This window comes from Lentihominibacter hominis, assembly GCF_014385065.1.
GTDB classification, from domain to species: Bacteria; Bacillota; Clostridia; order Peptostreptococcales; family Anaerovoracaceae; genus Lentihominibacter; species Lentihominibacter hominis.
Window position 1 is genome coordinate 865,074 of sequence record NZ_JACRTA010000001.1, and the last position, 57,671, is coordinate 922,744.

At 40.2% G+C, this 57,671-nt stretch carries 54 protein-coding genes, 1 tRNA gene and 1 pseudogene (2 of these 56 cut by a window edge); 27 read left to right on the forward strand and 29 right to left on the reverse strand.

Annotated elements, in window-relative coordinates; genetic code table 11:
• Together H8692_RS04075 and H8692_RS04080 are read left to right on the forward strand one after the other, a co-directional pair.
• Positions 1 to 673 carry the 3' portion of an ABC transporter ATP-binding protein gene (locus H8692_RS04075; protein ID WP_187525040.1) on the forward strand. It extends 263 nt beyond the left edge of the window, so the window shows 673 of its 936 coding nt (coding positions 264-936); its start codon lies off the left edge, out of view; it ends in the stop codon at positions 671 to 673.
• The gene (locus H8692_RS04080; protein ID WP_177268188.1) at positions 663 to 1,301 is read left to right on the forward strand and encodes an ABC transporter ATP-binding protein; all 639 of its coding nucleotides are present in this window, start codon (positions 663 to 665) and stop codon (positions 1,299 to 1,301) included. Before H8692_RS04075 ends, H8692_RS04080 begins: the two co-directional genes overlap by 11 nt.
• A gap of 62 nt (positions 1,302 to 1,363) precedes the next feature.
• On the opposite strand, the gene H8692_RS04085 is transcribed toward H8692_RS04080, so the two are convergent.
• From H8692_RS04085 to H8692_RS04115, 7 genes and pseudogenes are all read right to left on the reverse strand, one after another.
• Complete coding sequence (locus H8692_RS04085) at positions 1,364 to 1,801, reverse strand: DUF4430 domain-containing protein (RefSeq protein WP_177268190.1); 438 nt, start codon at positions 1,799 to 1,801, stop codon at positions 1,364 to 1,366.
• Positions 1,802 to 1,848: 47 nt separating this feature from the next.
• Positions 1,849 to 2,988: an alanine racemase gene (gene alr / locus H8692_RS04090; protein ID WP_187525041.1), complete on the reverse strand. Its 1,140-nt coding sequence runs from the start codon at positions 2,986 to 2,988 to the stop codon at positions 1,849 to 1,851.
• 27 nt (positions 2,989 to 3,015) lie between these two features.
• Complete coding sequence (locus tag H8692_RS04095) at positions 3,016 to 4,308, reverse strand: adenylosuccinate synthase (protein ID WP_177268194.1); 1,293 nt, start codon at positions 4,306 to 4,308, stop codon at positions 3,016 to 3,018.
• Positions 4,309 to 4,390: 82 nt separating this feature from the next.
• Positions 4,391 to 5,827, reverse strand: coding sequence for an adenylosuccinate lyase (purB, locus tag H8692_RS04100; RefSeq protein ID WP_177268196.1), 1,437 nt, complete (start codon positions 5,825 to 5,827; stop codon positions 4,391 to 4,393).
• A 189-nt stretch (positions 5,828 to 6,016) separates the two neighbouring features.
• The gene (locus H8692_RS04105) at positions 6,017 to 6,880 is read right to left on the reverse strand and encodes a DMT family transporter (RefSeq protein WP_177268240.1); all 864 of its coding nucleotides are present in this window, start codon (positions 6,878 to 6,880) and stop codon (positions 6,017 to 6,019) included.
• A 36-nt stretch (positions 6,881 to 6,916) separates the two neighbouring features.
• A pseudogene (gene nrdD / locus H8692_RS11035) lies at positions 6,917 to 7,075 on the reverse strand (anaerobic ribonucleoside-triphosphate reductase); the annotation flags it as partial.
• Positions 7,076 to 7,351: 276 nt separating this feature from the next.
• Positions 7,352 to 8,326, reverse strand: coding sequence for a Gfo/Idh/MocA family protein (locus H8692_RS04115; RefSeq protein ID WP_187525042.1), 975 nt, complete (start codon positions 8,324 to 8,326; stop codon positions 7,352 to 7,354).
• A gap of 175 nt (positions 8,327 to 8,501) precedes the next feature.
• Here H8692_RS04115 and H8692_RS04120 point away from each other — a divergent pair.
• Positions 8,502 to 8,576, forward strand: a tRNA-Arg gene (locus H8692_RS04120).
• A 228-nt stretch (positions 8,577 to 8,804) separates the two neighbouring features.
• Here H8692_RS04120 and H8692_RS04125 read toward each other — a convergent pair.
• Entirely contained in the window at positions 8,805 to 9,683 is an 879-nt protein-coding gene (locus H8692_RS04125; RefSeq protein ID WP_177268202.1) for a LysR family transcriptional regulator, read from the reverse strand.
• 174 nt (positions 9,684 to 9,857) lie between these two features.
• Between H8692_RS04125 and H8692_RS04130 the strand changes: the two genes are divergently transcribed.
• Genes H8692_RS04130 through H8692_RS04150 form a run of 5 tightly spaced genes read left to right on the forward strand, consistent with a single transcriptional unit; the run spans position 9,858 to position 16,327 of the window.
• Entirely contained in the window at positions 9,858 to 11,381 is a 1,524-nt protein-coding gene (locus tag H8692_RS04130; RefSeq protein WP_187525043.1) for an L-lactate permease, read from the forward strand.
• 17 nt (positions 11,382 to 11,398) lie between these two features.
• Complete coding sequence (locus H8692_RS04135) at positions 11,399 to 11,587, forward strand: hypothetical protein (RefSeq protein ID WP_177268206.1); 189 nt, start codon at positions 11,399 to 11,401, stop codon at positions 11,585 to 11,587.
• Positions 11,569 to 12,822, forward strand: coding sequence for an amidohydrolase family protein (locus tag H8692_RS04140; RefSeq protein ID WP_177268208.1), 1,254 nt, complete (start codon positions 11,569 to 11,571; stop codon positions 12,820 to 12,822). Before H8692_RS04135 ends, H8692_RS04140 begins: the two co-directional genes overlap by 19 nt.
• A gap of 21 nt (positions 12,823 to 12,843) precedes the next feature.
• Positions 12,844 to 14,733 carry a M28 family peptidase gene (locus tag H8692_RS04145; RefSeq protein ID WP_177268210.1) on the forward strand — a complete coding sequence of 630 codons (1,890 nt, stop codon included), beginning with the start codon at positions 12,844 to 12,846 and terminating at the stop codon, positions 14,731 to 14,733.
• A gap of 10 nt (positions 14,734 to 14,743) precedes the next feature.
• Complete coding sequence (locus tag H8692_RS04150; protein WP_177268212.1) at positions 14,744 to 16,327, forward strand: amino acid permease; 1,584 nt, start codon at positions 14,744 to 14,746, stop codon at positions 16,325 to 16,327.
• Positions 16,328 to 16,405: 78 nt separating this feature from the next.
• Here H8692_RS04150 and H8692_RS04155 read toward each other — a convergent pair whose 3' ends face one another.
• The 6 genes from H8692_RS04155 to vanR form a co-directional block, all read right to left on the reverse strand.
• Positions 16,406 to 17,101 carry a YjjG family noncanonical pyrimidine nucleotidase gene (locus tag H8692_RS04155; RefSeq protein WP_187525044.1) on the reverse strand — a complete coding sequence of 232 codons (696 nt, stop codon included), beginning with the start codon at positions 17,099 to 17,101 and terminating at the stop codon, positions 16,406 to 16,408.
• 53 nt (positions 17,102 to 17,154) lie between these two features.
• Positions 17,155 to 19,308: a serine racemase VanT catalytic subunit gene (gene vanT / locus H8692_RS04160; RefSeq protein WP_207722941.1), complete on the reverse strand. Its 2,154-nt coding sequence runs from the start codon at positions 19,306 to 19,308 to the stop codon at positions 17,155 to 17,157.
• Entirely contained in the window at positions 19,298 to 20,065 is a 768-nt protein-coding gene (locus tag H8692_RS04165) for a M15 family metallopeptidase (RefSeq protein WP_243206887.1), read from the reverse strand. Before H8692_RS04165 ends, vanT begins: the two co-directional genes overlap by 11 nt.
• Entirely contained in the window at positions 20,062 to 21,117 is a 1,056-nt protein-coding gene (gene vanG / locus H8692_RS04170; RefSeq protein ID WP_177268222.1) for a D-alanine--D-serine ligase VanG, read from the reverse strand. The genes H8692_RS04165 and vanG overlap by 4 nt, the downstream gene beginning before the upstream one ends.
• 128 nt (positions 21,118 to 21,245) lie before the next feature.
• The gene (locus tag H8692_RS04175) at positions 21,246 to 22,292 is read right to left on the reverse strand and encodes a sensor histidine kinase (RefSeq protein WP_187525045.1); all 1,047 of its coding nucleotides are present in this window, start codon (positions 22,290 to 22,292) and stop codon (positions 21,246 to 21,248) included.
• A gap of 64 nt (positions 22,293 to 22,356) precedes the next feature.
• Entirely contained in the window at positions 22,357 to 23,070 is a 714-nt protein-coding gene (vanR, locus tag H8692_RS04180; protein WP_177268226.1) for a VanR-ABDEGLN family response regulator transcription factor, read from the reverse strand.
• Positions 23,071 to 23,528: 458 nt separating this feature from the next.
• Here vanR and H8692_RS04185 point away from each other — a divergent pair, with 458 nt between their 5' ends.
• Entirely contained in the window at positions 23,529 to 25,910 is a 2,382-nt protein-coding gene (locus tag H8692_RS04185; RefSeq protein WP_283242288.1) for a collagen-like domain-containing protein, read from the forward strand.
• An 88-nt stretch (positions 25,911 to 25,998) separates the two neighbouring features.
• Here the strand turns inward: H8692_RS04185 and H8692_RS04190 are convergent, their stop codons facing one another.
• From H8692_RS04190 to aroF, 10 genes are all read right to left on the reverse strand, one after another.
• Positions 25,999 to 26,361, reverse strand: a complete 363-nt coding sequence (locus tag H8692_RS04190) for a DUF1048 domain-containing protein (RefSeq protein ID WP_177269367.1) — start codon at positions 26,359 to 26,361, stop codon at positions 25,999 to 26,001.
• The gene (locus tag H8692_RS04195) at positions 26,354 to 26,683 is read right to left on the reverse strand and encodes a PadR family transcriptional regulator (RefSeq protein WP_177269365.1); all 330 of its coding nucleotides are present in this window, start codon (positions 26,681 to 26,683) and stop codon (positions 26,354 to 26,356) included. The genes H8692_RS04190 and H8692_RS04195 overlap by 8 nt, the downstream gene beginning before the upstream one ends.
• A gap of 166 nt (positions 26,684 to 26,849) precedes the next feature.
• Positions 26,850 to 27,488, reverse strand: a complete 639-nt coding sequence (locus tag H8692_RS04200) for a DUF1847 domain-containing protein (protein WP_187525046.1) — start codon at positions 27,486 to 27,488, stop codon at positions 26,850 to 26,852.
• A gap of 103 nt (positions 27,489 to 27,591) precedes the next feature.
• Positions 27,592 to 28,902, reverse strand: a complete 1,311-nt coding sequence (locus H8692_RS04205; protein WP_177269361.1) for a shikimate kinase — start codon at positions 28,900 to 28,902, stop codon at positions 27,592 to 27,594.
• Complete coding sequence (locus tag H8692_RS04210; protein ID WP_177269359.1) at positions 28,899 to 30,050, reverse strand: bifunctional chorismate mutase/prephenate dehydratase; 1,152 nt, start codon at positions 30,048 to 30,050, stop codon at positions 28,899 to 28,901. The genes H8692_RS04205 and H8692_RS04210 overlap by 4 nt, the downstream gene beginning before the upstream one ends.
• On the reverse strand, positions 30,050 to 31,159 hold the full coding sequence (gene aroC / locus H8692_RS04215; RefSeq protein WP_187525047.1) for a chorismate synthase: 1,110 nt from the start codon (positions 31,157 to 31,159) through the stop codon (positions 30,050 to 30,052). Before aroC ends, H8692_RS04210 begins: the two co-directional genes overlap by 1 nt.
• 2 nt (positions 31,160 to 31,161) lie before the next feature.
• Complete coding sequence (locus H8692_RS04220) at positions 31,162 to 32,436, reverse strand: 3-phosphoshikimate 1-carboxyvinyltransferase (protein ID WP_187525048.1); 1,275 nt, start codon at positions 32,434 to 32,436, stop codon at positions 31,162 to 31,164.
• Between the two features lie 3 nt (positions 32,437 to 32,439).
• Positions 32,440 to 33,534 (reverse strand): 3-dehydroquinate synthase, encoded by a 1,095-nt coding sequence (aroB, locus tag H8692_RS04225; protein ID WP_187525049.1) that lies wholly within the window; start codon positions 33,532 to 33,534, stop codon positions 32,440 to 32,442.
• A 94-nt stretch (positions 33,535 to 33,628) separates the two neighbouring features.
• Positions 33,629 to 34,468, reverse strand: a complete 840-nt coding sequence (locus tag H8692_RS04230) for a prephenate dehydrogenase (protein WP_177269351.1) — start codon at positions 34,466 to 34,468, stop codon at positions 33,629 to 33,631.
• A 9-nt stretch (positions 34,469 to 34,477) separates the two neighbouring features.
• Positions 34,478 to 35,488 (reverse strand): 3-deoxy-7-phosphoheptulonate synthase, encoded by a 1,011-nt coding sequence (aroF, locus tag H8692_RS04235; protein WP_177269349.1) that lies wholly within the window; start codon positions 35,486 to 35,488, stop codon positions 34,478 to 34,480.
• Between the two features lie 510 nt (positions 35,489 to 35,998).
• Between aroF and H8692_RS04240 the strand changes: the two genes are divergently transcribed.
• Complete coding sequence (locus tag H8692_RS04240; RefSeq protein WP_177269347.1) at positions 35,999 to 36,346, forward strand: DUF134 domain-containing protein; 348 nt, start codon at positions 35,999 to 36,001, stop codon at positions 36,344 to 36,346.
• Positions 36,347 to 36,431: 85 nt separating this feature from the next.
• On the opposite strand, the gene H8692_RS04245 is transcribed toward H8692_RS04240, so the two are convergent.
• Positions 36,432 to 37,919: a S1C family serine protease gene (locus H8692_RS04245; protein ID WP_243206889.1), complete on the reverse strand. Its 1,488-nt coding sequence runs from the start codon at positions 37,917 to 37,919 to the stop codon at positions 36,432 to 36,434.
• Between the two features lie 179 nt (positions 37,920 to 38,098).
• On the opposite strand from H8692_RS04245, the gene hslO reads away from it, so the two are divergent.
• The 4 genes from hslO (at position 38,099) to H8692_RS04265 (ending at position 42,086) form a co-directional block, all read left to right on the forward strand.
• Positions 38,099 to 39,013 carry an Hsp33 family molecular chaperone HslO gene (hslO, locus tag H8692_RS04250; protein ID WP_177269345.1) on the forward strand — a complete coding sequence of 305 codons (915 nt, stop codon included), beginning with the start codon at positions 38,099 to 38,101 and terminating at the stop codon, positions 39,011 to 39,013.
• 15 nt (positions 39,014 to 39,028) lie between these two features.
• Entirely contained in the window at positions 39,029 to 39,454 is a 426-nt protein-coding gene (locus H8692_RS04255; RefSeq protein ID WP_177269343.1) for a YwiB family protein, read from the forward strand.
• Positions 39,455 to 39,595: 141 nt separating this feature from the next.
• The gene (locus H8692_RS04260; RefSeq protein WP_177269341.1) at positions 39,596 to 41,113 is read left to right on the forward strand and encodes a DUF1846 domain-containing protein; all 1,518 of its coding nucleotides are present in this window, start codon (positions 39,596 to 39,598) and stop codon (positions 41,111 to 41,113) included.
• Positions 41,114 to 41,138: 25 nt separating this feature from the next.
• Entirely contained in the window at positions 41,139 to 42,086 is a 948-nt protein-coding gene (locus H8692_RS04265) for an AEC family transporter (protein ID WP_187525050.1), read from the forward strand.
• A 4-nt stretch (positions 42,087 to 42,090) separates the two neighbouring features.
• Here the strand turns inward: H8692_RS04265 and H8692_RS04270 are convergent, their stop codons facing one another.
• Positions 42,091 to 42,486 carry a helix-turn-helix transcriptional regulator gene (locus H8692_RS04270; RefSeq protein ID WP_177267555.1) on the reverse strand — a complete coding sequence of 132 codons (396 nt, stop codon included), beginning with the start codon at positions 42,484 to 42,486 and terminating at the stop codon, positions 42,091 to 42,093.
• A 5-nt stretch (positions 42,487 to 42,491) separates the two neighbouring features.
• A complete protein-coding gene (locus tag H8692_RS04275; RefSeq protein ID WP_177267554.1) occupies positions 42,492 to 42,926 on the reverse strand; it encodes a helix-turn-helix domain-containing protein in 435 nt (144 codons plus the stop codon).
• A 239-nt stretch (positions 42,927 to 43,165) separates the two neighbouring features.
• Here H8692_RS04275 and H8692_RS04280 point away from each other — a divergent pair, with 239 nt between their 5' ends.
• The 3 genes from H8692_RS04280 to H8692_RS04290 are packed head-to-tail and all read left to right on the forward strand — an operon-like array spanning position 43,166 to position 44,871.
• Entirely contained in the window at positions 43,166 to 43,528 is a 363-nt protein-coding gene (locus H8692_RS04280) for a helix-turn-helix domain-containing protein (RefSeq protein WP_177267553.1), read from the forward strand.
• Between the two features lie 7 nt (positions 43,529 to 43,535).
• Positions 43,536 to 44,165 (forward strand): sigma-70 family RNA polymerase sigma factor, encoded by a 630-nt coding sequence (locus H8692_RS04285; RefSeq protein WP_187525052.1) that lies wholly within the window; start codon positions 43,536 to 43,538, stop codon positions 44,163 to 44,165.
• Positions 44,149 to 44,871 carry a DUF4367 domain-containing protein gene (locus H8692_RS04290; protein ID WP_187525053.1) on the forward strand — a complete coding sequence of 241 codons (723 nt, stop codon included), beginning with the start codon at positions 44,149 to 44,151 and terminating at the stop codon, positions 44,869 to 44,871. Before H8692_RS04285 ends, H8692_RS04290 begins: the two co-directional genes overlap by 17 nt.
• Here H8692_RS04290 and H8692_RS04295 read toward each other — a convergent pair.
• Positions 44,868 to 45,326 (reverse strand): hypothetical protein, encoded by a 459-nt coding sequence (locus H8692_RS04295; RefSeq protein ID WP_187525054.1) that lies wholly within the window; start codon positions 45,324 to 45,326, stop codon positions 44,868 to 44,870. The two genes, H8692_RS04290 and H8692_RS04295, sit on opposite strands and share 4 nt — an antisense overlap.
• Before the next feature lie 266 nt (positions 45,327 to 45,592).
• Between H8692_RS04295 and H8692_RS04300 the strand changes: the two genes are divergently transcribed.
• From H8692_RS04300 to hydF, 7 genes are all read left to right on the forward strand, one after another.
• Positions 45,593 to 46,441: a 3-hydroxybutyryl-CoA dehydrogenase gene (locus H8692_RS04300; RefSeq protein WP_177267549.1), complete on the forward strand. Its 849-nt coding sequence runs from the start codon at positions 45,593 to 45,595 to the stop codon at positions 46,439 to 46,441.
• Positions 46,442 to 46,974: 533 nt separating this feature from the next.
• On the forward strand, positions 46,975 to 48,549 hold the full coding sequence (gene rho, locus H8692_RS04305) for a transcription termination factor Rho (RefSeq protein WP_417494476.1): 1,575 nt from the start codon (positions 46,975 to 46,977) through the stop codon (positions 48,547 to 48,549).
• Position 48,550: 1 nt separating this feature from the next.
• Positions 48,551 to 49,582, forward strand: coding sequence for a DUF1385 domain-containing protein (locus H8692_RS04310; protein WP_177267548.1), 1,032 nt, complete (start codon positions 48,551 to 48,553; stop codon positions 49,580 to 49,582).
• 18 nt (positions 49,583 to 49,600) lie between these two features.
• A complete protein-coding gene (gene prmC / locus H8692_RS04315) occupies positions 49,601 to 50,485 on the forward strand; it encodes a peptide chain release factor N(5)-glutamine methyltransferase (protein ID WP_177267547.1) in 885 nt (294 codons plus the stop codon).
• Positions 50,486 to 50,681: 196 nt separating this feature from the next.
• Positions 50,682 to 51,704 (forward strand): [FeFe] hydrogenase H-cluster radical SAM maturase HydE, encoded by a 1,023-nt coding sequence (gene hydE / locus H8692_RS04320; protein ID WP_177267546.1) that lies wholly within the window; start codon positions 50,682 to 50,684, stop codon positions 51,702 to 51,704.
• Positions 51,705 to 51,738: 34 nt separating this feature from the next.
• On the forward strand, positions 51,739 to 53,160 hold the full coding sequence (gene hydG, locus H8692_RS04325; protein ID WP_187525055.1) for a [FeFe] hydrogenase H-cluster radical SAM maturase HydG: 1,422 nt from the start codon (positions 51,739 to 51,741) through the stop codon (positions 53,158 to 53,160).
• Between the two features lie 22 nt (positions 53,161 to 53,182).
• Complete coding sequence (hydF, locus tag H8692_RS04330; protein ID WP_177267544.1) at positions 53,183 to 54,412, forward strand: [FeFe] hydrogenase H-cluster maturation GTPase HydF; 1,230 nt, start codon at positions 53,183 to 53,185, stop codon at positions 54,410 to 54,412.
• A gap of 12 nt (positions 54,413 to 54,424) precedes the next feature.
• Here hydF and H8692_RS04335 read toward each other — a convergent pair whose 3' ends face one another.
• A complete protein-coding gene (locus H8692_RS04335) occupies positions 54,425 to 55,222 on the reverse strand; it encodes an arylamine N-acetyltransferase family protein (protein WP_187525056.1) in 798 nt (265 codons plus the stop codon).
• A 208-nt stretch (positions 55,223 to 55,430) separates the two neighbouring features.
• Here H8692_RS04335 and rpmE point away from each other — a divergent pair, with 208 nt between their 5' ends.
• The 3 genes from rpmE to H8692_RS04350 form a co-directional block, all read left to right on the forward strand.
• Positions 55,431 to 55,631: a 50S ribosomal protein L31 gene (gene rpmE / locus H8692_RS04340; RefSeq protein WP_177267542.1), complete on the forward strand. Its 201-nt coding sequence runs from the start codon at positions 55,431 to 55,433 to the stop codon at positions 55,629 to 55,631.
• 278 nt (positions 55,632 to 55,909) lie between these two features.
• Positions 55,910 to 56,509: a recombinase family protein gene (locus tag H8692_RS04345; protein ID WP_177267541.1), complete on the forward strand. Its 600-nt coding sequence runs from the start codon at positions 55,910 to 55,912 to the stop codon at positions 56,507 to 56,509.
• A gap of 261 nt (positions 56,510 to 56,770) precedes the next feature.
• Positions 56,771 to 57,671: the 5' end (the start) of a Spy0128 family protein gene (locus H8692_RS04350; protein ID WP_187525057.1), read on the forward strand. 6,212 nt of this gene lie beyond the right edge of the window; the window shows 901 of its 7,113 coding nt (coding positions 1-901); its start codon is at positions 56,771 to 56,773; its stop codon lies beyond the right edge, outside the window.

The window sequence follows — 57,671 nt, forward strand, 5'->3', positions numbered from 1 at the left end:
TGAAAAAGATCAGAAAAAGCTGAGGGGAGAGCAGATAGTATTGATTCCTCAATCAGTAGAGTTCCTTGATCCGTTGATGAAGGTAGGCAAACAGGTGAAAGGAATTAAAGGAACTGTGGAAAAGATGAGAGAAGCATTTAGAAGATATGGTCTTTCTGAAAATGTAGAAAAAATGTATCCTTTTCAGCTTTCCGGAGGAATGGCCAGACGTGTTCTCGTATCTACAGCTGTGATGGAAAAATCAAAACTTATTATTGCCGATGAACCGACGCCAGGGCTTGACATGGAAATGGCTATGGAAACCCTCAGACATTTTCGTCAGCTTGCAGATCAGGGATGCGGAGTAATGCTTATTACTCATGATATAGATCTGGCCCTTAGTGTAGCTGATCGTATAGCAGTATTTTATGCGGGGACTACTGTGGAAGAATGTCCTGCAGAGGACTTTATAAAAGGGAAAAAGGCTTTAAGGCATCCATACAGCAGAGCATTTATAGATGCTTTGCCTCAAAACAGTTTTAAACCTATAAAAGGTACGCAGCCTTATGCGGGAGATCTTCCAAAAGGGTGCCTGTTTGCTGACAGATGTCCCTTGAGAACAGAAGAATGCGGCGGAAAGATACAGATGAGTTCTGTAAGAGGCGGAAAGGTCAGGTGTGTTCATGCAACTTAAAGCGGATAATATAAGTTTTAGATATAATGATAAAAGTCCTTGGGTTTTGAGGAATGTGAATTTTACAGTGGAATCTGCTGATCGTATAGCGTTGGTAGGCCCGTCGGGATATGGGAAGAGTACTCTTTCTAAGATATTGTCCGGCTATCTGAAACCAACAGAAGGGAAGGTATTGTTAAACGGTGAGCTTCTTCCTGAAAAAGGGTACTGCCCTGTACAAATGGTATATCAGCATCCTGAACAAGCGGTTAATCCAAGGTGGAAAATGGATAAAACGCTTAATGAGTGCTGGAAACCCGATCAGAATCTTCTTGATTCTATGGGAATAGAGAAAGAATGGCTTAAAAGATGGCCGTCAGAACTTTCAGGAGGTGAACTGCAAAGATTCTGTATAGCAAGGGTATTGGGACCTGATACAAAATTTCTTATCTGTGACGAGATCAGTACAATGCTTGATGTTATAACTCAGGCGCAGATATGGCAATTAGTATTAGAGATATCAGAGGAAAGAAATATAGGTCTTGTAGTAGTTACACATAATATGGCTCTGGCAGAAAAAGTCTGTAATAAGATTGTTAGACTACCGGAAATATCAGTACAAAAACCGGAAGAAAGAATATCAGTATAAAGCTTTTTAGGCAATTGAAAAAGGCAGATACACTGATGTATCTGCCTGAAATTAAAATTTTTTTAATTATTATTATCTGTCCAGCTTTCAAAGTCCCAGCTAATAGTGTCTCCGTCTTTGATAATGTACTCATCTGCTGATTTCATCACTTCTTTATCGTTTACTTCATATACCCATCCGGCTGTTTCTGTAGCGGCAACACCATTTATGCTGGTAACATAGGGACTGCCGGAAGATTTGTCAAGCAGGATTTCTCCTCCGTTTGAATCTGCATAAGCTTCAAGAGCCCCTAATACACTGCTGCCATCATTTACGGTAAGCTTAGCGCTATCAACATCTGCTGCATTTGAATCATCAGGAAAATCTATATCTATAGTTACAGTAACTGTTGTCTTGTCCTCTGATGCAGCGGACGGATCTGAAGCGGCATTGTCGCTTCCGCATGCTGTAATCGTAAACACTATTAATATACTAGCCAGTAAAAGTGATATTTTTTTCATTTTATTCACCTCAAACCTTTCTGTATTTAGTATTTGGATATAGGCGTTTAATATACGTATACCTTTGGAAGTCTTTGTCCAAACGCGCATAGTATTTCATAGTTTATTGTTTCAGTTGATTTGGCGATGTCATCTGCCAGGATTTCGTAAATTCCATCTTTGCCCATTATGGTGACCTCATCTCCCAGACGTGCATAAGGAACATGAGTAACATCTATCATACATTGATCCATACATATATTACCGGCTATGGGAGCAAAAACACCGTTTACTATTACTTTGCCTTTAGATGAGTAAGGCCTTGGGAATCCATCGGAATATCCGAGAGGAATCGTAGCAATAAGACTATCCTGTCTTGTTGTAAATTTTCGTCCGTAACTTATTGAGTTGCCTGCGGGAACTTTTTTTAACTGAATTATATTGGCTTTTACTGACATAACGGGCCTGAGTTTTAGCTGGCTTTTATCTACTTCGTTTGAAGGATAGCAGCCATACAGTATGATACCGGGACGTACCATTTCATAATGTGTAGATGATAATTCCATAATTGCAGCGCTATTGGCTATGGTTCTGCATGGAATATTGATGTTGGCGTTGACCAGTTTTTTATAAAATACCATAAAGCGTTGTTCCTGAACTACCGAATAAGTTTTATCGGCTGAATCTGCAGTGGCAAAATGTGAAAACAGTCCATTTATCTTGAACCCGGGAAGGTTCTGGATCATTTTGATGTCATCTACAGATGCAGAATTCTCAATATCGTAACCGATTCTTCCCATTCCGGTGTCAATGGCTATATAACCATTGATAATTATGTTTGCTTTTTGAGCGGCTTTTGATATAGCTTCTGCACTTTTAAAATCACAGACAACGGGGGTAAGCCTGTATTCAATTATAGTATCTGTATAAGGCTCGGGAGTTAGTCCTAAAAGAATGATTTCTTCCAATATAAAACCTGCTTTTCGAAGCCTGATGGCTTCGGAAAGCGTGGCTACGCCAAAGGAATCTATACCGTTTGCTCTGAGAACCGTGGCAACTTTTACAGCGCCGTGGCCGTAAGCATCAGCTTTGATGATTCCGGTTATTTTTTTGCCGGTACCGACTTTTTCTTTGATTTGTTTTATATTGAAATCAAGATTTGTGATATTGATCTCTGCCCAGGCAGCTCTGAGCGCTTCTTTGTACATTCTTTATAAACCTCCGGTTGTCAAGCTTTACAGTTTGGGGACTCTTTTTATGATATCTTCTCTTCCCGGTCCGTTTGATACATAGGTGATAGGGAATCCGATAAGCTTTTCAATTTCGTTTACATAATTTTGAGCTTCTGGCGGAAGTTTTTCAAATTCGCGTATACCTGTGATATCGCATTTCCAGCCGGGCAGCTTTTTTATTACAGGTTTGGCTTTTTCTAATTTCGCAGTGCAAGGGAATCTATCGGTTATTTCACCGTCGATTTCGTATCCTATGCATACGGGTATTTCATCCAGATATCCCAATGGATCCAGTACAGTGAAGGCAACTTCTGTGGTTCCTTGAGTCATACATCCGTATTTGGTGGCTACAGCGTCAAACCAGCCTACTCTACGAGGCCTTCCGGTGGTAACACCATATTCCCCGCCGTCTCCTCCGCGTTTTCTCAGTTCTTCTGCTTCTTTTTCGTCAAGTATCTCACTGACAAAGGCTCCTCCGCCTACAGCGCTGGAATAGGCTTTTACTACTGTGATGATTTCTTTGATTTCATATGGAGGCACTCCGGCTCCGATTGCGCCGTATGCTGCAAGAGTAGATGATGAAGTGACCATTGGATAAATACCGTGGTCAGGATCCTTCAGAGCGCCCAGCTGTCCTTCAAGGAGAATATCTTTTCCTGCCTTTATAGCTTCGTCAAGGAAGAGAGCGGTATCGCACACATAAGGTTCAACCATTTCTCTGTATTCTGTCAATGTTTTCATGATATCATCGGGATCCAGTTCTGGTTTATTATACAGGTACTTCAGCAGGATATTTTTCTGAATTATAATTCTTTCTACCTTTTCGCGCAGAAGGGCTTCGTCCATAAAAAGTTCCTGTACTTGGAAACCGATTTTTGCGTATTTGTCCGAGTAGAATGGGGCTATTCCTGATTTTGTGGAACCAAAGGCTTTTCCGGCAAGACGTTCTTCTTCATATTCATCAAAGAGAATGTGATAGGGCATTAATATCTGTGCTCTGTCAGAGACCAGGATCTTAGGCTTTGGCACTCCCTGTTCTATCAGTGAATTGATTTCTTTTGTCATATAAGGAATGTTGAGAGCTACGCCATTTCCGAGAATGCTGGTTGTATGGTCGTAAAATACTCCTGAAGGGAGCATGTGAAGGGCAAATTTGCCATAATTATTTTTGATGGTATGACCTGCGTTGCTTCCACCTTGAAATCTGATTATGATATCAGCGTTCTGTGCGAGCGTATCAGTGATTTTTCCCTTTCCTTCGTCGCCCCAGTTAGCGCCTACGATTGCTTTGATCATTTAAATCTCCTTTCATATGTCTGACGCTGAAGAAAATCGGCACAGCCGTCTTTGCCAAGCGTTAGCAATGTTTTTAAAAGTTTTATACATTTATGTCAGCGTGCATGCCGAGGGCTTCTTTATTGGCCTTGAGTATCGGAGCGACTTCTGTTTTTAGGAATCTCTCGGTTTGGCTTTCGGCACAGCCTGTAAAGTTTTCAGGTTTCATAAGAGCTAAAAGCTGCTCTTTTGTCATGTTGAAATCAGGATCGGAAGCTATACGGTCGAGAAGATCATTGTCGGCGCCTTCTTCCTTTACACGTTTTCCTGCTTCCATCGAATGCTGTCTGATTTTTTCGTGAAGAACCTGTCTGTCTCCTCCCATCTTTACGGCATCCATCATAATATTTTCAGTTGCCATAAAAGGAAGTTCGCTCATCAGTCTGGCTTTTATGACTTTAGGATATACTACAAGCCCTGATGTTATATTCATGTAAAGTTCAAGAATACCGTCAGCAGCCAAGAACGCTTCTGAAATACTAAGACGTTTATTTGCCGAATCGTCCAGAGTTCTTTCGAACCATTGTGTTGAAGCTGTTATGGCAGGGTTTAAAACTCCGGCGATGACAAAATTGGCAAGTGCTGCTATTCTTTCTGAACGCATAGGATTTCTTTTGTATGCCATTGCGGAAGATCCTATCTGATTCTTTTCAAATGGTTCTTCTATTTCCTTAAGGTGCTGGAGAAGTCTGATGTCGTTACTGAATTTATGAGCGCTTTGGGCAATACCTGAAAGAACATTGAGTACTCTGGTATCTACTTTTCTTGAATAGGTTTGACCTGATACTGCATAACAGCTGTCAAAACCCATTTTTTCTGCGATGAGGGTGTCCAGCCTGCAGACTTTTTCTATATCTCCATCGAAAAGTTCGAGGAAGCTGGCTTGAGTTCCTGTAGTTCCTTTAGAACCAAGAAGCTTCATTGTACCCAGTATATGATCCAGATCTTCCAGATCCATAAGGAGGTCTTGGAGCCATAAAGTAGCTCTTTTCCCTACTGTCGTAGGCTGAGCAGGCTGAAAATGTGTAAAACCTAAAGTAGGCAGAGCCTTGTATTTTTCGGAAAAGTCTGCCAGATTGGATATTACATTTATCAGTTTTTTTCTGATAAGTCTGAGTCCTTCGGTCATGATTATGAGGTCTGTGTTATCGCCTACGTAACAGGATGTGGCGCCAAGGTGTATTATGCCTTTTGCACTCGGACACTGAAGTCCGTAAGCATAAACGTGGGACATGACGTCGTGTCTTACTTCTTTTTCACGCTCCTTTGCCACATCGTAATTTATATTATCCGCCGCTGCTTTAAGCTCAGCTATCTGGCCGTCTGTAATTGGAAGGCCCAGTTCCTGCTCTGTCTCAGCAAGGGCGATCCAAAGTTTTCTCCATGTTCTGAATTTCATTTCCGGAGAAAAGAGGTATTTCATTTCTTTGCTTGGGTATCTTTCAGATAATGAACTTGTATAGTTCTTTGTATTATCCATAATCTCTCCTTTTTTCGATGGTAAAATTTGTTTTGAACATACATATATTAGTATACCACAAAAACGGAGAGTAGTACAAGGTTCAAAGCATTGATAATTAAAGGGCGACAAGAAACTGTATATCAAAAAAACATAGATTTGTCTGTGAGTTTCAGTTTAGTGGTCTTGATTATAAAAAATATATTATTGTTAATTTGTTTTTGATTTTCTGCTTGAAAAAATATAGGTTAGAAGAGCAGCAATGATGACAAGGCTGCAGCCTATGACAGATGTCATATTAAGGATTTCACCAAGGAAGATATATCCTAAAATAATAGAGAATACGATTCCGGAGTAATTATATATGCTGATTTCAGCAGCGGGAGCCATTCTGTAAGCATATGTAAGAGCAATTTGTCCAAACCCTCCGAAAACACCTATGAGAATAAGCATAAGAAGCTCTTTTAAGGTCGGTACAGCGAAATCAAAGATCATAAAAGGTATACAGGCAAGGACGCAGAAAGTAGAAAAGTGCATGATTATGGTCATACCGTCTACTTTGTTTTTAAAATATGCCAGCAGTGTATAGGAAACACTGGAAAAAAATGCACATAAAAACGCCATGAATAAAGGAAAAAGATTGGAATTAAAAGCAGGGTTGGCTACAAAAGCAGCACCCACAAAGGCTATAAGCAACGCGGGGATTTGTATTTTTTTGATTTTTTCCTTGAGAAAGACAGCGGCCCATAATGTTATCATAAAAGGAGAGAGCTTCATAAGCGTTGAAACATCTCCCTGATTGGCATGTGCTACAGCGTAAAATTGAGTTATAAGGCCTAAAAAGCCGAATAAAGATCGTACAAAAAGAAGGGGCTGATTCTCTTTCTTCCCGAAAAGGGATCCACCCGATCTTTTTATCAATATGAAGCTGAGAAAAAGTGTTACGATATTTCTGAAGAAAACCTGTTCCATGATGGGAATGGAGGTCCCGGACATGTTTATAGGTATCTGCATGGCGGAAAATAAGAACGCCGATGCACACATTAATATCGCGCCTTTTTGTCTGTTTGGCATTTCATTTAGAGAAGCCATATTAACATTTCACCTCATTTACGAAAGCTGTTCCATATCTTCTGCCGAACATGAGCAGCTGCCAAGAGAATGTTTCACACGATCTGCTTCTTCGGCTGCTTTAGCGTCATTCCAGTTATCCATAGTTCCTACAAGATATCCGGTTATTCTTCTTATTCTCTCGAATGGAACGTGAGAAAAAGTGTAGTTGAGATCTGCATAGTCTCCGTCGATTTGAACATCTAATGAATCCAGCTTTCTGCTGTATTTTTCCTGAAGATAATCCACATATGCCTGAGCTTCCTGTGGGCTTGCATTTCCTGTTATTTTGATAGACATATTTAATCCTCCTTTTAACATCATCTGGGCATGATTATACACCTAAGTACTATATTTTGTATATAGTAATAAGAAAAAAATACATCAAAAAAACAATTTGGACTAAAATAGTCTAATGCCTGAATTCTTTTTCCTTTATTCTTCTTCGGGATATTTCATTCCCCATTGCTTTCGTATCTCAGTCATGATATCCATAACATCTTTTGTGTACTCAAGGTTCATAATATTTTTGTTTCCGCAGACAGCTGATTCCATGTCTTCGATCTCATAGGATATGGCGTTGTCTGTATCACCGTCAGATATAGTTTGCTGATAACCGGTATCAGTATAAGTTATGGTTGCCCGGCAGGCACGCGGATATTCCATTATTTCAATGAATCCTTTGTCAAAAGAAACAATTCCTCTTTTAGGTTGCTTGGCATGGATAGACAGCATAACAGCTGCCATTTCATCATGAGGATTTTTTAACAGAATGCCGGCCTGCTCGTCAACACCTGTTGGAGCGTATTTTACTTGAGACAATATCTGATTTGGTTTAGAGGTCATGAACCATCTTATGAATGAAAGAGCATAGACACCTATATCTAACATTGCTCCTCCGGCCAATTTACGGCTGAAAAATCTGTTTTCCATGTTGTACTCTTTATAGCTGCCGAAACTCATTTGTATGAGTTTAAGAGAACCGAGCTTTCCGGAACTGATGATTTCTTTCAGCTTTTTATAAATAGGCATATGATAAATAGTCATGGCTTCTGCCAGAATCAGATTATTTTTTGATGCAAGATCTGTCATTTCACGAAGCTGAGAAGAATTCAGTGTTATAGCTTTTTCACACAGGACGTGTTTTCCGGAATTAAGAGCTTTTCGTATATAGTTTATATGTGTATTATGCGGCGTCGAAATATAGATGATATCTATATTCTCATCTTCAAAAATTTGATTGATGTCAGTATATACTTTATCTATATTATATTTATCTGCAAAAGCTATCGCTTTATCGTACGTACGATTGGCAACTGAATATAGTTTACGATTCTTTTTTGCCATAGCCTGCGCCAGTTGGTTGGCTATCACACCGCATCCCAATGATGCCCAGTTATATGATCTCATAAATAATTCCTCTCTTTTTGGCAGTTAATTATTTGCATTTAAATTATAAATTTAAAAAACTGATAATACAAGTGATATAGAAATTTTAGAAAGTAACATTTAAATAAAAAAGAATAAATATATGTTATCTCTTGAAAATAAAGTAGAATGTATGATATTATAATGAAGCTTATATGCCTCTATAGTTAAATGGATATAACAAACCCCTCCTAAGGGTTAGTTGCAGGTTCGATTCCTGCTAGGGGTGCCACTAACGAAGCCGAAAATTCTTGATTTTGTAAGGATTTTCGGCTTTTATATTTTCTGAAATAAATCGAAGCCACAGCAAAATGTAATTAGCAGAAGCGATTTCTGCTAATTAGCTGCTGCCGGATAGAAACAAAACTAATGATTTCCGTCACAAATTGGTCTGATAATGAAAAAGGCATGACAAATTACGGCACCTTCTTTGCAGAGGGTGTCGTAATAAGAAGTTTTTTTAATAATTGTTAAAACTCAAGGCAGCTTTAATGAAGTTTTCTAAAGTACGGGAAACATATTTAGATTCTTTCCAAGCTATAGCTATGGCTGTATCCATTTCATCCTGACGGATATCTTTGCATATAATGGAATTGTTTTCAGTGTTGTATATAGCTGATGGCGGCAGAATCGCTATTCCCATTCCTTCTTCAGCCCATGACAGACTTGTCCTGGCATCATCATTGATACAGATATATTTAGGAGATACATTCTTGCTTTTAAAATAATTTTTAAGGAATGATTCCCATCTTCTGTAAAGAATGACAGGTTTATTTGAAAGATGTTCTATATTAAAGTCAGTTTGATCTTCCGAAAAAAATTCGGGCCGAGCGACAGCGATCATCCTTTCTTTGGTGATGATTTCTGAATGAAATGAGCTGCTGTCGGGAAGAGGGCTTCTTAAAATAGCTATCTCAATGATATTTTTTTCTAAAAGTTCTATAAGTTCAAATGTATTTTTTTCAAATATCTGATATGTTATTTCCGGATTTTTTATGGAAAAATCTTTTGAAATAATGGAAAGCAGGTGATGGCTGCAAGATGATGAACATCCTATTCTTAAAGTTCCCTTTTTGCCTTCTGAAAAATTACGTATATCCTGCATTGCGATATTAGAAATATCTATTATAGACTGAGCGTATTCATAAAGTTTTTTGCCGGCATCAGTAAGGGTTATATTTCTGGGACCTCTTTCCATAAGAACGGTTCCCAGTTCTTCTTCAAGATTTTTGATTTGTTTGCTTAACGGAGGCTGCGTCATATGTATTTTTTTTGCAGCAATGCTGATATTGCCACACTCTACTATTGTGACAAAATATTGCAGCGTTCTTATATCCATATTACAGCCTCCTTTCTATTTAATTCTATCATTATTGTTATCCAAATAATAATATTCTTTGCATTCCAAAAGTATACAAAAAAGGAATAGTGCGTATATAATTTAAGAATTTTTAATTTTCTGAAAAGTATGATATAAAGGATTTAACAAAATGGAAAGAAGGGGAAGATAAAAATGTTGCAATTGATAATGTCATTGTTTCCTATAGTTTGTTTGCTGGTTTGCCTGCTTGTATTGAATTTAACTGCGATAAAAGCAAGCGCTTGGTCGCTTCTGCTGGCTGCAGCTATATATTTTTTTTATTTCAGATCCGGCAGCGGTATCGTTATCTCAATGTCAAAAGGTTTTGGCCTTGCGATATTTGTTGTTCTCATAATATGGGGAGCGATGCTTCTTTATAACATGGTCAAGGAAACGGGAGCGCTGGAGGTAATTAATGAAAAGATAGAGTCGTCCATAGAGGACAAGCTTATACAGTTTTTGCTTCTTAGTTGGGTGTTCGCTTCTTTCCTGCAGGGGATTGCAGGTTTTGGAGTTCCTGTCATAGTTATTACCCCTATACTGATATCTCTTGGATTTGCTCCTGAGATTGCAGCGGCATCTGTACTTATAGGGCATTCATGGTCTATAAGTTTTGGATCAATGGGTTCATCTATATATGCCATAAATATGGTTACTGACACAGAAATCGGCAATATTGTACTGAATATGAGTTTATTTGGAACGATAGCCATGGTCTGCACAGGAATTTCAGTGTGTTTTGTGTTTGGTGAAAAAAAGGTTCTGATGAAAGGAATTATATACGTTCTGATAACATCTGTTTTTATGGGGTTTACGCTTTATATCATGGCTTATTTCCAGATGTTTTCAATAATCGGTCTGACTACAGGAGCTGTAGGCTCTGCCGTTCTTCTTACTATAAACAGAATAAGTAAGAAAAAAAAGATCGAAAAGGAAAAAAAGTATTTATGCGGATCAAAACGTGCTTTTGGAATCGGATATGCGGTGATGCCATACGTTCTCATAGTAGTATTGTCCATAATGTTCTTTGTAATAGATCCTAAACTGCAGCTGTGCTTTGATTTTCCGGGGTATGAAACAGCAGAAGGGAGGATTATTCAGGAAGAAAATGATTATGTGTCATTTAATATCTTTAAATTTCCTTTAAGCATAATATTGATGTCAACTGTAATAAGCGGTATTGCTTTCAGGAGTAAAAAGGCTTTGGACTGTCAAAAGCTAAAATTGATTTTGAAAAATACCATAAAAAAATGTACTTCTACTACAATGACGATAGTATTTCTGCTGACTATGGCTGTAGTGATGATGGATTCGGGCATGATTGAGAATTTGGCATTGGCTATGGTAGCCGTAAGCGGAGATATATATCCTGTATTTTCATCATTCATTGGGCTTTTGGGAGCTTTTATCACGGGAAGCAACACCAACTCAAATATAATTTTCGGTAATTTTCAGGAAATAGCAGCAAATTCACTGGGATACAGCGCAGCGGTCATATGTGCGGCGCAGTCAATCGGCGCATCAATCGGCGGAGCCATCGGGCCTACGACGGTAGCTCTGGGGGCCACCGCCGCTCATATACAGGGTAAGGAGTCGTCGATATACAGGAAAACATTGGTACCAATTCTTGTTTCGACACTTATCTTGGGAATAGTTAATTTCTTAATGCTGAACTGAGTGTGAAAGGAAGGGATATGTCAGGTAGCAAAGTATTGATCGTACTATTTATTGATTTTGTTTTTCTCTACACAGGATGTACCTTTGATAGTGGGCTGATGAAAATGATAGGCGGAATATGCCTTTTGTTGCTTGCTTTTGCGACGGTACTGCCAATAAAGGGAAAAAATAAAGAAGGAGGTAAAAGATGGCGGAGAAGTTGTTGATCAAAAACGGTGTTTTATTTGATGGAGTCGATTCAGAAGTGAAGGCAGGACTGACACTGGAGATAGAGAACGGAATAATTACTTACATAGGAGCCGAGCGTCCCGCCAGCAGTGATGTGAAAGTAATTGACGCAGTAGGTAAATTCATAATGCCGGGTATAATAGACTGTCATATGCACATAGGAGGAATGATAGGCGCAAGCGCTGTAGATCGGGTACTGGAACCTAATATGCAGCAAGCTATGGTGGCGGTAAAGCAGGCGGAAAAAACTATCCGCTGTGGTATAACTACTGTGTGCGATGTTTCTATGGCAGGACCTTATTTAAAGCGGCTGATAGACGCAGAAGAGATCATAGGTCCGAGACTTCTCCCGTGTGGACAGGGTTTTGCGATGGGAGGCGGAGGTCCGTATGTTGATCCTGAAGGTCTTTTTTCAGTGGATTTTCTTAAAGCCAATCATCCGTGGGGAGAACCATGCGACGGCGCAGATAACCTGAGGCACGGCGTAAGAATGAGACTTAGAAACGGATGTACTGCCATCAAAGTTTGGACCACCGGCGGCGGCCTTAATGAAAGGGCCGGAGATACCGATAGAATTTACACAGATGAGGAGATATTGGCTATTTGTGATGAAGCTGCTATGGCAGGCATCCCTGTTCTTTCCCATTGTGAAAGCATAGAAGGTACGAAGGCAGCTCTTCGCTGCGGTATCAAATGTATACTCCATGGAGTTGAATTGGATGAGGAGTGTATAGAGCTTTTTATTGAAAAAGGCGCATGGCTTATGCCAACGTTAAATGTAAACTTGAATTGGGCTGATTCCGATGAAGATCTGATGAGAAGAAAAGATATTTTCGATTTTGAAGGAGAGTCGCTAAAAGAAAAAGAATGTAGCCGCCTTCTTTATGTTTTCAAGAATGCACATGAAAGAGGCGTTAAGATTGCAATAGGCAGTGATACTTATTGTAATGAAGAAACACCGTATGGAGAATTTACGATGGATGAAATAAAAATATTTGTAAAGCGTGCAGGCATAGATGTTATTGAAACTTTGAGAGCTGCGACAAAATATCCGGCAGAAGCACTTGGGATATCAAATAAAGTTGGTACTTTGGAACAAGGTAAACTGGCAGATATCGTTATTTTAAAAGAGGATATTACAAAGGATATAGATCTTTTGACCAGAGCTAATATAGATATGGTTTTTAAGGAAGGAAAACAAATAGCTCTTTAGATTATTAAGCCGGAGGAATATATGAAATATTGTAAAGTATGCGGTTATCTGGATTCACAATATGGATGTGAAACAGCTTCTAAGCTCAGCGGAATAGGAAATGAAAACAGTTTGATGGGTTTTAGGAATGCAGGCAGTACAGGTGAGAAAAAAGCTGCCATGTACATCGAAGATGAAATGAGAAAAATAGGACTTAAAAATGTGAATAGATATCCTTTTGAAGTGGATTCATGGGAGTTTAGGGGAGCAGTTATTGAATTTAGCGACCGAAAAGGTTTCGAATATTCCTATGCCTTATCATCATTTGCGGGACTGCCGGGGACAGGCAGTAATGGTATTTCAGCACATATGGTGGATGCAGGATATGGTACTTATGATGAATGTAAGGATCTGGATCTCAAAGGTGCTGTAGCATTTATACGATTAGACATGGATCGTGAATACTGGCTTGGAGTACCTGTGTATCAGTTGGAACTTATGGGAGCCGTAGCTGTCATAACTGTGATGGAGGGGGATTCATACGGGAAGTATAATAGAGCTTTAAATTCGGCCAATGGGGCGGCAAGAACCAGTATTCCTGTCTTAAATATATCCAGAGAGAATGGTCATACCATTGAAGCGCTTTTGAAAAATCAGGTACTGGAGGTTGACCTAAAAGCGGACATTACAATATCAAAAGGAGAAAGTTGCAATATAACGGGAAGTATTCCGGGGCAGTTAAGTGACCGATATATTCTCTTGGGCGCTCACTATGACGGATATTTTAACGCATATATCGATGATGCATTGGGCATAGGTGCAGTTTTAAATATTGCGCAAGCAATACTGAGAAGTGGGGTGATACCGAAATATACTATTGTTTTCATAGCTCATGGCGCTGAAGAATTCGGTGTGTGTGACAGCCATTATGATTGGTGTATAGGTTCATGGAAGCAGATCACCCAGCTGAAACCGGATTGGAAAGAAAAGGTGAGACTGTTTTTGAATATCGATGCAGCTAATCCTGACTCAAAAGAGTTGCTTGTTCAGGCGTCGCCACAGATCCATCATTTTTTAAATAAATGTTTAGCTCAGAAAGAAGACGAGATAAAAAGGGAATGGAGGTATGGTTTTAAGGTAAATGATGTGAATGGAACATGGTCAGATGATTTCAGTTATTATATGGCGGGAATTCCTGTAGTGATAGCTGGAAGGGGAAAGTCAGAATGGAGAAATAAATATTATCATACGGATTTTGATACCAACGAAAGTCTTTATCAGGTGTTAATGAAAAATATCAGCGAAATCTACAGTTTGATTTTATGTGAATACGATGAAGCTGAGGATGCACCTGTTGATGTTAATGAGGAAGTGCTTATGTTTGAGAACACATTGGATAAGGATCTTTTGAAAGGAGAAGGGATAGATATAGGGCGGTTGGATAATCAGATTGCAGCCTTGAAAGCAAGAAATGGGTTTTCTGCTTATATGAGTAATAACTTAATAAAAGCCATTAGAGCAATTGATTTTGATGACAATATAATTTTTAAGCTGGAAGAAAAACAGAAAAACATCAAGATTCTTAATAAAATATCACAGCATTTAAAAGAAGGTGACTTTGAGGAGGCATTAATGGCGATGAAAATGTTTTGCGGCAATAGTGTCATAGAGCATTTTCAAGATGAGGTCTATCAATACTATTATGTGGATGCTGTTGATGACAGTAAAAAGCCTTTGCAATGGGGTTTTGGAATAATAGAAAAACCACTGGATATAAGAAGGCTGTTTAGAGTTTTTAAGAGAAATGATTTTGATAACGTGAGGACAAATGAAGTGCAGGAGGAAATAAGAAATCTTAAAAATAAGGAAATAGAAATAATAAAAAATCATTTGAAAAATACAGTAAAGACTTTGGAAGCATTAATGATGTAGGAGGTCAAAAATGAGCGCAAACAATGGACAATTAAAGAAGACCAGAATAGGTCTTTTAGGAGCGGTAGGTATCATATATAGCCTTGCTGCCGCAGGGGCATATGGAGTAGAAGAGATGATATCATCCTCAGGTCCCGGCTTAACAATCATACTACTATTGCTGCTACCTATTTTCTGGGCATTGCCGCAGGCGATGATGATTTCCGAATTAAGCTCCGCCATGCCTGTAGAAGGCGGAGCCTATAAATGGATACAGAGAGCAATGGGAGAATTTTGGGCATTTCAGTTTGGCTGGAGCCGTTTTTTAGGGAACTATCTGGGTACACCGGCTTTTGTAGTTTTGGCAGGAGATTATGCTGCATCGCTTATGGGATTTAACGGTGTTGAGAAATATATATTTGAAATCGTATTGGTAGTAATTATAGTATGGATAAATATCAGAGGGCTAAAAGAGGTTTCAATAATAAATACCATTATATCTATTTTAATAATAGTAGCATTTGGAATGGTGGCTATAATTGGATTCATGAATTGGAACAGCAATCCCTTTGAGCCGATTGTTCCAGAGGGACAGGGTGTAGTTTCCAGCATGGGAGCAGGCCTTGCCATAGGAATGTGGATGTACATGGGTTTTTATTCTATATCAGCGGTAGCAGGAGAAATGGAAAATCCGCAAATCATACCTAAAGCACTATTTATCACAGTACCTTTGATGGTTTTGACATATTTGCTTCCGACTTTAGCAGGTTTGTGTTCTGTAGGCCAGTGGGAATTGTGGGGCTCTGACGGTGTGTCGTATGCTGATATAGCTATTACATATGGCGCTCCTTGGATGGGATTGTTCTTTGTATTCATAGCCTTGATTTCACAGATTTCTATGTATAATGGGTATACGGCAACATCTCCAAGGGAGTTTTACATAATTTCAGAGGATTGTTTGGGTCCTAAGATTCTTGCGAAGATAAGTCCTAAATATGGCACTCCTAAATATTCGATATTGCTTATGGGTGTGTTGTCAATAATATGTTGTAATTTTGACTTTTCATCGTTGGTAATACTCACAACATTTTTATTAATGTTCTGCATAGTATTGATTGCTATTGCTGCGATTATATTGAGGTACAAAGAACCTAAGATGGCAAGGCCTTTTAGAGTGCCCCTTGGAAACGCCGGATTTTCAATAATGTGTCTGATTCCTATATTAGTAGCTGTTGTAGCACTTTATCTAAACGGAACGGACTATTTCGTATTCGGGCTGATAACGATGTTTTCGGGAGTGATAATGTATATTTTGATGAAGAGAATATATGGAGGGCTTTATAAAGTGGACCCTGAAAAACATCCTATTAATTTGAGAACAAAACTTGCAACAGGAGATCTAAATAGGATATCTAATTTGATGCTGATTCTGGCAGCGATAGGAATCATAGGTGTTTTCTTCCTGCCTTATTATGAAGATCCAACGTATTATACAGACACATATGGGGTTCAGAATATATTTGATATGTTCATCAAAGGAATTTTATATACGAGTATAGGTTTTGCGATAATAGGAATTGTGACTCGCATCATAGGAAAAAAAATAGACTCATAAAATATAATAAAACTGATCTTCTATTGATTTATCTTTAGGAGGTCAGTTTTATTGTACAGTGAAAATACTTATAAATATTTATAATCTCGAGTCTATTACCGCTATATCAATGACTTCTTTCAAGGTATGTACCTCATAGTCTGGCGTAATCCCCGAATTGTTTCGTTCTCTTTCAGGATTGAACCACACTGTTTTAATGCCGGCATTAATTCCTCCCTGTATATCAGAAGAGAGGCTGTCTCCAATTATTATTGTTTTTTCTTTGTCTGTATTGTTCATCATGGAAAAACAGTAATCAAAAAATTCCGGAGCAGGTTTATTAAAGCCGATATCTTCAGAAATAAAGATATTTTTAAAGTACTTTATAATATCCGCACTGGCAAGGCGCCCTCGCTGCACAGAGGCAGTGCCATTTGTAACTAAGTATAAAGATTTATGTTGGGAAAGCGTTCTTAATACGGATTCTGCACCTTCAATAAAATAATGACCGCTACTTAGTTTGTTCTCGTAAAATGCAGCGGCATCTTTTGCAGGATAGTTTACATTTAGCTCATCAAAAAGATTCTGAAATCTGTTAATTCTTAATTCAGCCCTTGTTGTCATTTCTTTTTCAAGGAGTTTCCACTGCTGCAGATTCAGCTGGCTGTAACGTTTCAGTATCTCAGGTTTCGGTTCTATAAAGATATGCTTCAGTGTTGATGAGATGGCGTCTTCTTCCGCTTTGCTAAAATCTAAAATAGTGTCATCCAAATCAAATAAAATATTGTTATACATATAATGATAGGTCCTTTTTTATATATTATAACATGATTTTTTTGAAAGGAAAATCAAACAAGGATTCTTTCTAACCGTTCTCCCAGTCTGCTCAGGATTTCGTTGGATATGGTTCCTGAAGCAGCTGCAACCTCTGCCGCACTGATATAGTCTTGGCCGGAGTGCCCTATTATAACAGCGATATCGCCGGAGCATACGTCTGGGATATTGCTGATATCTACAAGAGTCATATCCATACATATACGTCCGATTATAGGAGCTCTGCGTCCATTTATGAGTACATAACCTTTCATGTTGGACAGATTTCTGGGCAGCCCATCGGCGTAACCTATGGAAAGTATCGCAATGTGCATTTTTTCAGTTGATTTAAAGTCTAACCCATAACCTGCATATTCGCCTTTGTCAAGATTTCTCACAGAAGCTATTCTTGCTTTCAGAGAGAGAACCGGAGAAAGAACCTCATAATAATGTTTGTTATCTTCATATGTACTAAGTACTCCATAGAGGGCAATTCCTGCTCTGGCATAATCTTCTGCAAGATGAGGATAGTTTAATATACCGTAACTTGCCAGTACATGTGTTTTAGGGATATCATAGCCTTTTGATCTCAAAACACTTATCATATGGTCAAAGATATGTAACTGCATTCTTGTAAAATCACGGGATTTTTTATCAATACCATCTGAAGCGCATAAATGCGTAAATATACCCTGTATCTTAAGATTCTTAATTTGCATAATATCACATAATGAATCTATATTCTGAGCTGCTGTTCCTAAACGGTGCATACCCGTATCTATGGCCAGATGTACTTTTAGAGGTTTTCCGTATTGGCGGAGCTGATGTGCATATGTACTGTCCAATACTGCCTGAGTCAGATTATACCGGCGCAGCAGGTCAAATTGTTTGGGATCTGTATATCCTAATATTAATATATCGCCTTTTATTTGATTTTTTCTAAGCTGAATGCCTTCATTGAGGCAGGCGACACAAAAGTTTTTGATGCCGAGATGATTTAGCTCTTTTGAAATTATGACTGCGCCATGACCGTAAGCGTTGGCTTTAACAGCCGGCATAAGGCTGCATGTTCCGGGCAGGTTTGAAGTAAGGAATCGTACATTTTGTTCCAGTGCAGTTTTACTTATCTCTATCCACGCTCTGCCTTTTGGATCGGGTTTTTCTTTTGAGCGGAAAAAGTCTGACAGCAAAGCAGAGATAAAAGCTGTGAGAACAGAAAGAAGAACTACTGCAAGATAATGAATAATACTGTTGTCAGTTATAAAATCTGTAAGACCGGACAGTCGTCCCAGCATTCTTACAAGGACTATCATTGCAGGATGAATGATATATATTTGGGCAGAAAACCTTCTGGCAAATCGGTTTTCCGAAATATCCCATTTCAGCAGCAGTTGATAGAGAAAAACCATCACAGGAATCAGCATTATGTACATGCTGTCATGGCGCTGCAGATCGTTTATATGCAGAAAAAATCCTTCCGCTGTCATAGCCGAGAAAGACAGGATAAGTCCCCCAAAAGCATTTTTGCGTTCAAAACAATTTCTTGTGTATCCGCTCCATGTACCAAGTATTAAAAATACAGGAGAAAAGAAAAGTCCGTTGCGTGTGTAGGAAAATATAGTAAAGGCTTCCATATATATTTTGTTTATTGCCGGAATATTTGATGTAAGACCGTAGTAACTGTCTCCCATAAGCCCTATGGCATAAAGAAGAAAGCAGACTGCCATGACTGCAGCAGGGGATATAAAGCGACGGAGCATTATTATTAGTAGTATTCCCATTATGCAGGCAGGAAAATACCAGAGATGATAAAATGTGCCGTCAAATATAAGAAGCTTTATGACCTCGTAAATAGTTATGTTTTCATAATACCCTGCATATATGCCTATGGGAAGATATAGAAGTATGCAGAATCCATAGACAAAGCAGGTCTTTTTTAGGAAATAAAATACTCTGCTGTATTTTATTTTACCTTTTTTAAATATATCGGAAAGAATAAACTGACCTGTTACCATAAAGAAAAACGGTACGGCTACTCTTGCCAATATACGCGTGAGAAAAAAGTCGGCGTCAGTGCTAATTGTAGTGAGTGGTGAGGTATGGATGGCTATAACAAGAAAAGATGCTGCGAGACGGAATCTATCCAGACCGCCGTTTTTGCAGCAGTTGTTTTTTTTATCAATTTTCATATAGACTCCTCCATTCTGTTATGATATATCCATCAGCATTGTTTCCTGATATTACGCAAGGAAAATTTCCATTTATTAATGACTGTATATCAGTTTCCTTTTCTGAAGGAATGTAGTATATCTGTATTTGACGATCTGAACTTAAAAGAGTATAAGGTGTTTTACTTTTACAGTATTGTTTAAGGAAAGCAATATATTCTTCAAGAGTGAAATCGTGTTCTTTCATGATTTTAGCGTGAGGAACACCTACATAACGAAAATGCCAAGGCTCATGACTTATCCCGGTAATGTTTTCTTTGTCGGCTGGGTAGCGTTGGATGAATCCATAATCAGCAGCAAGGCTGCGAAATTTCTGGCATATTCCTGTGTATGGGAATTCAGGACAAATGAAATCTATATTTTTCTGTTTCAGGCCTAGATCAATGGCAAGTCCGCTTTGGTGTTCACTGTGTCCGGGAGCGGCAACAAACTTTTTAGTAAATTCCGGACCGCTTTTCTTTATGGTATCATTCCATATCTTTGTCTGTTCTTCAAAGGATCTCCAGCCGCTTACAGGAACTATGTAATTCCATCCGTTGATACTGTCCATGAGTTCTTTCAAAAAGATTGCCGCCTGCCGTTGAAGAAGAATATTCGAGTTTTCGTCCACTAAAATAAGCTCTGTATCTTCATCTGTATTGAGGCTGTATATAGAATTGATTAAAATAAGATTTCCCTTGCATATAGATGTTTTTGTTGTAATATCATTTTTCATCATATCACCGCCTGTTTCAGTATTTTATCGAGCATTTCTTCAAAGGTGAGTCCCGCCGCTTTCATCATGGCAGGATATCGGCTGTGTTCTGTAAAACCGGGGATGGTGTTCACTTCATTAAAAATGATTTCGCCATCAGGAGTAAGGAACATATCTACTCTGGCAAAACCTCGGCATCCTAAAGTTTTGTATATGACTTTAGCTGTTTCTTTTATTTCGGATATTTTTGAGGAGGTTATGCGCGCAGGCACATGGATAGAGGAGGTTTTGAGGGTATATTTTTCAGTAAAGTCAAAAAATCCGGAAGACAGCTGGATTTCATCTGGCTCTCCTGTTATAAGTTGTTTGTTTCCCAATACAGCGCATCCGACTTCAAAACCTTCTATATTTTCTTCCAGAATAACTTGATCGTCATACATAAAGGCTTTTTCAATAGCATCATTAAGTTGACTTTTTTTAAAAATTTTGGTAATACCAAAGGATGAGCCGGCTTTTACCGGTTTGACAAACAAAGGCAAACCCGTCTGCTCGGCAAATGCTTCGGCTGATTCAAGTGATGACGATATATTTATTACCTTGGAGACAGGTACTCGTATTCCGGTCAGAGATACAAGTTTGTGAGCGAGGTCCTTATCCATGCAGACTGCCGAAGCCAGTATCCCACAACCTGCCAGAGGGATACCGGAAAGAGAGAATAGGCCCTGTACAGAACCATCTTCACCATTTTTGCCGTGGAGAATCGGGAGAGCAGCATCTACAGATATGCGGTATGTACCTGAGGGATCTAATATTATTAAATCTCTGCAGCTTCGATTAGGAGAGATGACAGCAGGAGTGCAGTACTTTTCGCAGCACCATGAATTATTATGGATGCTCTCAACAGGGCCGTTGTAATAGTACCAGTCTCCTGATCGGGAAATGCCGATAAGAACTGGTTGGTATTTTTCTCTGTTAAGATTTTTAATGACAGCAGAAGCTGATTCAAGTGATACGATATATTCTGCGGAGTAGCCGCCGAAAATCACAGCAATATTTTTTTTAGTTGTATCTTTCATATATAAATCCCCTTTCCTTGGACAAAAAATGCCCGTTTTGGTACTTTAAATGTATCAAAACGGGACATATGATGTTTTCGGGAATTCTATATTAAATATTGTGATTATATGCGTTAATTCTTACAATTTTATGACGAAGCAAAGGCTGACTGCTTGTAAGGAAGAGTTACAGTGAGAGTTATCATTTCGTTTTCACTTGAAGCTGATATAAGTCCGCCGTGAAGCTCTACTATTTCTTTGGAAATAGCTAAGCCTAAGCCAGAGCCTCCTGTTGATGTGGAGCGTGAAGAGTCCAGACGAAAAAATTGCTCGAAAATACGGTCAAGTTTGTCGGCAGGTATAGTTTTGCCGTGATTGCTTACTATTATATCGATCCCGATTTTGCCGGGAGACATGGTGAGATTTATTCGGGTATTAGGATAACTATAATTTATGGCATTGCGGATAAGGTTGTCGAAGACACGTTCCATTTTGTTTCTGTCACATAGAATCTCAATATCGGGTGCGATATCAGTATCCAGTGAAAGATTTTTCTCAGATAGTATAGGATTAAATTCATAAGAGATCTGTTCCAACATACGGGAAAGATTTGTAGGCTCTTCTTCAAGGGCAGGAGTGGACAGATTGAAGCGGGTAATGTCAAAAAATTCGTTGATGAGGTCTTCAAGACGCTGGGCCTTTTCCAGTGCTATTCCTGTATACTTTGCTCGAATGTCAGAAGATATTTGTGGTTCATCACGCAGAAGACTTAAATATCCTATGACGCTGGTAAGCGGTGTTTTCAGATCATGAGCAAGATAGACGATCAGATCATTTTTCCGTTGCTCTGCTTCTCTTGCAGCGCGTTCATTTCTCAGAGCCTGTTCTCGGAAAAGGTTCAGCTCGTCTTGGACATTTTTCATAGGAGCGGCAAGTCTTACAGGGGTATCTTTTGATGTGATCATTTTTTCCGAGGCGTCTATTACATCATCAAGATACCGAAGAGGCTTTGATACAAAATAATAACTGATAAGCGTCATACCCGAAATGATCGGAAGCCCTGCAAATATCAGTATATACTCTCTTATAAAACTTAACAGCCGGTAAAGAGGATCCTCAGCAAACCAAATATTGTTAGATACATATCTTGATATTGCATAAGCTATAAAAAACAGCATGATAAAAAAAATTGTCATGGACAGAAAATATCTGAATATTATTTGTCTTGAAAGTTTACTTTTTTGGGTTTTTTTGTTTTCTTTATTCAATTGTATAACCAACCCCCCATACAGTTTTTATGAATTTTGGTTTTCGTGCAGGTTCTTGCATTTTTTCCCGGAGTCTGGCTATATGAGCCATTACGGTATTGTTGTTATCAAAATATTTTTCTCCCCATACAGCTTCAAACAGTTCCTCTGAGGCAACTACCTTTCCTTTTGAGTTACAAAGATACCATAGGATAGAGAATTCTATAGGAGTCAGAGATAAGGCTTTTCCGTTAAGCGTACATTTATGTTCTGTTTTTGAAATGTGTAGACCTCGTATATCTATTTCTTTCGGTTCAGGAGTTTCTAAAGCAGCATTAGCGCTGTTATAACGTGTGTATCGACGAAGCTGGGTTTTGACTCGCGCCATCAGTTCCAGAGGATTAAAAGGTTTTGTCATATAATCATCTGCTCCCAGAGTCAGGCCCGTGATTTTATCCATGTCTTCCACTTTTGCCGTAAGCATGATGATGGGATAAAAGTGATCATTTCTGATGTGGTGGCACAGGGAGAAACCATCCATATCAGGAAGCATGACATCCAGAATAGCTAAATCCAGATCTTCTTTTTTTACGCATTCCAATGCATCTTTTGCATTATAAAATTTAAAAACTTCGTATCCGTCATTTTTAAGATAGACTTCCACAAGGTCTGCTATGGCAGTTTCATCATCGACTATTAGTATTTTTATTTTTTTTATGTTAGTCATTATCGGGCCTCTTTGTATTATTGATATCAGTATTCAGTATATCAGAGAGGAGATGTAAAAGCAATTTTCAGTAAATATGAGAAAAGAGAATCTTAAAGATTTTACATAGAGGACATTGCGGGATATGTGAATAGTAGTATGCACTTGTTAAAATTATAGCTTTAATTATAATCAATCGCAGAATGTATTAACGGAGCTATAAGCTATTTTTAGTTTGATTTTTTAGGGCTTTTTAAAATATGTTGTCAGAGGGAAAGAACATTTTAATAGTTACTCATGATATAAAAGCAGTTAATAATTGCCCAAATTTTAGGTGGTATTTGGCATGATTGAGCCGTTTAAAAAAGTGATTTGTTTTGGAAAATAATCCGGTTTGTATAGGGGAACTCTTTGATTGCAGAACAGCTTTTGTATAAAAAACATAATATGAATAAGTGAGGAAAGGAGTTATATGCTAAATGAAATATTGTATGTGTAATTGTGGCAGATGTTGTTTATGTTCTTCTGCAAAAGATGACTGTAATGTTATAAAAGGTCCGACAGGCCCGACGGGAGCCCGTGGGGAAAAGGGTGAGCCGGGTCCGGCAGGCCCACAGGGCGCAGACGGAGTTGCAGGGCCTAGAGGAGCAACTGGTCCGCGAGGAATGAGAGGATTTGTGGGACCTCAGGGGCCACAGGGCCTTCCCGGGGAAAAAGGTGACCCCGGAGAAAAGGGTCCGCAAGGTGAACAAGGTCCAATCGGGCCGCAAGGTATTCAGGGAATACAGGGTTTACAAGGTCCGCAAGGCGATAAGGGAGATCCCGGTGTTACAGGTCCGACAGGAGCAGTTCCTGAAATTTTAATCGGAGAAGTTGCATCTGGAAATTTTGCCAGTGTTATCGCAAATTCTATTGATTCGGGGGTTTCTTTGGATTTTGTACTTCCTATTGGAGAGACAGGATCCAATGGAAGGCAGGGAGAGACTGGAGCATCTGGAGCGACGGGTCCGAAAGGGGAAAAAGGAGAGCAAGGAGCAACGGGCCCGACGGGAGCCACAGGAGAACGAGGAGTAACTGGTCCGACAGGAGTCACAGGAGAGCAGGGGGCGATAGGTCCAACAGGAGCCACAGGAGAACAAGGGGCGACAGGCCCGACAGGAGTCACAGGAGAGCAAGGAGCAACGGGTCCGACGGGAGCCACAGGAGAACGAGGAGTAACTGGCCCGACAGGAGTCACAGGAGAGCAGGGGGCGATAGGTCCAACAGGAGCCACAGGAGAACAAGGGGCGACAGGCCCGACAGGAGAAAAAGGAGAGCAGGGAGCGACAGGCCCAACCGGGGCTACAGGCGAGCAGGGAACAACAGGTCCAACCGGGGCTACAGGCGAGCAAGGAGTAATGGGCCCAACAGGAGCCACAGGAGAACAAGGGGCGACTGGCCCGACAGGAGTCACAGGAGAGCAGGGAGCAACAGGCCCAACCGGGGCTACAGGAGAGCAAGGAGCAATCGGTCCGACAGGAGCCACAGGAGAACAAGGGGCGACTGGCCCGACAGGAGTCACAGGAGAGCAGGGAGCAACAGGCCCAACCGGGGCTACAGGCGAGCAAGGAGCAATCGGTCCGACAGGAGCTACAGGAGAACAAGGAGCAACGGGCCCGACAGGAGCTACAGGAGAACGAGGAACAACGGGTCCAACAGGAGCTACAGGAGAACAGGGAGCAACAGGCCCGACAGGAGAAAAAGGAGAGCAAGGAGTAATGGGCCCAACAGGAGCCACAGGAGAGCAAGGAGCAACGGGCCCGACGGGAGCCACAGGAGAGCAAGGAGCGATAGGCCCAACCGGGGCTACAGGAGAACAAGGGGCGACGGGCCTGACAGGAGCCACAGGAGAACGAGGAGCAACGGGTCCAACAGGAGCCACAGGAGAGCGAGGAGCAACGGGCCCGACAGGAGTCACAGGAGAGCAGGGAGCAACAGGCCCAACCGGGGCTACAGGAGAGCAAGGAGCAATCGGTCCGACAGGAGCCACAGGAGAACAAGGAGCAACGGGCCCGACAGGAGCTACAGGAGAACGAGGAGCAACGGGTCCAACAGGAGCCACAGGGGAACGAGGAGTAACGGGCCCGACAGGAGAAAAAGGAGAGCAAGGAGTAATGGGCCCAACAGGAGCCACAGGAGAACAAGGAGTAATGGGCCCAACAGGAGCCACAGGAGAACAAGGAGTAATGGGCCCAACAGGAGCCACAGGAGAACAGGGAGCGACGGGCCCAACAGGAGCCACAGGAGAGCGAGGAGCAACGGGCCCAATAGGAGCCACAGGTAATCAGGGGGCAACAGGGCCAACGGGGGAAACTCCTCAAATAACAGTAACAGAGAATACAAAAACAAGTTATAAGATTAATTTCAAAACCAGCACACAAAATATAACAAGCCCTAATTTAAAATCTAATATGGAATATTATAATTATAATTTATCTACAACAGGAAGCACAGCAAATATTCCGATGGAAAACTTAACATTGATTCTTCAAAATACTTCATCAACAAGTATGAGGATTTCTATACAACCTCAGCAGGCAGGCACATCTGTTTTAGCTGATATACGCCGTGTGAGTATCTATGATGCTGCCATTGATGTTCAGACTAATAACAATGTTACAGTATCGTCAAAACTTGTTCTTGATGATATTGTTTACACTATGTCTCAGGAAATGCATTGGATGAGGATAAGACAACAAGATCCTAATACAAAATTATGGTCTATGTGTGAGGTTCACACTTTTGCTTCCCAAAATGGTTCAAGAACTACAGTAAGCATTCAGTGGATTTATACAGGAAGTACATTTGTAACGCCTACATGATTGAGATATACTAATCAGATAGTAATAAAAGAGATAGCTGATGTTTTACTCTAAAAAGAGGGGAATGCCGTTTGATTTAATAGGTGGGTTATCCTCTCTCTTTTTGTTTTTCTGTAATTTTTTTATGGATATCAAGATTAAATTTATCACGCTGAACCTCCATATATGTTTTGCTGTTGTTCAATAGTTCATCACAAAAGGAAGCTACATCTGAACCTGTTATTTCTAATATTTTTTTGCCTCTTTCAGCGCTTTCCTCGAATAAATCGAGAAGACTTGCAAAAATCGACATCATATCCATGCTGGAGGTGCTGTCTGCTGCAAAACTCCACATGTATTTCTGGATCTTGTGATATACGAAGCTATATTCTTCGGGAAGGGCTTTTGCACGGCGCTTCATTTGCTTCCATTCTTTTTTCTCGCCTATCATTTTTCTGAAAATATTAATCATTAATTCCCTCCTTTAGTTCATTTATCTTTGAAGATATGAATTCCCATCTTTTCCAGAAGTCGCATAATTCTTTTCGCCCGAGATTATTAAGTGAATAAAATTTTCTTGGGGGTCCGAGAACAGATGGTTTTTTTTCTGTGGTTACCAGCTTGTTTTTTTCAAAGCGTATCAGGATTGTATATACTGTTCCTTCTACTACATCTGTAAAACCTAATGAATTGAGCCGTCGTGTTATCTCATAGCCATAAGTTTCTTCTCTGTTTATGATTTCAAGGATGCAGCCTTCAAGGATACCCTTTAACATTTCAGTGGTATTCTCCATGTTTATATCTCCTTTGTATATCTATGCTCAGGTATTAAGTGTTACTGATTACTGCTATATAGTATTACATAATAGATATGGTGTCAATAGATATGTGCGTTTAATTAAATATACCATTCCGGTCAAAGGTATTTGGCTGAAATGGTATATTTAATATTTTTATTTATTATTCTTTAAGCAACTTTGAATAATAGGCGTTAGCTTGGTATAAAGCGGCTACTGGGTTATGTGCTAACACGCGGTCTTTTGTTACTAAAGTGGTACACAGCGCGTCGGAATATTTGAAGAACATGCTGTCATGGCCGACACAAAGGCCTATGACTATGTTGAGATCAGTTTTTTCTTTATTCAAAAGCTTTGCCTGTAAAATGGGGTTGCACATATTTTTTCCGACTGATTCACAGCAAGGGGGTATTCCTACTGATGTTTTTTCCTGAGCTCCGATTTTACAACTTACACCGGCAACATCAAACCCTTTTTTTCTAAAAATCTTGGCTGCTGTACGAGCTTCTGAAAGCAGACCGACACATGTAGCGATACCCAGTTTTTGAGCTTTGATTTTTTTTGCAAATTCCATAATTTCTTCTATTCTTGTCATTTTACAGTAATTTTCAAACTCAACTTCTGCTGCGGCAATAGTTATACGATTGTTTTCATCGTCTTCTATATAAAGTTTCATAGTATCTTCAAGAAAACGATTATCCATATTTTGTGTGGGACAAAAATCTGGATAGACTGAATCTTGTTTATTACAATTGGAAGTACTACAGTCTATGCAGCTTCTATTTGTATCCTTTTTTCTCATTTTGTCACCTCTCTTGTGACTTTATTATACTACATAGCAACCAATGACTGAATAGTTTGTCTGATTATTTTGATTTTGTCATATATCAGGGGTTGTTTCAGACTTATAGATTCAGTTCTCTTTGAAGTCGTTTTTTTAGCTGATATGCTGAACAGGATTCGCTGTTGTCAAATGTGATATCAGCAGCGGCTCTGTATATAGGTAGCCGTTTTGTTTCCATTTTATAGAGTGCTGCTTTGCTTTTAGAAAGTGGTCTGCCATTTGTCGGAAGGCAGTCAACGGGTCTTTTGATATGTATGATAATTCCGTTTTGTCTGAGTGCGTCTACATTCAAAGGATTCAGAACGGTACCCCCACCTGTGGCTATTATGAGTCCGTGTTTTTTTCCAAGTCTTTCTGCAGTTTCTTTTTCTCTATTTCTGAAGTACTCTTCTCCGAAGAAATCGAAAAGTTCGGAGACAGACATACCTTCATTTTTTTCGATTTCCTGATCCATATCTATGAAAGTTCTGCCGGTCTGTTCAGAAAGAAGTTTCCCTATAGTGGATTTTCCGCTTCCGGGCATGCCGATAAGAATGATATTGCGTATTTGTTTCTGAAGCTGTGAAATTATTCGTTCATTCTCCTTTTCAAATGTCCCCGGCATACCGAGAAAATATCCGGCTGCGGCTGTAGCCTGAGCCACAAGCATAGGAAGACCGTTAGAAAATTTCAATCCTGCTTTTTCGGCTTCCAAAATCAGACGGGTCTTAAAAGGGTTATATATTACATCTATTACTGAATGACATCTCGGAAAATCTGCAAGGTGTATGATACTTTGCAGATTATGGGGGTATGTCCCTACAGGTGTAGTATTGATTATAACGTCAATATCAAAGGCAATATCCGGCAGATCTTTATATGTAAGCTGCTGTATTGGACAAGACAGAAAAGTTTGTTGGGCTTTCTGTCTGTTTGCTGTTGCAGAACGGGAAGCTATATATATTTGCGAAGCGTTGTTATCGGATACGGCTTTGCAGACTGTCAGCGAAGTGCCTCCTGTACCCAGTATCAGTATAGTTTTGTCTGAAAAGCTGATACCTGCTCGTTTTGCGGCATATAGGAAGCCCTCATAATCTGTATTGTGTCCTATCAGCCTGTATTCATCTTTGCCGGAGCCGGATGATTTCCAATATAATGTATTGACGGAACCAATATCTTTTGCAAGCGGCGATATCTCATCACATAGAGACATCACCGCTTTTTTGTAGGGAATTGTGACATTGAGTCCGTTAAAATCACGGGCATTTATAAATTCCGGCATTTCTTTTTCTGTAAGGCTGAACAGATTATATTCATATTTTCCAAGAGCTTCATGTATTTCCTTAGAATAGCTGTGGACCAGCGTTTTTCCTATCAATCCGTATTTCATCATATCAATTCCGTATAACAACCCAAGAATACAAATGTTTCAGGCTGGTTTTCCAATTCGCTGAGGAGATTGATCAGAGCAGGAGAATATACAGACGCTTCAAGATCAAAGTAAAACATGAATTCAAAATCACTGCCTGGGATAGGTCTGGATTCTAATTTTGTCAGATTGATACCCAGAGCTGCAAATTTAGCTATAGTATGATAAAGCGAGCGCGGAACATGAGGCAGAGACAATATTAGACTGATTTTGCCTGAGCCGGGATAAATCTCTAGGTTTTTAGATATGCAGATAAAGCGAGTATAGTTGTTGTCGCTTACCTGAATGTGTTTTTTCAATAGCTCTAATCCGTAGAGGTCAAGGCATTCTTTTGAAGAAATGGCAGCGACATCTGTTCTGTCGCTCTCGGCTACCATTTTGGCTGCCAGTGCTGTATTTTCACATACAGTGACTTTCACATCTTTAAGAGTTTTAAGGAATTCTCCACATTGGCCAATGGCTTGTTCATGGGAGAATATTTCCTTTACATCGGAGAGCTTTGTACCGGCTTTTGCCATAAGATTGTGACTTATGCGCAGACGTATGCTCTTTACGATATGAAAATTATAGTTTTGCATGAGATCGTAAACTGCACCTACTGAGCCGTATGAGCTGTTTTCAATTGGCAGAATTCCGTATTGACACAATCCTTTTTCAACAGCATTGAAAACACCTTCAAAGCTGTTGAAATACATTATACTTGGTACTTCGAACAGTTTTTCACAGGCAGCCTGAGAATGTGACCCGGCGACACCTTGGCAAGCCACGACAGCTTTATTGGGAAAAAGCTGAGGAGTCTGTTCAAGCGCAGTTTGGATTCTTTGTGCCAGATCCGATTTTCTTGCAAGGAAGTTGTTCTGGCATGATCTGCTGGCGTCAAAGATGGTATTGAAAAGCAGTCTTGCGTATCCATCAAAAGGCTCTCCGATTTGTTCTGAGACTTTGTGAAGGACTTCTTTTTCACGGGTATCGCTGAGAACGGGAATTCCATTATCTTTTTTATATTTTGCGATCTTTAGAGAAGTTTCCATACGTTCTTTGAACAGATCGGTAATTTTTGAATCGATACTGTCGATATCTTGTCTCATTTGTTCCAAATTTTTCGTTGTCATTATTTTACCTCCATAATACAATCTAAAATTCCTAAGGCCATAGCTGCTTCCGCTATAGGGACAGCTCTTATGACGACGCAAGGGTCATGTCTGCCTTTTATTCTGAGTTTTGTGTTTTCATGCTTATCCAGATCCACCGAATCCTGCTCTTTTGCTATAGACGGAGTTGGTTTAAAAGCCAGTCTTGCAATTAAAGGCATTCCCGTAGTAATGCCTCCCAGGATTCCCCCGTGGTTATTGGTTTTTGTTTTGACTGTACTGTCATCGTAATAAAATACGTCATTATTCTCAGATCCGGTAAACGCTGCTGCCTGGAAACCTGCGCCGAATTCCAGCCCCTTTACAGCAGGAATGCCGAAAAATATGGGAGCAAGGACGCTTTCCAGCCCGTCGTACATGGCTCCGCCAATACCGGCGGGGACATTCAGCGCGCAGACTTCTATGATACCTCCTACTGAATCTTTATCTTCCATAGCCAGCCATATTTTTTTTTGCATTTCCAGCTTAGATTTATCTGAAATGACGGCCATATCTTTTTGCTTCAGTGATTCGAGAAGGCAGGATGTTGTGCTGACCGGGTCAAAAGGGGTATCTTTGGCGTCAGATATGGAATATATATGGGCGCCTATTGATATTCCTTGTTTTTGTAGTATCTGTAAGGCGATACCGCCCGCTATACACAGCGGTGCTGTCATTCTGGCTGAAAAAGGACCCCCTCCAGCCATATTAAGATTTTTTCCGTACCGTATCCTTGCTGTATAATCAGCGTGTCCCGGTCTTGGAATTGACCGCAGGAGCTTGTAATCCCGGGAACGGGTATCGGTGTTTCTTATTTCCAGGGAAATGGGATCTTCCGTAACGATCATTGTTTTCGTTCTGCTTGTGCTGTTCAAAGGAGTAAGACCTTTTAATGGGACAGGAATATCAGGTTCTTTGCGTTTCGTGGCAAAAAAGCTGTTCCCCGGAGCTCTTCTCTTAAGAAATGCTTCAAGCTGATTCATATCTATTTCGGTTCCCGGCGGTATGCCGGTTATCTCTACACCTATGGCGGGTTCATGGGAGCCGCCCCAGATGCTTATTTTCAAATGGTTTCCTATGGTGGATTTCATGCTTACACCTCGTATACTTCCCCGCCTAAGGCAGCGAAATCTTCAAAAAATGTAGGATATGATTTGTTTACGGCTTCTGCGCCATATATTATTACAGGGTGGTGGCAGGCACAGGAAGCGATGGCAGCAGACATAACAATTCTGTGATCGTTATGTCCTGATATCTGCCCTCCTATCAGTCGTCGGCGCCCAGTAACAGATAGTCCCGAACCGCCGTCAGTTATATCAGCGCCCAGTTTTGACAAAACATCAAAAACTGTATGGAGGCGGTCTGATTCTTTTATCCTGAGCCTCTCAGCATTGGTTATAAGCGATGTTCCTTCTGACAGGGACATCACTGTAGCAAGGATAGGAACCAGATCAGGTATCTGTGATACATTTATTTCGCAGGAGGTAAGATTATGCCCTGTGCATTTTATTGTGCTTAAGGAGTCATCTGTTGTTTGTATTTTCAGCTCTGCTCCCATATTTTCAAGTATGCCGGCAATTTGTTTATCTCTTTGGGAAGAAGCAAGATCGAGCCCGCATAAGGTCACATCGCCGCCCAGTGCGCCGCCGGCCAGCCAGAATGCAGCATTTGACCAGTCACACTGAATAGAGGTTGTTTCCGGTTCTTTGTAAACTTGCTTCCCGTCTATTACATATATATTGAAGCCTTCTGTTGACAGTTTTTCGGTGATTTTTATTCCGAAAGCTTTAAGTACATCAAGAGTTAGATCTACATATCCCGCTGATTCCAGTTTTGTGGTGAGTGTCAATGTACTGCGGCCATCAAGGAGAGGCAGAGCGAAGAGAAGACCCGTTATAAACTGTGAGCTTACATTACCGGCAAGTCTGTAGTTTCCCGGCATGAGTCTGCCCTTTACGGTACATATTTCTCTGTATTTATCCTGTGATTTGTGGAAGCGGTTCGGCGTAATGAATGTACAGCCGTGCTTTTCCATTTCTTCCTTAAGAGGAGAGATAGGTCTGTCGGGTAACTTGCCTGTTCCTATGAATACTGCTTCGTCTTTTAGGGCCATGGCTACCGGAAGCATGAATCTTAATGTGGAACCGCTTTCCTTACAGTCGAGAAAGGGCATGTTTTTATCCATTTGGCTCAGACAGTTTTTTGTCGCCTCTATGTCTTGTGAAAAAGAGGGTATGTGTTGGTTTCTGTTATCTCCGCTTTGAAGGTATGCTAATTTCTGTGCTATAAGGAGCCTGTGTGCATGGGATTTTGACGGAGGGGCGTGAAGTGTTCCTTTTAATTTTTTAGGGATGATTTTTACATTCATGTGTCACATTCCTTTCAGAGCATCCATGCCACAGGTTATAAATTCTTCAAGATCGTCTGTGGCAATAGTTTTTAAGCGGCATTTTCCTATTGATTCAGGAATTACTAAAGTTATTTTATTACCTCGTATTTTTTTATCTTGCAAAGCAGCTTCCGTAAGCTGGGAAGGTGAATATGGACAGTCAAGAGGAAAGTTGAATTTTTTTAGGATTTCTAAGATTTTGCCTGCGCATGGAACTGATGTCCATGCCATTTCGTCTGCAGCAGCGGAGACTATAGCCATGCCTTTAGCTACTGCGTGGCCGTGGCTTATACGATAATTACTGCATTTTTCTATGGCATGAGCCAGAGTATGCCCGAAGTTGAGGAGCTGCCTGCTGCCATTATCCCTTTCATCTTCTTCTACGACTTTCCTTTTTACTTCGACAGCTTTTGCTGCCAATTGTGTAAGAAATCGGTTATCGCCGATAGATATATTGTTTTCTGCTTCATCAATAATAGTTTTGTCATTGATGAAACCGGCCTTGATTGTTTCGGCAATACCATCAAGAATCATATGCTGCGGCAGACTTTGCAGAACCTGAGGATCAAATATAACCAGAGAAGGCTGCCAGAATGCACCTGCCAGATTTTTCCCTGCTTTCAGATTTACGCCTGTTTTTCCCCCAACCGATGAATCTACCGTGGCAAGTAATGTAGTAGGTATTTGTATATAGTCAATCCCTCTGAGAAAAGAAGCGGCTGAAAAACCTGTAACATCACCTACAATACCGCCTCCCAGCGCAATCAGAGCATCACTTCGTGAAAATTTATTGTCAGCCAGATAATCCAGTATTGCTGTTACGGTACTCATAGTTTTATTGGATTCGCCGCCTTCAAAAACATATTTGTAGAGGCGGAATCCTGCTTGTGACAGGTTTTGCCATAGTATGCCGGACTCTTTGCCGTAGAAAGAATTCACCGTTTTATCTGTGATTATACATAGTTTTCTGTCGCTTTTTATCTCTGCTTGGCTCAGTAGCTCTGCTGCCTTGTTTAAAGCATTCTGTTCCATTATAACGTCATATTTTTTTGATGCGGAAACAGTAATCTTTATCATAAAAATCTCATAGCCTTTCTGCCCACATGTAAGTATATCAGGATCTAAAAGCGCTTATAGTGGGCATATAAGGCAAGATCCATATACGGAACAATTAGAATATTTCCCCGTCAATAACAGCTTTTTTTTCTCTGCCGTCTTTTAGCAGGGCCTTTAGGGTCTCGCTGTCTTTTGATTTGATTGCGTCGCTGTATGCTTTCAGATTATCTATCAATGTATCTATCTCATTTGTAAGATTTTCCGGATTCTCAAGAAAAAGTTCAGTCCACATATCTTCATTAAGTTTTGCCACTCTGGTAAGGTCTTTATAGCTTCCTGCCGAGAATCCTGAATGTTCCCGAGCAGTAGGACTTTTTATATATGCGTTGGAGACTACATGGGCAAGCTGTGAAGTGAAAGCGATTTTCCTATCGTGTTCTTCAGGGGTGGTTATTTCTATATTAGTGAAACCTATGGAAGTAAACAGATCTTTCAGCTTGCTCATGCTTTCTATCGGACCTTTAGTAGTGGTAAATACCATAGATGCATTGTTGAACAATGATTTTTTGGCATAAGTAAATCCCGAATGTTCCAGACCCGCCATGGGATGACCGCCTATAAAGAGGAATCCTTTTTCTTCCGACAGAGGTATAAGTTCATCGCAGACAAGTGTTTTTATACCACAGCAATCTGTAACAATGCTGCCCTTTTTAAAGAGATCTGCGTGATTTTTTACGTAATCCACAGCAGCTTGCGGATATAGCGCTACGATAACAATATCGCACTGCGGCAGCAGTTTGTCGGTCAAAGGCTGTTCTATGGCGTTGACAAGCACAGCCTTTTTGACTACCTGATCGGAAATATCATATCCGTATACTGTATTATCCGTGTTCTGGCTTATAGCTTTGGCAAGAGATCCTCCGATGAGACCTAATCCTATTATTCCTATTTCCATAATAGCACCTTATCCTTTGTAAGCCAGAGGTCTTATAAGATTTACTGCTTCCATGACGTCGGCAAATGCTTCCGGAGTAAGGGATTGTGCACCGTCGCAAAGGGCGGCAGACGGATTATTGTGTACTTCTATCATAAGACCGTCAGCGCCTGCTGCCGTTGCTGCCATAGCCATTGGTTTTACGAGACTTGCTATACCTGTAGCATGACTCGGGTCGACTACGATAGGAAGGTGGGTCATTGTTTTGAGAAGAGGTATGGCTGCGAGGTCAAGTGTATTTCTTGTAGCTGTTTCAAATGTTCTTATGCCTCTCTCACAGAGAATGACTTTTTCATTGCCGCCTGCCATGATATATTCGGCACTCATGAGAAGTTCTTGTAATGTATTGGCAAGACCTCTTTTTAATAAAATAGGTTTATTGAGGTGTCCTACTTCTTTAAGCAGTTCAAAGTTTTGCATATTTCTGGCGCCGACCTGTATTACATCTACATTTTCAAAAAGCGGGAGCTGTGAAATATCCATGACTTCTGTTACGATAGGAAGCCCTGTTTTTTCTTTAGCCTCCATGAGAAGATCGATGCCTTCTGCTCTCATGCCCTGAAAGGCGTAAGGCGAAGTTCTCGGTTTAAATGCGCCGCCTCGAAGAAGTCGGGCACCGGCAGTCTTGACTTCGCGGGCAACAAGACAGATCTGATCTTCTGATTCTACTGAGCAGGGACCTGCGATGACCTGAAAATTCCCACCGCCGATTTTGATTCCACCTGCGATCTCGACTACAGTATCTTCAGGATGGAATTTTCGGTTTACGTTTTTATAAGGTTCCTGTACACGTTTTACTGTTTCTACTATATCAAGAGAGTTGATGAGATCCATGTCCACTGCGGCGGTATCTCCTACAAGGCCCATGATGGTAGCAGACTGACCTTGGCTGAAGTGTATGTCAAGTCCCATACTCTTTAGCCATGATACTAAATTATCCAATTGTTTTTGATCCGGGTTATCTTTTAATACAACAATCATTTTTTACCTTCTTTCTTTTATACAGGAAATATCTGTTTCGATCTTTCCGTAATAATTGTGTTGTTTTTCGTTAAAAAAAATCCGCAAGTGAATTTCACTTGCGGAAGCTTTGTAAACTAAGTTTCGTTTTAGTCCAGACCAGCTATCTCATTGCAGCGAAATTCACCTTACCTCTAAAGAAAGTAAAGTAAAAGTAAAAATATTCAGCTGCAAATGATCTGATTAACATAATTCTGTCCTCTGTATAAATATTTATGCATGAAATATGGTTAAACATACATCATGTTTGTAACGATTTTAACACTTTGAAAATCCGCTGTAAAGGATTTTTTAAAAACTTTTTTAAAATATCGCAGACCACTGTAAAATTTATAGATGTGGGCCGCGCCCGTATATATATTTTCGGCAAACAAAGACTCTGCCATTAAGTTAGACATTGACTTAAAAAACCGTCAGGGCTATAATCGTGACATAAGTCAGAAACCTCATGAGGAAAGGTGGAATAGATTCATGCCAAGACCTAAGAAATGCAGAAGAATATGTGCTATACCGGAGAACAGGGGATTTGGTCCGCTGGATAAGGACCCTGATGATACAGTGGAAATGACACTTGATGAATATGAAACGATACGTCTTATAGATCTTCTTGGTCATACCCAGGAGACTTGTGCGCAGCAGATGGGTGTGGCAAGGACCACAGTTCAGGCCTCATATAACGAGGCGAGAAAGAAGTTGGCGCAGGTTTTAATAGAGGGTAAATTTCTTGTTATAAAAGGGGGAAACTACGTGGTTTGCCCAAAGGCTGCAAACTGCAGGAATAAACGAGGCTGCGGTAAAAGCGGATGCTGTGATAAATAGAGACCGTTTTAAAGAGATAAAATAATTTGAAAGAATTGTTTAATAAAGAATCTCCCAAAGCAATTGCTTTGGGAGATTTCCTATCTTATGAAGCCGTTTTTTCTTCAAGTTCCAGAGTTATATCCATGGTCTGACCGTTTCGTATTATTGTGTATTTTAATTTGTCTCCTACTTTATGAGATGTCACTATAGATGAAAGCTCATTGAATGAAGTTATTTCCGTTCCATCTACCGAGACTACTCTGTCTCCTTTCTGAAAGCCTGCATTCTTTGCGTTGGTACCGTCAACTGAAGCGATGTACACGTTAGCAGTACTCTGGCTGTTGTTGAACAGTCTGTCAACGCTGTTTTGGCCTGATGATTCAGTATATGACATTCCCGTAGACGGCTGACCGCTGACATATCCTTTATCTATGATCTGCTGGGCAACGTCTGCCGCTTTGTTTATCGGTATGGCGAATCCCAGACCTTCAACGTCAGAACCTGATGATTTGGCTACGACGATCCCGATGAGCTGCCCATCTCCGTTAAAAAGTCCGCCGCCTGAATTGCCCGGATTTATAGAACTGTCTGTCTGAAGAAGGGTCATGGTTTTTCCGTCTATTACAAGTTCTCTGTCAAGGGCGCTTATGATTCCTGCTGTGACAGTACCGCCAAGCTCACCCAGAGGGTTTCCGATGGCAACTGCCATATCGCCTACAGCAAGCTGATCACTGTTGCCATATGTGGCCGGTGTAAGACCACTGGCATCGATCTTTAGAACTGCTACATCTGTTATGGAATCAGTACCTACAAGTTTAGCCTCATATTCCTTTTGATCTGCTGTAGTTACGACTATTTTGCTGGCGCCTTCAATTACATGATTATTGGTAACGATGTATCCGTCGTTTGTTATTATTACACCGCTTCCTGCGCCTTCAGTAACGTACTGCTGCATCCATGAGTCAGAGGAAACGCTTTCGGTTTTTATTTCCACGACGCTGGATTTGGCAGCTTCAGTTATTTCCTGAACTGTCATGTTGCTGCCTGTGGCATCCTCAAGCGTATATCCGGTAGTTTTGACGCTGCCGGTTTTTTCTGCGGGAGAATCATCAAAAATAGCGTTTCCCAGAGCAGCTCCGCCGAATCCCAGTGCCGCCGATAAAACAAGACAGCAGGTTATGATCAGAGCAAGGGAACGTCTTGTGAAAGTTACCGGCGGAGACGGTTTATGGGTTCTTTTCTTTTTGTGTATTTTTCCCAGACCGTTCTGATTGTCCCATGAGGCTGAGTCACCCTGTTTTGAATAATCGGGATCTCGATAACTGCTGTAATTATAATTAGTATAATTGTAATCGGAATCGATACTGTCTTTTCTGAAGTTGTCTCGTGGATCTCTGAAGCTTCCTGGCTGACGGCTGCTTTGCTGAGAAGCTGTTCCGTTCATTGTTGATTCCTGTGAGGCAGTTTGGCTGGAAAATGCTTCATTTGTGGTAGATTCCTGTGACGTTTCGTGTTCGACTGTTTCCGGATCGGGATCTTTCATTACGAAGTTAGGCTCGTAACTGGAGTTGTCTTTTTTGTAATCGTCCATATATATCACCTCATCTGCAATATTGATTGTTCTTAACCTAAATATACAAATTCATTATGTGGTTTTAGTGTTGAAAATATGTGAATATCTGTAGAAAAAGTTAAACATTTGCTACATAATATGATAAAATCGAAAGAGTATAATAAAAGCTGAAACTAATTGGAGGAAACCGTAAAATAATGAGCAAAGCGATAATCGGGATAGATAAAAGTAAGTCTTACAGAGTATATATTACTATAACTACAGATATGGTGCAGAAAGCAGTGGATATTCACAATACAACTCCGGTGGCGTCCGCAGCGCTGGGAAGAGTTCTGACGGCGGCAGGGCTTATGGGTATCATGCTTAAAAATGACAAAGATAAACTTACTTTGAATTTCAAGGGCGACGGACCTGCCGGACAGATTCTTGCAACGGCTTATGGTGACGGAAGTGTCAAGGGCTATATTGCTAATGCATATGTAGATCTTCCTCTTAAAGAAAATGGCAAACTGGATGTCGGCGGATCACTGGGAACAGGAGAGCTGACGGTTATAAAAGATCTGGGCCTGAAGGAGCCGTATATAGGAACAATCGCCCTTGTAAGCGGAGAAATTGCAGATGATCTTACCGCATATTTTTTTGTTTCGGAACAGCAGAACTCATCAGTTGCACTGGGTGTAAAAGTGGAAAGGGACCTTTCTATAGGCGCCGCAGGAGGAATGATCATCCAGATGCTTCCCGGAGCAGCGGAAGAGTCTATAGATATTCTTGAAAAAATGATAGGAGGTATGAAGCCGCTTACTTCATCTATAAGTGCTGTTATGGAAAATTCGGCAGGGCTGACTGAATCAGGCCTTGTCAGAAAACTAACGGAACATATTTTTGCGGAGGTACCCGATGAATATGCCCCTCAGATTCTGGAAGAAAGAGATATAAACTGGAACTGTGACTGCAGCCGGGAAAGAATGGCCAGCGCACTTGCCACTATCGGTAAAAAAGATATGAGTGAGATAATAGAAGAAGACGGGCATGCTGAACTGCAGTGCCATTTCTGTCTGAAAAAATATGATTTCAGCAAGCAGGAACTGACTGAAATATTAAATAGTATGTGATTGGGGAGATAAGAAATGAAAGAGATAATGATTAGGATAAAAGGCCAGCAGGCTAATGGCGAAACCGGAGAAGATTCAATGGAATTCGTTACAGAGGCCAAGCTTTATAAAAGGGGAGAAGCCATATACCTGATCTATGAGGAAAGTGAGCTGTCCGGGATCCCGGGCTGCAAAACAAGACTGAAACTCAAGGACGGTAAGGTTCAGATGAAGCGATTCGGCGAAGGTGCAGGGGCCGGAAGTGAGATAAATTTTGAAACCGGGAAACGATATACAGGGTTTTATGAGACTCCTTTCGGCGCCATTGAGATGGAAGTCTTGACTAATAAGCTGGAGAATACTTTATCGGAGCAGGGTGACGGCTATATAGATATAGACTACAGTATTAGTTTGAAGGGTTTGCTTGAGGGCAGAAACAGACTCAACATTACATTGATGTAATAAAGTCAGGAGGTAAGAGGTTATGATGAGTAAAAAAGCTGTCATGGTAGTCGCCATAGCTATTATAGTGACGATGGTGGTGACGACCGTAACGTGTGCTATAGCATATTTGTAAAATAAACAACAATAGAGGAGGAGAAGATGTCACAAATAGGTTTCAGTGCAGAAAAGTATATTGAGGAACAGTCGAAGTACATATTGGAAAGGATAGATAATGGCGACGGCAAAAGACTTTATCTGGAGTTTGGCGGAAAGCTGGTTCAGGATAAGCATGCTATGAGAGTTTTGCCGGGGTTTGATGAAAACGCCAAGATAAAGCTGCTTCAGAAAATGAAGGATCAGGTGGAGATCATAATATGTATCTATTCAGGTGACATTACTACCAATAAAACAAGACAGGACTTTGGTATAACTTATGATCTTGAAGTGCTGAGACTTATCGATGTATTCAGAAAGTATGATCTTGAGATAAACAGCGTGGTTGTGACAAGATATGAAGATGATTCTCCTGCTGTAGACAAATTCATAAATAAACTGGAAAACAGAGGGATTAGGACATATAGACACAGATTTACAAAGGGATATCCCACAGATGTGGATACTATAGTAAGTGATGAAGGATATGGAGCAAATCCGTATATAGAAGTGAGTAAGCCTCTGGCAGTGGTAACAGGACCCGGGGGAGGAAGCGGTAAGCTGGCAACATGTCTTTCACAGCTTTATCATGAGTTTAAGATGGGGAAAAAAGTAAGATATGCCAAATTTGAAACATTTCCTATATGGAATATACCTCTTAAGCATCCTGTTAATATAGCTTATGAGGCTTCAACAGCTGATCTTAAAGATGTAAATATGATAGATTCCTTTCATCTTGAAGCATACGGAATACAGGCGGTAAACTATAACAGGGATCTTGAAGTTTTTCCTGTGGTGAAAAGGATAATAGAAAAAATTACTGGAGAGGAGTCAGAATATAAGTCGCCTACGGATATGGGAGTTAACAGGGCAGGTTTTAGTATCGTAGACGATGAGGTGGTCAGAGAGGCTGCATGTCAGGAGATAATAAGAAGATATATTATCGCTCAGTGCGATTATAAGAAAGGCAAGATAGATAATGATACACTGGAGAGAATCAAGCTTCTTATGGATGAATTATCCCTGTCTTCCGAAGACAGAAAAGTCGTAATACCTGCAAGAGAATACGCCGAACAGAAAAAAGCATGTGATGACAGATATGTAAATGTGGTGGTAATGGCTATGGAAATGGAAGATGGTACCATAATAACGGGAAGAAGTTCCAGAAGAATGGTTGCCGCTGCTGCTGCAATATTGAATTCAGTAAAATATCTGAGCGGTATGGCTGATGAGATACATCTCATTTCTCCCAATATACTGAGAAGTATACAGGAACTTAAAACAGAAGTTCTTATGTCGGACAAGTCGAGTCTTAACTGTGAGGAAATTCTTACAGCTCTTACGATTTCAGCTGCCACCAATCCTTCTGCCGAGGCTGCGCTTGGCAAACTTAGCTGCCTGAGAGGATGTAAGGCACATTGTACGGCCATTCTCAGTGATAAGGATGAGACTACTTTGAAAGCACTCGGGATAGATGTTACAAGTGATCCGGAATATATAACAAATAATCTTTATTACGGTTAGAGCGTACTTGAGGGAGTCAATACAAATGTACGGAAAATACTTTGTACTTTTTGCCATTCTTTTCACGGGATGGTTTTTGAGAAAAATAAATTTTATAGATGAGAAGATGGATCACAGTATAAATAAACTGATTGTGTACTTCGCATATCCCTGTCTTATTGTCCATAATATAGGAAGCCTGGATACTACTGAAGAGGTACTGCTGTCTTTTGCGGTTACTTTTGCCGTTAGTTTGGCTTCTTTTTATCTTTACGGACTTATATGTTACGGCTATGCTAAACTGAGAAAATTCCCGGCAGAAGAATCAAATATACTGGAGTTTGCCATGGTAATGCCTAATGACGGATTTATGGGATTTCCCGTGGCGCTGATTTTCTTTGGGGATATGGGGCTTCTGCTTATGCTGGCTCACAATGCGGCCATGAATTTCGCTATGTTTACGTATGGGATAAAACAGCTCAAAAGAAATTATAAGGACAAGCGAAAAGCGACGCCGAGAAGCCTTTTTAAAGCATTTCTCAAACTTATGCTCAATCCTAATATCCTTGCCCTTATAATAGGATTCCTGCTGAGTATATTCGGCAGAGCAATCCCTTCGGCTGTAGATGAATATTTGACATATCTTGGGAATATCTCGACGCCGATGGCGATGATTTTTATCGGCTCGAATCTTGTTGGATACAGATTCAGAGATATTATAAAAAGCAGAGTGATAATCGAAGCGAGTGCGGTCAAACTGATTTTGCTTCCTTTGCTTACGACATTGATGGTGTATTTCCTTCCGATATCATCATTGATGAAATCTATTATAGTGTTGGGGTCCTGTTTTCCTGTCGCAGCGACAGTTGCTATGCTGGCTGAGCAGGAGGGGCAGGACCCGGGGCCTGCCAGTAAGACATTATTCTTAAGCACAGTATTGTCTATAGTGACAGTGCCGGTTTCCATCAATGTGATAAATATGATTTTCATGTAAGAGGTTATTTCTTCATGTTTTTATTGGGATAGGCAAATTCCTGATAAAAGACGGCCTCTCTTTCAAGAAGTACATCGAGCCTTTCCATAATGACATTTTTTGACGCTACGGAAAGGCTTTCGTAATCATTAAGAAGCTCGGCCAACTGGCGGTCTTCGGAGTCAAAGTATATCCTGCTCAGAAGACCTTTTGACAGATCATGGTTTACAAGGCTTTCAAAACCGATATTGTATATGGCTGCAAGCGCATCAAGTGTTTGAATATCCGGAACTTTCGAACCTGTTTCGTAGGCCGAATACGTTGAGCGCGTTATGTATATTTTTGCGGCAAGTTCATCCTGATTCATACCGTGTACAGTGCGTAAAAGCTTTAAATTTTTACATAAGACTTCAAGATTCATGTTTATTATACTCCCTCATTGTTGGTATAGTCCCAGGGAAACTTGTTAAATGACCGATCGCGATCAGCCAGTGATTCAAGTTTGATACGGATTTGATTTCTCGCTCCGTGGGATAATTTAAGATAATTCTCCATAAAGTGATGTGCCTCTATCGCTTCTTTATTTCGTTTAAGAAGTGACAGCATGTGTTCTGTGATATCAAAAGAGAGCAGATAGTCTAAGCTGATATCATAAAAAGTTGAAATATCATACAGTGTTATGATGTCCGGCATTTTGAGTCCGTTTTCAAGGGTGCAGTAGCAAGACCGTGACATATGCAGCATATCCGCCGCCTGTTCCTGACTCAACCCTTTGATATATCTCAGGAGACGAAGGTTCTTGGAGATATATTTATGGGCCTGATACATGTCACGTCTGCATTTGTTTTCTTCGATACGCATATCTGTGATCCTCCATAAACTAAGAAAAAATAAATGTTGCATAATATAAGAGGAGCAAAGTAATCAAAAAGTTTCAAATTTATGCAAAAAAACTTAAAATGTAACAATTTTTGATAAAATTCCATATCTACCCTCTTAAAGTTTATAATAAACCTTCTCATAGTTGAAAACACAATATATTGGGGATATTAAACTATAAGCAGTAAAAAATACTAACTTATAGAGGGGAAGCCGGTATTATGGAATTTAAGGAATTAAACAAGAAAGAGATGGGTGCGAGAATAAGAGCGAGAAGGGAAGCCATGAACATGTCCAGAAGCGAACTTGGCGCACTTCTTTCTGTAACAGGAAAATTTATCGCAGATATAGAATATGGAGACAAGGGAGTGTCTTTGAAAAATTTGTATAAACTTACACAGGTATTGGGCGTAAGTGCGGATTTTATTATAGCAGGGGATGAATCCGATATGCCGAGCGATGAAAAGAAGAGAAAACTCAATGAGAATATAATAGGCTCTTTAAGTGTATGCTCGGTTCAGCAGTTAGATTGTATGGAGCAGATAGCGAGACTTTATGTGGAAGGTATAGTTAATAAGGAATAGTGGTGAAGTGTGTACATTGGATAGAGAAGAAATTTTAGAATTGCTTTGTAGCAAGTATGTTTATGTAATTCGTCTCATGAAGATAATGGGTGTTGATGAAAATGATGTCGAAGATGTGGCGACGGAAGTATTCATAGATGCGTTCAGAGGTTTGGATAATTTGAGAGATCCGGAAAAGTTGGTGCCTTGGCTTAAGAAAATCGCAAGAAACAGAGCCAGTAAGTATTTTCGCAAACGTGCAAAACGCAAAGAAATCTCCAACATGATAAAGACTGAAATGGGTGAGATTGATATCTTTGATACCATTGCTGATGAGGTCACAGTCGAAAAGTTATTACAAGATGCTGAACGCAGAGGCATGGTAAGAGATATGATCAACAATCGGATACCGTTCCACAAGCGCCTGCCTTATGAACGCAGAGGCATGGTAAGAGATATGATCAACAATCTGCCGGATGTGAGCAGAAGAGTGATTCGCATGAGATTCTGGGGAGAATACAAACATTCCGAAATAGCAGAGATCATGAATATCAACATCAATACGGAGAAAAGTATTTACAGAAGAAGCTTGAAACACTTGAAAGAACAGTACTTGAATATTCTCAGAAAGGAAGAGCGTGATGAGTGGAAACGATAACAGCAAACGGTCCATAGGACAGATTATCTCTGATGCTACCGATGAAGAATTAAAGGATTATCATAAAGAAAGCGCAGGAAATATGACTCCTGACAGATTAAAGGCCATGGCTGCCCGGACAGAGAAAAGAAAAAGGCGTCATATGCGTGAACTGGCGGGGGTTGCTGCCTTGTTTATCCTTGTGGTAGTGGGAGGTATAATGGTATTTAATACATTTACGACTGATGTCGATGCAGATAAGAACGCCAAAGAAGAGATCGTAACGGAGGATGGCGTAGTTATTGAAGATGGAGGTTGGGGAAGCAGCAGTGAGGACAATTGGGTAATAACCGATTGGGCAGAAGTTAAGATTGCGAAGATAACTGTTCCTGAACTTGTAGTACCGGAATATATTCCAAAGGGATACGATTTTCATTCTTTAACAATAGAGGATGCAGGAAATATAACAAGGAATACATATATCTTTAAAAATGATGATATGCAAGAATATACAATTCAAGAATGTATACAGGATGAGAATTTAGGATCTACACAGATTAATAATGGTGATAGACAGGTTAATAGTAAAAAAGGTGTAATATATATAGAAGAAAATCAGAAAAGTAATAATGCCATCATATGTATTGATGATAGCATTATTGTATATATTTGGTCTACTTTTACAGATAAAGAAATTGTAAAAATTGTTGATAATATGACATATTAGAAAGAGCCAGTATATCGTGTTGTTGAATAGGTTCCATTGGAATTAGTATCAGAAATGACTACTTTAGCCCTATATACTTTTCCGCTTTTTAAAGTAAAAGTTCTTGAAGCTATAATAGAATATGTATTATATTCTGTTTTTATATAAGAGTATACAGGTAAATCTGTGGCTGTTTTCCAAGAACCGTTTGATTTAACTTGTAAGGTTATAGTGCATGTTGCTTTTGATGCTTTTGTATTAAAGCTTGCATTGGCAGATACACTTCCGCTGGTACTGCTTTTTCTTGAAGCACCTACAGTAGCTGAGGTTGTCGACCTTGGAGCAATTTCGTTTCCTTCACTTACAGTCGGGGTATCTGCTGTTTTTTCAGACTGAGCCTCTGCTGCGAATAATGCTGTAGGCATTGACAGAACCATAGCTGCTGCTAACACAAAAGTTAATAATTTTTTCTTCATTTTTTTCTCTCCTTTTTTAGAAATATTGATTTAGAATGGTTTGCATTTTAGGAGAGAACGTACTGTTAAACAATAAAACCCGCATAGGTCGAAATCTTTGTTTTCAAATGTCGACAATGCGGGTTTTGAAAATAAAAAATAGAGAAAAAATTTCTTAATTTGCGACGATTAATAATAAAAGCAAAAAGAAATAATAAAAAGCTGGTATATTTTGAAAAAAAAGTTTACAATGATAGTAATATAGATGATTTAAGGAGGATTTTATTATGAAGACAGTTGGTGTACTGGGAACAGGCACAATGGGTGCCGGTATCATTCAGGTTTTGGCTCAGAGTGGATATAATGTGGTATTAAGAGCCAGAAGACAGACTTCTGTAGACAGAGGCATCGCTACGGTAGAGAAGAATCTCGACAAACTGATAAAGAAAGAAAAGATTACCGAAGCGGATAAGGCTGATATAATGGCCAGAGTACATGGCTCTACAGATATAACTATCATAAAAGATGCCGACCTGGTGATCGAAGCGGCAACTGAAAATATGGAAGCGAAGAAAGCCCTTTTTCAGGAGCTGGATGAACTTTGTAAGCCTGAAGCCATCATAGCTACAAATACATCTGCCCTTTCAATCACAGAGATTGCTGCGGCAACAAACCGACCTGATAAGATCATAGGAATGCACTTCTTTAATCCGGTTCCTGCAATGAAGCTGGTTGAGATTGTTAAGGGACTTACTACATCAGATGAGACGAGAGAAACCATTTTGGCTCTTACAGAAAAGCTGGGTAAAACTCCTGTAGATGTCGCAGAAGCGCCGGGATTCGTAGTAAACAGGATTCTTATTCCTATGATAAATGAAGGTATCGGAATATTGGCTGATGGAGTTGCCGATGCCAAGGGAATCGATACAGCTATGCAGCTTGGAGCAAATCATCCGATGGGACCTCTTGCGTTGGGAGATTTGGTAGGACTTGACGTTTGCCTCGCTATCATGGAAACATTATATAATGAGTTTGGAGATACGAAATATAGACCTCATCCGCTCCTCAGAAAGATGGTAAGAGCTAATAAGCTGGGGAGAAAGACAGGAGAAGGATTTTACGATTACAGTAAATAAGTTTGGAAACAAAGAAAATATTAAAAGGCAGGAATATGGATTTTTACCCCTGCCTTTTATATTGCTCTTAAAAACAGGTGAAATGGCTGAAATTATTTCCAATAAATTACAAAAATATGTTGACAAAAGGGACTGAAAGAATATAATTAAATAAATGGTATATTTTTACATTAAAAGAGAACGTTTAAAAAGAGCGCTAAGCGGGAGTAGAATATTTGTCCGTCAATTGCTTACTTTTTCCGGAGTCTATGGAACATGAAACATATAAGATAATATTGAATACAATTAACATGATAACGGAATTGACGGAATTATCCGAAGAGATGATCAGAAAGCTGTCATAAAAACCGCATCCTGTGTGCGGTTTTTTTGTAAATTTGACAGCCAAATATTGTATAGGTTTAAGAATCGGTGTATATTATATTTATAGTAAATTTTGAAGTAAAATCTTGATCCCAATCGGATTTAATTTATTTTCTATTTATTCCCGTAAAAAAATTTTATTTTATTTGAGACAGAAAGGGTTCACATTTATGTGGAAGACTATGGAGGAGTCAGCGCTTAAGACAAAAAAGGTGGCTGAACTTAGAGAGATCGCAAAGACATTTGGTCTTAAGAATTACCAGAAAATGAAGAAAGCGGAACTGGTAAAGGCGCTGATGAAGGATGAAGAGACATCAGAAGCCGATGAGCATAAGGAGACCGAGGACAATAAAGATATTGAGAAAAACAGCAGGCTTAAGGAGAATAAAACTAAAGCAGTAAAAACTATGAATAAAGGCAGAAAGACAATATCTGCCGTGAGTATAAAAGAATCGGAAAATCAAGAAAAGAAGGAAGAAGACAACAAAAATTCTTCGAAAAATAAAGAATGTGAAAATATTTCATGCGTAGAGGTTCAAACAGAGGAAATACAGGAATCGGATATCTCTGAGAAACATCAAAAGTCCGGTAAGCAGAAAAGTAAAGCAGTTCCTGACAGAAATGACAGGTTTGAAGTGGAGGGTATATTAGAGCTTGCTGACGGAGGTTTTGGCTTTCTCAGGTTTAATAATTTTCTTACCAGCGAAAAGGATATATATGTAGCGCCTGCACAGATAAGAAGATTTAATCTTAAAACAGGCGATAAGATAAAAGGAATATGCAGAAATCCAAATGAGGGTGACAAATTCGGCGCATTGCTTTATGTAGTGACTGTGAATGGAGATGAGCCGGGAGCTGCTATTAAGCGTCCTGATTTTGATTCTCTGACCCCTATTTTTCCTAATCAGAGATTTACCTTGGAGGATGGCAGGGATCTTTCTCTCAGGCTGATTGATTTAGTGGCGCCGATAGGAAAGGGGCAGAGAGGTTTGATCGTAGCGCCTCCAAAAGCCGGAAAAACAGTGCTTCTTAAGAAAATGGCCAATAGCATAGAAAAAAATTATCCTGACGTGGAGATGATAGTTTTGCTGGTTGATGAACGGCCGGAAGAAGTTACAGATATGAAGCGAAGTCTTAAGGGAAACGGAGAAGTTATCTATTCTACATTTGACGAACTCCCGCAGCATCATGTAAAGGTAGCAGAAATGGTTCTTGCGCGAGCTCAGCGACTGGCTGAACATGGCAAGGATGTCGTGATTTTGATGGACAGCATAACAAGACTTGCGCGAGCATATAATTTAGTGGTGCCTGCTTCGGGTAAAACTTTGTCAGGCGGTTTTGATCCGGGAGCTTTGCATAAACCCAAGAAATTTTTCGGAGCGGCCAGAAAACTGGAAGAAGGAGGCAGCATCACTATACTGGCAACAGCGCTTGTTGAAACAGGAAGCCGTATGGATGATCTTATTTTTGAAGAATTCAAAGGCACAGGGAATATGGAACTTCATTTAGACAGAAAACTTTCAGAAAAACGTATATTCCCTGCAATTAATCTCAGCAAATCAGGAACAAGAAGAGAAGATCTTCTTATGAGACAGGATGAGCTGGAAGCGATCTGGTATATGAGAAGAGCTTTGGGCAATAGAGATAATCAGGAAGTTACGGAAATGATACTGGACAATTTGGCTCATACGAAGGATAATAAAACTTTCATAGAAGTGATAAAAAAGATTAAGTTAGAGGGGTAGCATGGATTTAAGCAAAATTTTTCTGAAGGGAGCGTGTCCTACCAAAATGGGAGGACAGGCGGTGATGGAAGGTATAATGATGAGGGGCGAGACTAAAACTGCTCTGGCATTGAGACTTCCTGACGGCAGTATTAAGGTAGAAACAGGCGATATAAAAGAACAGAAAAAATGGATGAAACTTCCTCTTGTACGAGGCGTGGCATCCTTTATATCTTCGCTTGTGGTAGGTACCGGGCAGCTTATGAAATCTGCTGAAATACTGACAGATGCAGAGGATGAAGAATATGAAGAAACGCGTTTTGAGCGGTGGCTGAATAAAAAATTCGGAAGCAAAGGCGCATGGAGTTTTATGATATATGTATCAGTTATAATCGCTCTGCTTTTTACAGTAGGTGTGTTTATAATTCTGCCGACAGCTGTGGTCAACCTGATGAAACTTTTTACTGAAAACATATTCTGGCTTAATTTTACTGAGGGAGTAGTCAGGATACTTCTGTTTGTGCTGTATGTATGGGCCATATCTTTTATGGGGGATATAAAGCGTGTGTTCCAATATCATGGCGCAGAGCATAAGACTATTCACTGTTTTGAAAACGGCCTTGAGCTTACGCCTGAAAACTGCCGTCAGTTTCCAACACTTCATCCCAGATGCGGTACAAGTTTTCTGATGTTTGTATTTATTATTGCTTTTGCTCTTCATTTTCTGCTGGGATGGCCTAATCTGATATTGAGGATAGTATCAAGGCTTTTACTGCTGCCTCTGATAGCGGGGTTGTCGTATGAATTGCTCAGATGGGCGGGGAAAAGTGATAACACTGTAGTAAAGATATTAAGCATACCGGGGCTGTATCTTCAGAAGATAACCACTAAGGAGCCCGACGACAGACAGCTTGAAGTAGCTATTACAGCAATAAATGCGGTGCTGGCAGCAGAGGGAAAGAAAAAGAGTGAGGACAGTGTATTATGTGAAAGCAATAAAAACGCCTTGACGGAATTGCCGAAGCCGCCGCTTAAGAAACGAAGATTCATATAAATTTAAGGAAGGATAAAAATGAAGACGAGAATACTTGTGAAAGAAGGAGAATATCAACTTTCCAAGGCTTTTTGCATGGACCCTAAAATAGATGCGCAGGAACTGTATTGTTTTCTTACAGGTATAGATAAGGTCAATTTATTTCTCAAAGCTGAGGAAGAGGTCGATCCTGAAACAGAAGAAAAGTATATGGAACTCATAAAGAAAAGGGCCGCTCGTATCCCTTTGCAGCATATTACAGGTGTTCAGGAATTTATGGGGTATACATTTAAAGTGAATCCCCATGTTCTGATCCCAAGGCAGGATACGGAGACTCTGGTCAGTGAAGCAGCAAAGACCGTTCAGAACACACCCAGAGAAAAGCTTTCATTTTTTGAAAAGCTTAAGGGAAGAAAAGAGTGGGAGATATTAGACCTGTGCTGCGGAAGCGGCGCTGTTGGCATTTCTCTGGCAAAAATCTGCGGAAATGTAAAGGTGACAGCCTCTGATATAAGTGAAGATGCCATTGATACAGCGTCGGAAAACGCCAGAGAGCTTAGAGCAAAAGTAAAATTTATTAGAGGCAATATGTTTAATCCTCTGAAAGGCAGAAAGTTTGATATGATCGTATCAAACCCTCCGTATATAAAAACTAATATGATTTCTATACTGCAGGAGGAAGTTAAAGATCATGAGCCTCTTACAGCGCTGGATGGGGGCAGAGACGGACTGGATTTTTACAGGACGATAGTCGATAATGCTGCCGACTATCTTAAAGCGGGAGGATTCTTGCTTATGGAGATAGGATATGATCAGGGAGAGGATCTCCGTAAAATGTTAAAAGATTCAGGTAAATATTCTCCGGCAGAGGTAATAAAAGATTTACCTGGGCGGGATCGTGTGGTAAAATGTAAATTGAAATAGGATAAAAACTGTCTGATTAGATAAGACAGTACATATATTTCGTACTGACGCCAAGGGTTTGACCGAGGAAAAAGGCGATGATAAAAAGGTTAGTCACCGTTTTTTTTCGGTTAGTTAAGATTATCGTAAACCACCTCTGTTTAGCTGTTGGCATACAGAGGTGGTTTTTCTTATTTAGTAAAAGTACGGAGGACTCATGAAAATTTATCCACAACTTAAATCTGCAGAAGGAATTGCGGCACTTTTATCATCAGAAGATTTTACACAGGTATATCGTCTGGCAGATCAAATCCGCCGCGAGACAGTCGGAGATATTGTACATTTAAGAGCTATAATAGAATTTTCCAATATATGCAAAAGGCAATGTGTATATTGTGGCCTAAACAGGGAAAACAAGGAGCTGGGAAGATTTCGGATGAGCCGCGAGGAAATATTGGAGGCGGCTGCAGAAGCTGTGTCGGCTGGGTATCGCACTATTGTTTTGCAGTCCGGAGAGGACGATTATTTCACAGCCGGCAGACTTGCGGATATCATAAAGAGTATAAAGGAGATGGAGGTTCCCTCTGAAGAAAGAACCGTCAGCCCTATTCATCCGGCGGTAACTATAAGCTGCGGAGAGAGGTGTGAGGAAGATTACCGTATTTGGAAGCAGGCAGGGGCTGACAGATATCTTTTAAAGCATGAAACCGCAGATCCTAGGATATACGATGAACTTCACCCTTGCGGAACACTGCAGCAAAGAGTGAAATGTCTTAAAATTCTAAGCAGACTCGGATATGAGACAGGCAGCGGATTTATGGTGGGGCTTCCGGGACAGACTCTGCGTACTCTGGGTGAAGATTTACTTCTTTTAAAAGAGATACCATGTAAAATGGCCGGGATAGGCCCTTTTATATCGAATCCCAAAACGCCTCTTGCAGATCAGCCCGACGGAGATCCGGAAATGGCAAGGCGAGCTGTGGCTGTAGCAAGGATTTTGCTTCCCGAAGCGAATCTTCCGCTGACTACGTCACTTTCTGTTCTTTCAGATAAAGAAAAACGCCGAATTTCGGACAATCCTTTTTCTTTCGGAGCTAATGTTGTGATGAAGAAGGTTACTCCTGATAAGTATAAGAAAGCTTATGAGATATATCCTGCGGAATTTAAGAAGACAGAAATTTTACAGGACAGAAAAGAGCTTGAAAGGCTGATAAAAAGCTATGGCAGAAAACCTTTGTAAAAATATAACCATCAATGAAAAGGAGAGATTGAAAATGGCAGTTTACAACAGTACGTCTAAAAAGGCGGAAGAATTTATTAACCATGAGCAGATCCTAAAGACTCTTGAATATGCAGGGCAGCATAAAGACGATCTGGAAATGATGGAACAGATCTTAGAGAAAGGGAGAAAATATCAGGGCCTTTCATATAAAGAGGCTGCTACGCTGCTGGAGTGCGAAGATCCCGATATAATACAGAAAACCTTTGCTCTGGGGAAAGAGATAAAAGAGCATTTTTACGGAAACAGAATAGTTATGTTTGCGCCGCTGTATTTATCAAATTATTGTGTAAATGGCTGTGTGTACTGTCCCTATCATGGGCAGAATAAGCATATTCCGAGGAAGAAACTGACTCAGCAAGAGATAAAGGAAGAAGTGATAGCCCTTCAGGATATGGGACATAAGAGGCTTGCGATAGAAGCGGGAGAAGACCCGTATAACAATCCTATCGAATATATTCTGGAAAGTATAAAGACTATTTACAGTATAAAACATAAAAATGGAGCTATCAGACGAGTAAACGTCAACATTGCGGCGACTTCTGTTGAAGAATATAAAATGCTCAAAGATGCCGGGATAGGGACATATATACTTTTTCAAGAGACATATAATAAAAAAGCTTATGAAGCGCTTCATCCATCGGGGCCGAAAAGTGACTATGCTTACCATACGGAAGCTATGGACAGAGCTATGGAAGCGGGTATAGATGATGTAGGATGCGGAGTACTGTTCGGGCTGGAAAATTATAAATATGATTTTGTGGGAATGCTCATGCATGCTCATCATCTGGAGAAGACCTATGGCTGTGGCCCTCATACTATTAGTGTTCCAAGAATAAGGCCGGCAGATGATATAGATCCGGATACCTTTGACAATGGCGTCCCCGATGATGTGTTCAAAAGAATAGTGGCTGTTCTCAGAATAGCGGTGCCTTATACGGGAATGATAATGTCTACTCGTGAAAGCGCCAAGACAAGGCGAGAATGTCTTGAGATTGGGATAACACAGATCAGCGGGGGAAGCCGGACAAGTGTAGGTGGATATGTGGAAGATGAAAGAGATGAGGATACAGTTCAGTTTGATGTTGAAGACAGAAGATCTTTGGCGGAAGTAGTTGACTGGCTTATAGATCTGGGATATGTGCCAAGCTTCTGTACAGCGTGCTATAGGGAGGGAAGAACAGGAGACAGGTTCATGAGCCTTCTTAAGTCCGGACAGATTGCAAATTGCTGTCAGCCTAATGCGCTGATGACTTTAAAAGAATTTCTTATGGATTATGCAGGAGAGGAGACTCATAAGAAAGGAGATGCTATTATAGCAGAGAGGCTGGCCATGATACCTAATGAAAAAGTAAGAGAAGTCTGTTCCGAGCATCTTAAAGAAATAGAAGCCGGAAACAGAGATTTCAGATTTTAGCCTTTGAGGAAGGAGGGTTGAAATGAGCCTTTATGATACTCCAAGAGCAAGCAGACTTCATATAGCAATATACGGTAAGCGTAATGCCGGCAAATCATCATTGATAAACGCCTTGACTGGTCAGGATATTGCGCTTGTCTCTGATTCTCCCGGTACGACAACGGATCCTGTGTATAAATCAATGGAGCTTCATCCCATAGGCCCCGTGGTCTTTATAGATACGGCAGGTTTTGATGATGAAGGCGAGCTTGGGGAGCTTAGAGTTCGGCGCACAGAAGAGGTGGCTGCGAAAACAGATATAGCGATCATTGTCATAGAAAAAAGTGAGGCTGAGAAAAGTTCTTGGAAATATGAGAAACACTGGTGTAAATTGCTGTCTTCGCAAGGTATTCCCCTTATATTTGTCATCAATAAATGTGATGACCCTGAGGATATTAATAAAAAATTTTTATGGGAGGAAAAGGTCAAAGCTTTTGCTGGGGACGTTCCTGTTATTAGAGTCAGCGCTGCTGGGAAGACAGGCCTTGATGAACTGAAGGCAGCCATAGAAAGATCAGTGCCGGAAGATTTTCTTCGTCAAAAGATATTGGGCGATATGATAGGAGAAGATGGTCTTGCACTTCTTGTGATGCCACAGGATATCCAGGCCCCTAAAGGAAGATTGATACTGCCTCAGGTGCAGACTTTGAGAGAGCTTTTGGACAGAAAATGTACAGCGGTTTCTACAACAGCAGATGGTTTTGAACGGGCGCTTTTATCATTGAACAGAGCTCCGGATCTAATAATAACAGATTCTCAGTGTTTCAGACAGATATATGAAAAAAAACCGCAGGAAAGTGCTCTCACATCTTTTTCTGTATTATTCGCTGCTTATAAGGGAGATATAGATATCTTTGCCGAAGGAGCATCGCAATTAGACAATATGACTGAAAAATCAAAGGTTTTGATTGCCGAGGCTTGCACTCACGTTCCTCTTTCCGAAGATATAGGAAGAGAAAAAATCCCTAATTTGCTGAGAAAAAAATTCGGAAAAAATCTTAAAGTAGTCAATGTCTGCGGAAATGACTTTCCTGATACAGATAAACTAAAAGAGTTTGATCTGGTAATACACTGCGGAGCATGTATGTTCAACAGACGCCATGTTCTGAGCAGAATAGCCGAAGCGAAGGCAGCCGGAGTGCCGATAACTAATTATGGTATAGTATTGGCAAAGCTGATGGGGATATTGGATAAAATACAGATTCCCCAGTGACCCGACAGAAAGTTATAGCGGCAGGAGGAAAATTTCTCTGAGGATTTTTTCTTCCTGTTTTTTTGTTTTTATCGGGTATATGATATTTTCTACGCCGTTGACTTCTTTGAGAAACAGATTGTTTCTGACTGCGTAAAAAGTACCGTTGATGTAAAGAGATACTTTTGTGAATTTATTTATTTTTGAATCAGGATGGCGTTCGGCAAAAAATGTTGGGGCAATGAAGTCAAGATCTATATGAGGTTCTTCGGTAAATCCCAGTATTTTGCGCCAACCCAGCTTAGGTCGGTTTTGCCACATTATCCATCCCCAAAAATCATCTCTGGTAAAACGATATTGACATTCTCCGTCATCCTGGATAATATTCTCCCGAAGGAGAAGGGGAATCCTGTGATGCTCAAAATTGAAGCCTGCGTCAGTTATGTATTGCTTTCCGTCTAAAGCAACGCTTATAATACGGTGACTTCGCATCTGTACGGGGTTTGAAGAAGCTATGATGCGGGCGCTGTAACTGACAGTCTGAAATCCCAGAGACTCCAGAAACCAGTTGTAGAGAGTATTTATCTCTGAACAGACGCCGCCTCTGCGATGGGTTATGATCTTATGAAACAGATCTGTGCGATTAAGAGAAACGGCTTTTCCTGCCATGATATCGAGATTTTCAAAAGGGATATGGGAAATATGCTGTTTATGAAGATGGGTCAGATATTCGATATCAAGGCTGTCAGAGCGGTATGCGCTGATTCTTTCAAAATACGAGTCTGTCTGATCCGACAACATGTGTATGCTTTCTCGCTGTATTGGATTCATTGCTTCGCCTCCATTTATGAATATCTTTATTATAGTTGACTATTATTAAAAGTGTCAATTGTTGATAATTTTCTTATGGTTTTTATTTGGCGTGAAAATCGCGAAAATACTTGTGTTTTTAAAAAGCCTGTGATATGCTATATAAGCTGTATGATTTGACAGTAATTATGCAAAGGTGGTAAACCTGAGCAGGAAAGAGGTGATTAGCATGAAAAAAGGAATCCATCCTGAATACAAGGAATGTAAAGTAACTTGCGCATGCGGTAACACATTTATGACAAAGTCCGTCAATGAAGAAATCAGAACGGACATTTGCTCAGCGTGCCATCCATTCTTTACAGGACAGCAGAAATTTGCCCACAGAGGCGGACGAGTTGAAAAGTTTAAGAACAAGTACAATTTGGATTAGTCAGGAAAAAACAGCAGACTGCTTTTTTGGCAGTCTGTTTTTTTTATATAGAAAATATTGTTTTAAAATATTTTTGAGGTGTAACAAAAGTCTGTTTTCGAAAAATAAGCAGCGCAGGCTTTGCAACGGTACGCCTGTAATATGAAAGCTCTGTAAGGTTATGGAGCTTAGTCATTTTTCCCCTTTTCAATATTGATACGTTATATATAGAGATCATGAGTTTTATGTAGGATTCTGTATAAAATATCGGTAGTCACAGAATATTTAAGGAGGCTATCATGGAAAAGAAGAAAATGTACGGATATATAAGAGTTTCCAGCAGGGATCAAAACGAAGCAAGGCAAGTTATTGCCTTGAAGAACTACGGTATATCGGATAGTGATATGTATCTTGATAAATTAAGCGGAAAAGATTTTGACAGGCCGTCGTATAAAAGAATGCTGAAAAATCTCAGGCAGGGAGATGTTGTCGTTGTGAAAAGTATAGACCGTCTTGGGAGAAATTATGAGGAGATCATTGAGCAGTGGAATATAATTACACGGGAAAAGAAAAGCGATATTGTGGTCATGGATATGCCGCTTCTTGATACAAGAAAGGGTAAGGATCTTATAGGGACACTTATTTCCGACATTGTTTTGCAGCTGTTGTCCTATGTTGCACAGACAGAGAGGGAGAATATCAGACAGAGGCAGGCGGAAGGAATACGGGCAGCCAAAGAGCGAGGAACGAAATTTGGGAGAAAGCGTATAGAGATGCCTCCGGAATTTCGCTGCCTGAGTGAACGCTGGAAAAAAGGAGAGATTTCGTCTAGGGAAGCTGGACAAAAATTAGGTATATCATATCAAACTTTTTTGAGAAACGTTAAAAACTGTTTGTGAAATTAAGTAGACTTTTTCTCACATCAGTTGTGTTCATTTTGTTATATGAAGTAGACTTTTGGTAACAAAGGAAAAACACTTGAAATACCATATTTTTAAACAAACTTACATAATTTTAATGACTTTTCAGAATAATTTCTAAAAATATAATTACTTTTGCATTATAACATTCCTGTTACAAAAAGTCTGCTTTTAGTAACAGGGCATCACTTGTTGTTTCATATTTTAACTGTTAAAAAGAAAAACAAGTGGAGGAAAAGTATGCAAATGAATGCGGGGAAAAGATTGCCGCACAGAAAGGGCTTCATCGTTTCGATGTTGGCATTTCTTACAATATTCGTAACTGTTATGGGCTTCATGCCTCAGGAAGCGAATGCGGCATCTCAAAGAGCTGCTATGGACAAGTCGTCTGTCTCAGACAGTTCGTCTATGGATACGTGGCAGGATATTGTAAAGGATACAACACAGTATGTGGGACGTATCTGGACGGACAAAACGGTATCTGATGAGGACATTAATCTGGAAGAAACGGGAGAGGCCGGGTCAAGTAAGATTACCGTCAGGAAAGGAGAAGGTTCTGATTTTCTCATTGGACTATCGGCATTATCTTCCACATCTAATTTGAAGGTGACTGTTGAGAGGCCTCTGGATATAGTACTGGTACTGGATGAATCCGGAAGTATGGCAGATAGTGTAGGTGGATCTCCTGTATATGCTGACGATCTTGATAAGTCCAAAACCTATTATCTGTCAAATGGTACCAGCGTTAAATGGGAGTCTAAACCGCTTAGAGGAGACGGATGGTATGATGATGGGCTTATTTTCTCTTCGAAATATCAGCCAAAGACATCAGCAGATGATTCTAATGATGATCATGTGCAGTTTTATGAAAGCCGGCAGACAAAGAGAGAGCAGCTGCAGGCTGCGGCCAACGCATTTATAGATCAGACTGCTGTGGCTAACGGCCAGATTTCTGATGAAAAGATGAAGCACAGAGTCGGTATCGTGACCTATAGCAGAAGCGCTGATATTGAGAATAGTCTGACAAACTGTGAAGGCGAGGGACAGACTGATCTGAAGAAGACCATCAGTAATTTACAAGCCAGTGGCGGAACATATTCTGATGAGGGTATGGACGAAGCAAAGAACGTAATGAAAAATG

What these genes read in the sequence shown, in the direction of transcription:
- H8692_RS04080 (WP_177268188.1), top strand. Translation starts at nt 663, where the DNA reads ATGCAACTTAAAGCGGATAATATAAGTTTTAGATATAATGATAAAAGT.
- H8692_RS04085 (WP_177268190.1), bottom strand. Translation starts at nt 1,801, where the DNA reads ATGAAAAAAATATCACTTTTACTGGCTAGTATATTAATAGTGTTTACG.
- alr (WP_187525041.1), bottom strand. Translation starts at nt 2,988, where the DNA reads ATGTACAAAGAAGCGCTCAGAGCTGCCTGGGCAGAGATCAATATCACA.
- H8692_RS04095 (WP_177268194.1), bottom strand. Translation starts at nt 4,308, where the DNA reads ATGATCAAAGCAATCGTAGGCGCTAACTGGGGCGACGAAGGAAAGGGA.
- purB (WP_177268196.1), bottom strand. Translation starts at nt 5,827, where the DNA reads ATGGATAATACAAAGAACTATACAAGTTCATTATCTGAAAGATACCCA.
- H8692_RS04105 (WP_177268240.1), bottom strand. Translation starts at nt 6,880, where the DNA reads ATGCCAAACAGACAAAAAGGCGCGATATTAATGTGTGCATCGGCGTTC.
- H8692_RS04115 (WP_187525042.1), bottom strand. Translation starts at nt 8,326, where the DNA reads ATGAGATCATATAACTGGGCATCATTGGGATGCGGTGTGATAGCCAAC.
- H8692_RS04125 (WP_177268202.1), bottom strand. Translation starts at nt 9,683, where the DNA reads ATGGATATAAGAACGCTGCAATATTTTGTCACAATAGTAGAGTGTGGC.
- H8692_RS04130 (WP_187525043.1), top strand. Translation starts at nt 9,858, where the DNA reads ATGTTGCAATTGATAATGTCATTGTTTCCTATAGTTTGTTTGCTGGTT.
- H8692_RS04135 (WP_177268206.1), top strand. Translation starts at nt 11,399, where the DNA reads ATGTCAGGTAGCAAAGTATTGATCGTACTATTTATTGATTTTGTTTTT.
- H8692_RS04140 (WP_177268208.1), top strand. Translation starts at nt 11,569, where the DNA reads ATGGCGGAGAAGTTGTTGATCAAAAACGGTGTTTTATTTGATGGAGTC.
- H8692_RS04145 (WP_177268210.1), top strand. Translation starts at nt 12,844, where the DNA reads ATGAAATATTGTAAAGTATGCGGTTATCTGGATTCACAATATGGATGT.
- H8692_RS04150 (WP_177268212.1), top strand. Translation starts at nt 14,744, where the DNA reads ATGAGCGCAAACAATGGACAATTAAAGAAGACCAGAATAGGTCTTTTA.
- H8692_RS04155 (WP_187525044.1), bottom strand. Translation starts at nt 17,101, where the DNA reads ATGTATAACAATATTTTATTTGATTTGGATGACACTATTTTAGATTTT.
- vanT (WP_207722941.1), bottom strand. Translation starts at nt 19,308, where the DNA reads ATGAAAATTGATAAAAAAAACAACTGCTGCAAAAACGGCGGTCTGGAT.
- H8692_RS04165 (WP_243206887.1), bottom strand. Translation starts at nt 20,065, where the DNA reads ATGATGAAAAATGATATTACAACAAAAACATCTATATGCAAGGGAAAT.
- vanG (WP_177268222.1), bottom strand. Translation starts at nt 21,117, where the DNA reads ATGAAAGATACAACTAAAAAAAATATTGCTGTGATTTTCGGCGGCTAC.
- H8692_RS04175 (WP_187525045.1), bottom strand. Translation starts at nt 22,292, where the DNA reads ATGACAATTTTTTTTATCATGCTGTTTTTTATAGCTTATGCAATATCA.
- vanR (WP_177268226.1), bottom strand. Translation starts at nt 23,070, where the DNA reads ATGACTAACATAAAAAAAATAAAAATACTAATAGTCGATGATGAAACT.
- H8692_RS04185 (WP_283242288.1), top strand. Translation starts at nt 23,529, where the DNA reads ATGAAATATTGTATGTGTAATTGTGGCAGATGTTGTTTATGTTCTTCT.
- H8692_RS04190 (WP_177269367.1), bottom strand. Translation starts at nt 26,361, where the DNA reads ATGATTAATATTTTCAGAAAAATGATAGGCGAGAAAAAAGAATGGAAG.
- H8692_RS04195 (WP_177269365.1), bottom strand. Translation starts at nt 26,683, where the DNA reads ATGGAGAATACCACTGAAATGTTAAAGGGTATCCTTGAAGGCTGCATC.
- H8692_RS04200 (WP_187525046.1), bottom strand. Translation starts at nt 27,488, where the DNA reads ATGAGAAAAAAGGATACAAATAGAAGCTGCATAGACTGTAGTACTTCC.
- H8692_RS04205 (WP_177269361.1), bottom strand. Translation starts at nt 28,902, where the DNA reads ATGATGAAATACGGATTGATAGGAAAAACGCTGGTCCACAGCTATTCT.
- H8692_RS04210 (WP_177269359.1), bottom strand. Translation starts at nt 30,050, where the DNA reads ATGACAACGAAAAATTTGGAACAAATGAGACAAGATATCGACAGTATC.
- aroC (WP_187525047.1), bottom strand. Translation starts at nt 31,159, where the DNA reads ATGAAATCCACCATAGGAAACCATTTGAAAATAAGCATCTGGGGCGGC.
- H8692_RS04220 (WP_187525048.1), bottom strand. Translation starts at nt 32,436, where the DNA reads ATGAATGTAAAAATCATCCCTAAAAAATTAAAAGGAACACTTCACGCC.
- aroB (WP_187525049.1), bottom strand. Translation starts at nt 33,534, where the DNA reads ATGATAAAGATTACTGTTTCCGCATCAAAAAAATATGACGTTATAATG.
- H8692_RS04230 (WP_177269351.1), bottom strand. Translation starts at nt 34,468, where the DNA reads ATGGAAATAGGAATAATAGGATTAGGTCTCATCGGAGGATCTCTTGCC.
- aroF (WP_177269349.1), bottom strand. Translation starts at nt 35,488, where the DNA reads ATGATTGTTGTATTAAAAGATAACCCGGATCAAAAACAATTGGATAAT.
- H8692_RS04240 (WP_177269347.1), top strand. Translation starts at nt 35,999, where the DNA reads ATGCCAAGACCTAAGAAATGCAGAAGAATATGTGCTATACCGGAGAAC.
- H8692_RS04245 (WP_243206889.1), bottom strand. Translation starts at nt 37,919, where the DNA reads ATGGACGATTACAAAAAAGACAACTCCAGTTACGAGCCTAACTTCGTA.
- hslO (WP_177269345.1), top strand. Translation starts at nt 38,099, where the DNA reads ATGAGCAAAGCGATAATCGGGATAGATAAAAGTAAGTCTTACAGAGTA.
- H8692_RS04255 (WP_177269343.1), top strand. Translation starts at nt 39,029, where the DNA reads ATGAAAGAGATAATGATTAGGATAAAAGGCCAGCAGGCTAATGGCGAA.
- H8692_RS04260 (WP_177269341.1), top strand. Translation starts at nt 39,596, where the DNA reads ATGTCACAAATAGGTTTCAGTGCAGAAAAGTATATTGAGGAACAGTCG.
- H8692_RS04265 (WP_187525050.1), top strand. Translation starts at nt 41,139, where the DNA reads ATGTACGGAAAATACTTTGTACTTTTTGCCATTCTTTTCACGGGATGG.
- H8692_RS04270 (WP_177267555.1), bottom strand. Translation starts at nt 42,486, where the DNA reads ATGAATCTTGAAGTCTTATGTAAAAATTTAAAGCTTTTACGCACTGTA.
- H8692_RS04275 (WP_177267554.1), bottom strand. Translation starts at nt 42,926, where the DNA reads ATGCGTATCGAAGAAAACAAATGCAGACGTGACATGTATCAGGCCCAT.
- H8692_RS04280 (WP_177267553.1), top strand. Translation starts at nt 43,166, where the DNA reads ATGGAATTTAAGGAATTAAACAAGAAAGAGATGGGTGCGAGAATAAGA.
- H8692_RS04290 (WP_187525053.1), top strand. Translation starts at nt 44,149, where the DNA reads ATGAGTGGAAACGATAACAGCAAACGGTCCATAGGACAGATTATCTCT.
- H8692_RS04295 (WP_187525054.1), bottom strand. Translation starts at nt 45,326, where the DNA reads ATGAAGAAAAAATTATTAACTTTTGTGTTAGCAGCAGCTATGGTTCTG.
- H8692_RS04300 (WP_177267549.1), top strand. Translation starts at nt 45,593, where the DNA reads ATGAAGACAGTTGGTGTACTGGGAACAGGCACAATGGGTGCCGGTATC.
- rho (WP_417494476.1), top strand. Translation starts at nt 46,975, where the DNA reads ATGTGGAAGACTATGGAGGAGTCAGCGCTTAAGACAAAAAAGGTGGCT.
- H8692_RS04310 (WP_177267548.1), top strand. Translation starts at nt 48,551, where the DNA reads ATGGATTTAAGCAAAATTTTTCTGAAGGGAGCGTGTCCTACCAAAATG.
- prmC (WP_177267547.1), top strand. Translation starts at nt 49,601, where the DNA reads ATGAAGACGAGAATACTTGTGAAAGAAGGAGAATATCAACTTTCCAAG.
- hydE (WP_177267546.1), top strand. Translation starts at nt 50,682, where the DNA reads ATGAAAATTTATCCACAACTTAAATCTGCAGAAGGAATTGCGGCACTT.
- hydG (WP_187525055.1), top strand. Translation starts at nt 51,739, where the DNA reads ATGGCAGTTTACAACAGTACGTCTAAAAAGGCGGAAGAATTTATTAAC.
- hydF (WP_177267544.1), top strand. Translation starts at nt 53,183, where the DNA reads ATGAGCCTTTATGATACTCCAAGAGCAAGCAGACTTCATATAGCAATA.
- H8692_RS04335 (WP_187525056.1), bottom strand. Translation starts at nt 55,222, where the DNA reads ATGAATCCAATACAGCGAGAAAGCATACACATGTTGTCGGATCAGACA.
- rpmE (WP_177267542.1), top strand. Translation starts at nt 55,431, where the DNA reads ATGAAAAAAGGAATCCATCCTGAATACAAGGAATGTAAAGTAACTTGC.
- H8692_RS04345 (WP_177267541.1), top strand. Translation starts at nt 55,910, where the DNA reads ATGGAAAAGAAGAAAATGTACGGATATATAAGAGTTTCCAGCAGGGAT.